Below are 41,565 nucleotides of genomic sequence, written 5' to 3'. Positions count from 1 at the left end.
CGAAAGTAGTTGGGGGCTTCCCCCTGTGAGGATAGGACGTTGCCAGGCACTTGACCGATCTGCAGATTGCAGGTCGGTCTTTTTGTGTAATCATTTTAGAGGAAAAGGAGTTTTTTCATGAAACACGAACTTCCTATTGTACATGCACTTCAACGCCATTTAGATCGAACGCCCATCTCATGGCATGTTCCTGGTCATAAGAATGGAACATTGACACCTCTTCCTGACTTCTTTAAATGGGACGTCACAGAATTACCTGGTCTAGATGATTTTCATCATCCGGAAGAGGCCATTGCAGACGCGATAGCTTTGCTGCAAAAAGTCTACGGTGCAAAAGCGAGTCATTTCCTTGTGAATGGTTCGACCGTTGGGAACTGGGCGATGCTTGCCGCTACAGCAACAAGAGGAGAGCGTGTTTATGTACAGCGTAATTCCCATAAATCGGTGTTCAATGCGTTAGAATGGCTGGGGATCGAACCGATCTTTCTTGAACCAGACATCCATGAGGAAACGGGAATCAGTGGACATGTTTCACGTGAAACATTAAAGGAAGCGTTTACGAAATACCCAGGAGGAGTCGGCGTGTTTATCACTTCACCGACCTATTACGGGGAAGCAGCTGATATCACGTCACTCGTTCAGCTCACAGCGTCGCACGGGCTCTCTTTATTAGTGGATGAAGCACATGGCGCACACTTCGGTGAAGCATTTGGTGTACGCTCTGCATTTGAATTAGGAGCAACTGCTGTTGTCCAGTCTGCCCATAAAACACTTCCAGCACTGACGATGGGAGCATGGATGCATGAGCGATTTTCAGAAAAGATGAGAAGGAAATTACAGCGAGCACTTCAAGCGTTTCAGACTTCGAGTCCTTCATATTTACTGCTAGCTTCATTAGACTACGCCCGTTCCTATCGTGAACAATGGACAGTTAAGGGTATGTCAGAGGTTCAAGCTAGTCATAATGCATTCATCGAAGCACTTCAACGGTTCGATCATATGACGGTTCTGCGATTCGATGATTGGTCACGGATGACATTAACGTATGAGGGATATTCAGGAGATGCGTTGCTGCACGCGTTACGAGCTGTTCAACTCGATGCAGAATTTGCTTTAGGAGATCACGTCGTCTGTATTTTGCCACTTCGTCCGCTCACAAAGTCTGAGCAGAATGACTGGGTCCACCGTGTCGAACGAGCCATTCAAATGATGAAATCAGAAGGAATTCCTTTGAAAAGGTATATCGAGCAACCAATTATGGGTAAAATACAGGTATCTGCTTTAGCTTGTTCTTATGAACAGTTAGAACAAGCAACAGGTACGTTCCGTCAGCTGGATGAGTGTATCGGTCATGTTTCACTCGAAACGATTATTCCGTACCCGCCAGGCATTCCGTTGATTGTCAGAGGCGAACGCATTACGGCGGAACAGGTACTACGTTTACGACATTATCAAACCGTAGCCGTTCATTTGCAAGGGGGCGAACAATTGCAACGAGGAGCGTTACGCGTCATAGAGGAAGGGTTTGAAGGATGAAAGGTACGTTCATTACTGTCGAAGGACCAGATGGTGCCGGTAAAACGACACAACTACAATTGCTTAGTGATGTGTTAAAAGAAAAAGGCTATAACGTCATGACGACCCGTGAGCCAGGTGGCACACGCGTTGGGAACGAAATTCGTTCGTTGATTTTGAATCCTGATTTTGAAGAGATGAAAGAGATGACAGAAATTCTGTTGTATGCAGCGTCTCGTGCCCAGCATGTCGAGGAATTGATTCGACCGGCGTTAGAGGCAGGCACAATTGTTTTATGTGACCGATTCGTTGATGCGTCACTTGCGTATCAAGGGTATGGTCTTGGACATCCGATTGATCTCGTGCTTCAAATCAATGATTCTGCAATAGGTGGGTTAGCGCCAGACCGAACGTATTTATTTGATTTAACGGTAACGGATTCTAAAAAACGAATGATGGACCGGGGAGCACTTGATCGAATCGAGCAACGAGATGATGCGTTTCGTGCCCGCGTCTATGATGGTTTTCAGCAGATTGCGGCGTCGGATCCGGAACGGGTGCAGATCGTACAAGCCAATCGATCGATTGAAGCGATTCATCAGGACTTAGTGGAAGATGTCATTACGTATTTAGAAGAAAAGGAGAGATTCTCATGAAAATGGTCATTACGATCGTTCAAGATAAAGATAGCTTACGTTTGGCGGAAGCACTTGTCGAGCATGATTTCCGAGCAACGAAACTAGCAACGACAGGTGGTTTTCTTAAAGAAGGGAACACGACGTTCATGATTGGTGTACAGAGTGAGCGTCTCGATGATTTGTTGCGATTGATCAAAAAGAACTGTTCAAGCCGCGAACAGATGGTTTCTCCAATCTCACCAATGGGTGGTCATGCCGATTCTTATATCCCGTACCCTGTTGAAGTCCAGGTAGGCGGGGCGACGGTCTTCGTCTTACCAATCGAAGGGTTTCATCAATTCTGATGCAGACGTTTCATGAATTGGAACAGACACAATCGGTCATTTCGACGATTCTTCAAAATTCGTTACGAAACGATCGAATCAATCACGCTTATATCTTCACCGGAGACTATGAGCCGCTTCTACTTGAAGCGGCTCACTTGTTCGCGAAAAGCCTTTTTTGTGAGGCCCCGGTTGATGTAGAGCCATGTGGTGTCTGTCGTAGCTGTCGGCGAATGGAAAGTGGCAATTTGGTCGATTATTATGAAATCGAACCAGATGGCGCGACCATCAAAAAAGAACAGATTCAACAATTGATGCATGATCTCTCACTCCGAGGACTCGAAGGCGATCGTCAGATTTATGTCATTACCCAGTCCCATAAGATGACTCCTCAGGCAGCAAACAGTTTACTGAAGTTCTTTGAGGAACCAGGAGAAGGAAAAGTGGCCTTATTGTTGACGAATCAACCCCAGCTCCTTTTACCGACGATTCGATCGCGGGGACAGTTATTAAGTTTTCGTCCGGCGGATCGTCAAATGATTGGCGAGGTTTTATCTGAAAAAACGGGACGGGACCACGAGTTGACGCAATTGGCAGCGCGTGTCTATCCAAAAGTCGAGGATGCAGAAGAAGCATTACTCGAAGACTGGTTTGTAAATGCGCGAGCGTCAGTGTTACAATTGATGGAGGAATTAGCGAATCGTCCGGCTGATTTACCACTGTTCGTACAAGAGAAATGGATGGGACAATTCAAGAACCGTCAGGATGTCCGAATCGGTCTTGAACTCGTCACCTGTTTCTTTGAGGATGTCTTACGTCTGAAACTGAATCCGGCGTGGGAAGGTATGACCTATACGAATAGTAAACCCCAACTTGAACAGATGGGGTCCAAGAGCCAGACGACGATCACCCGCTGGTTGCAAGCTGTGCTTGCCGCAGTAAGACGGGTCGAAGCGAATGTTAATCCCCAATTAACAGTTGAGCGTCTCATGTTTGACTTACAGAAAGGGTAGAGCGACATGCTAGAAGTAGTAGGCGTTCGCTTTAAAGAAGCGGGCAAAATTTATTATTTTGCACCTGGACAAGAGTCATTATCACGAGGACAAGCAGTCATCGTTGAGACGGTACGGGGCATTGAATATGGCGAAGTGGTCATCGCCGATAAACAAATGGACGAAGAAGATGTGGTGTTGCCACTGAAATCCATTCTTCGGATTGCTGACGATAAGGATGCAATGATCGTCCGCGAAAATAAAGTCGCAGCGCTTGATGCGCATGCGGTATGTGTCGAAAAAATCCGTGAACATAAACTCGATATGAAATTGGTCGATGTCGAGTACACGTTTGATCGCAATAAGGTCATCTTCTACTTCACGGCAGAAGGACGTGTTGATTTCCGTGAGCTCGTCAAAGATTTAGCGGCGGTCTTCCGGACGCGTATCGAACTCCGTCAAATCGGTGTTCGGGATGAAGCGAAGTTACTGGGAGGCATCGGTCCGTGTGGTCGTGTCTTATGTTGTTCATCTTTCCTCGGTGAGTTCGAACCGGTTTCGATCAAGATGGCAAAAGATCAAAACCTGTCGTTGAATCCGACGAAGATTTCAGGAGTATGTGGTCGTTTGATGTGCTGCCTGAAATACGAGAACGATACGTATGAAGAAATGCGCCGTGATTTGCCGGACTACGGAAAACGTTTGACAGTACCTGAAGGCGAAGGACGCGTCGTTGGTTTGAACATCCTCGATCAAGTCGTTCAAATCGAACTGAAGGATCGTTCCCGCGTCTTGACGTATTCAATGGAAGAACTATTATCCGTTGGTGCCGTAAAACCAAAACGACCAAAAGAATAACGGGGTGCATACGCGTGGAGAGAGTCGATAAAAAAGAAATCATTACGCGTGTCGATGCGATTGAGCAACAGATTCATTTGCTGACTGAGCATCTGAGCGTGTTAAAGGATCAGCTGGCTTACATGATGGAAGAGAACCAACATCTGTATCTGGAGAATCATCATCTTCGGGAAAAAGTCGAACGCGATGAACAACAGCCGGTCACGGAAGCGGAAGAAGCGGAAGCGGGCGTCGGTGCGGGCTACGATAATCTCGGACGATTGTACCAGGAAGGGTTCCACATCTGTAACTTGCATTATGGACAAGTAAGAAAAGACGGCGATTGTCTCTTTTGCTTATCCATGTTAACGAAACATTGAGAGGCTGACTTCTACATGAGTCAGTCTTTTTTTCGGAAAGGAAGGCACGACATGTTTGAACTATTACCAGACGAACGACTTGATTATCTCTTAGGACAGGAAGGGAAAATCATTCAAAGTCCATCCGTCTTCTCGTATTCACTCGACGCGGCACTGCTCGCACGATTTGCGTGGGTCCCGATTCAACAAGGACGGATTGCCGATCTCTGTTCAGGAAACGGTGCAATTCCACTCTTTTTATCTTACCGGACGAAAGGGCAGATCACGGGTCTTGAAATCCAGCCGCGACTAGCGGAGATGGCACGACGGAGCGTCACCTTGAATGAACTGAACGACCGGATTGAGATGATTGAAGGGGACGTCAAAGAGGCGGGTACGCGTCTTGGATACGGCATCTATGATGCTGTCACCTGTAATCCCCCTTATTTTTTAGCAAACGAGACATCGAACCAAAACCAAAGTGAACATTATACGATTGCAAGACATGAAGTCCTCTGTACACTCGAAGACTGTATTCGTGGTGCATCTGATTTGTTGAAACAAGGCGGGAAAGCAGCGTTCGTCCATCGACCGGAACGACTGCTTGATATCGTTACCTTGATGCGGGCGTATCGCTTGGAACCGAAACGGATGCAGCTGATTTATCCGAAAGCAGGGAAGGAAGCGAACATGCTGTTGATCGAGGGGATCAAGGATGCAAAACCTGGACTGAAGGTGCTCCCCCCATTCATCGTCTATGAGGCGGACAACTCGTATGCGGCTCAGATGAAGGAACTGTTCGATGTCTGAGCATGCAGTCTATATCGTTCGTTGCCAAGATGATACGTATTATACGGGTTACGCGGTAGACGTCACGCAACGCATCGCGACACATAACGCAGGTAAGGGTGCGAAGTATACACGTGCCCGTCTACCGGTCGTCCTCGTTCATCAGGAAGTTTTTGCGACGAAGTCAGAGGCAATGAAGCGGGAATATGCGATTAAACAATTAACCCGTTCACAAAAAGAACGGTTGATTCAAGGAGGAACCTCATGAAAGCGACGAGTAGCTATCAACAGCAAGGAGCCGGTCTCTATATCGTCCCGACACCAATCGGCAATTTAGAAGACATGACATATCGGGCAGTACGGATCTTACAGGAATCCGATATCGTCGCAGCAGAAGATACCCGGCAGACGATGAAACTGTTTCGGCACTTTTCGATTGAGACGAAGCTTGTCAGTTACCACGAACACAATAAACAAACGAGCGGAGAACGACTCCTCGCTGATTTAGAGGCAGGAAAACAAATCGCTCTCGTCTCCGATGCCGGCATGCCAGGTGTCTCGGACCCGGGAAGTGATTTGATTCGTCAAGTGATTGCAGCAGACATTCCTGTCATCGTTCTTCCGGGTGCAAACGCTGCGTTAACAGCTCTTGTCGCGTCTGGTCTTTCGACAGAACGCTTTTTGTATTACGGCTTTTTGCCACGGAAGAAAAAAGAGCGTCGCGAAGCGTTAGAGCAATTGAAATACGAAACAGGAACGCTCGTCTTTTATGAAGCACCGCATCGTTTGAAAGAGATGTTACAAGGGGTCGAGGAAGTACTTGGTGATCGTCACGTGACGTTAGCTCGGGAACTAACGAAACGGTATGAAGAATACATTCGGGGGAGCGTGAGTGAATTACGCGCTTGGGCAGCAGAAGACGTTCGGGGCGAGTTCGTCGTTCTTGTCGAAGGATCAAACGAAGAACGACCGGATGCTGTCATCCAAGACAGTGATCCGCTCGAGCAAATCCGCCGGTACATCGAAGAAGGCGAAAAGCCGAATGCGGCGTTGAAGCGTGTCGCAAAGGAACGGGGACTGGACCGTCAGGAACTGTACCTCGCGTTTCACGAAGCAGATTAAAAAAAGGAAGCCCCATCAGGAGCTTCCTTTTGTGTTTATTCGTTGCTTGCGTAGTGACGATCGAGGAAATCTTTTAATTCAACGAGAACGCGTTGTGCGCCATCTGGTGAAAGAATCAATTTACCATCAGCCAATTTGAAGTTATCTTCTGAAACTTCTCCTGTGACTTGGCAAGTCATGTTTGGTTTATATTTTTTAAGGATGATCTGTTCGTTATCGACATAGATCTCGAGGGCATCCTTTTCTGCGATTTGAAGTGTACGGCGTAATTCGATTGGAATTACGACACGACCGAGCTCGTCTACTTTACGTACAATACCTGTTGATTTCATTTTGTTGTTCCTCCTTTGATGTCATGGATCTCTTTTTCTTTTGAAAAATCGTCAAAATTCGACATCGTTTCTATAGAATGTAGAATACTAGACTTTCCAAAAGTAGTCAACCAATCTGAATAGCTTGAAATCAAAATGTCATTTATTTCTCAAAAAAACCATATTTGAAACGATTTATTAATGCATTTTCCCTTTTTAAAGGAAATGAAACTATAGAGTGTGTTTTTTTGTAATTTGATGTCTGATGTCAAAAAATGTTTCGATTCGACAAAAAGCGAGTTTCGACATCAGTCCCGTAACAGCGTATAATAGCCTATAATGAAGATGGAAATCAGAGAACGGAGGAATAACATGGCAAAGACATTTTATATCACGACCCCGATTTATTATCCAAGTGCAAAACTACATATCGGTCACGCGTACACGACGGTGGCTGGAGATGCGATGGCACGATACAAACGACTTCAAGGATTCGACGTCCGGTATTTGACAGGTAGCGATGAGCACGGTCAAAAGATCCAGGAAAAAGCAGCAGAAGCAGGGATCTCGGAACAGGCATTCGTCGACGGTGTCGTCGAGCAGATTAAAGTCTTATGGGATCGTCTCGACATCTCGTACGATGATTATATCCGGACGACAGAACCACGTCACAAGAAAGTCGTCGAAAAAGTGTTCGAAACACTTCTTGAATCAGGCGATATCTATTTAGGTGAATACGAAGGTTGGTATTCGATTCCGGATGAGACGTACTATACGGAATCACAACTCGTCGACGGGAAGAGCCCTGACAGTGGACACCCGGTCGAACTCGTACGTGAAGAATGTTACTTCTTCCGGATCAGCAAGTACGCGGACCGTTTACTTGAGTACTTTGAAGCGAATCCGTCATTCATCTTGCCAGAATCACGTAAACACGAAATGATCAATAACTTCATTAAACCAGGTCTTCAAGACTTAGCGGTCTCACGGACGACATTCAACTGGGGTGTACAAGTCCCGTCGAATCCGAAGCACGTCGTCTACGTCTGGATCGATGCGTTGACGAACTATATCTCGTCACTCGGTTATGGTACGGATGATCATGGTAACTTCGATAAGTACTGGCCAGCAGATGTTCATCTCGTCGGAAAAGAAATCGTTCGTTTCCACACGATTATCTGGCCGGCACTCTTGATGGCGCTTGACCTCCCATTACCGAAAAAAGTCTTCGCACATGGTTGGTTATTGATGAAAGACGGAAAAATGTCGAAATCAAAAGGAAACGTCGTCGATCCGATTCCGTTGACGGATCGTTACGGTCTCGATGCCCTTCGTTACTACCTCTTACGGGAAGTGCCATTCGGTTCGGACGGTATGTTCACACCTGAAGCATTCGTTGAGCGGATGAACTACGATTTAGCGAACGACCTCGGGAACTTACTCAACCGGACGATCGCGATGGTCACGAAATACTTTGACGGTGAGATCCCAGCCTATACAGGTAATGTGACACCGTTTGATGCGACACTGTCGGATCTTGCAAAAGAAACGGTCACGAAAGTCGAAGCATCGATGGAACACATGGAATTCTCTGTCGTGCTATCGAACATTTGGCAATTGATCAGCCGTGCCAATAAATACATTGATGAGACACAACCATGGGTGCTTGCAAAAGACGAATCCAAAACGGCGGAACTCGGTTCAGTCATGGTGCATCTCGTCGGTGTCTTACGTCACGTGGCGATCATGTTGCAACCGTTCATGACGCGTTCACCAAAAGAGATCTTCGCGCAACTTGGTCTCTCTGGACAAGCGATGGACTGGGCGGCGCTCGAGAAGTTCGCAGACATCACACCAGGAACAAAAGTTGGAACAGCGACACCGATTTTCCCACGTCTCGACGTCAAAGAAGAAGTCGAAGCAATCGTCGACATGATGCGTCAAGCTTCTGCAGCACGTGTTGAGGAAGAGGAAGTCGAAGAGGCGGATGAAGACGTCCGTCCGGAAACGACGATCGATGTTTTTGACCAAATCGAATTACGTGTCGGTGAAGTCGTGACGGCTGAGAAGATCAAGAAGGCGAAAAAACTATTGAAGCTACAAGTCGATATGGGGAATGAAACACGCCAAATCGTCTCAGGTATCGCTCAGTGGTATGAGCCGGAAGATTTAGTCGGACGCAAAGTCATCGTCGTGGCGAACTTAAAACCGGTCACGTTACGTGGCGAACTCTCACAAGGAATGGTCCTTGCTGCTGAGAAAGCAGGAAAACTTGAACTGGCGACGGTCCCGTCAACGATGGCGAACGGCGCAAGCGTAAAATAAAACCGATGCCTGTGGACTTCATGTCACAGGCATTTTTTTAAAGAAGGAGTCGAACAGCTATGTTAATCGATACACACACTCACTTGAATGCAGACCAATTTGCGGACGACGTCCACGAGACGATCGAGCGGGCACGCGCGAACGGCGTCTCACCGATGATCGTCGTCGGATTTGATCATAAGACGATTGATCGTGCGATGGAACTCGTCGAAGCGTACGATGATCTTTATGCGGTCATCGGGTGGCATCCCGTCGACTCGATCGATTTTGATGAGGAAGCCTATCAAAAGGTTGAACGATTGATGGATCACGAAAAAGTCGTTGCGCTTGGAGAAATTGGGCTCGACTATCACTGGGACACGTCACCGAAAGACGTGCAGCAAGAAGCCTTCCGCAAACAGATCCGGCTCGCGAAGCAGAAGAAGAAGCCGATCGTCATCCATAACCGGGAAGCGACAGAAGATACGTTGCGGATTCTTGAAGAAGAAGATGCAAAAGAAGTCGGGGGAATCTTGCATAGCTATAGCATGAGTGCTGAATTATTACCGCGTTGTCTAGCGATGAACTTCTACATTTCACTCGGAGGTCCCGTTACGTTCAAGAATGCGAAGATGCCGAAACGTGTTGCGCAGGAAGTCCCACTCGATCGTCTACTCGTTGAGACGGATTGTCCGTATCTGACACCGACACCGCACCGCGGAAAACGCAACGAACCGGCTTACGTCCGGTTCGTCGCTGAAGAGATTGCGCAGCTCCGTGGCATGATGTACGCTGACGTCGAAGCAGCGACGACTGAAAATGCAAAACGGGTCTTCCGCTTGCCATGATGCGTTCGTTGACGTTTATTACGATCGGGTGCAGCCTGCTACTTGCGGCTGCACTCGTCTATGGGATGATGGATCATCCACAAACCGTGACTGTCTTGATTGATGGCCAAGAACAGCAAATTGAAACGACAGCTGACTCTGTCTATGGAGCACTCGAAGAAGCTGGTATTACGGCGCGTGACAATGATGTGATTGAACCAGCACTCAGTGCCGACCTGCCGAAAAAACGACTAATCGTCATTCAGCGGGCAAAAGAAATCACGCTGATCATGGGATATGGTGAGTCTCGTCGTGTTCGAACGCAAGCACGCCAAGTGAAGGACTTACTTGCAGAACGTGGTATCAAAAAAGCGGATACGGATGATATTTATCCGTCCTCTGACGCTGTGTTGACGAACGGAATGACAGTTCGGTATCGGGAAGCTTTTCCCGTTGATCTTGTCGTCGGTGGAAAAGCCCGACAACTCTACACATATGAGACGTCAGTTCGGGAATTGTTAGCGCGAGAAGGGATCCGCTTGCAAAAAGAAGACCGGGTCGCTCCGGATCCCGACACCCGCGTGACGGAAGGTACGTTGATTACCGTCAACACGACACGTCGTGCGACGTTGACGCAAGAACAGCTCGTTCCGTTTGAAATTGAAGAAGTCGAGGATCCGACCTTACCGGAAGGCGAGCAACTCGTGACGGCATCTGGTCGTCCAGGTGTCCGAACGAAAAAGTATCAATTGACATTAGCTGACGGTCTTAGCAAAGAGAAGAAACTGATTGATGACCAAGTGACACGGACACCGATCAAACAAGTCGTCAAGGTCGGAACAAAACCAATCGAGACGCCTACTGAAGCACCCGTCTTTAACGAAGAGCAGGCGACGAATCCACTAACGGAAACACCGAAAGCCGATGCGGACCTTGATTTTTCGAGTGCGAAGAGTTTGATGGTCGAAGCGACGGCGTATACGAACGACCCAGCTTCGAACGGCAGTCGTTTGTACAACGGACGTGCCTTGACAGCGACCGGGTATGACGTGACGGATACGATCACTTATCAAGGGATGCCGATCATCGCGGTTGATCCGAAAGTCATTCCGCTTGGAACGAAGGTCTACGTCGAAGGAGTGGGTCTTGCGATCGCCCTCGATACAGGTGGAGCCATCAAAGGAAATAAGATCGATGTCTTGGTCGACGGAGAACAAAAAGCGAAGACGTTCGGTCGAAAACAACTGCAAGTCTGGGTCATTCCTAGTGCAACGGAAGCGGACACGTGACGCTTCCTTGTTTTTTTCGTGGAAACAGGTACAATTACGAGAGTGTTTGAAGAAGGTGGAGAGATCATGCGGAAACGCTTAAAAGAAGTCATCGTCGTCGAAGGACGGGATGATACGACACGATTACAAGAAGTCTTTGATGTCGATACAATTGAAACGAACGGTTCAGCCGTTAATGAACAAACGATGCAACGCATCGAGAAGGCACTGGAACGACGCGGTGTCATCATCTTCACGGACCCTGATTTTCCAGGAGATCGTATCCGTGCCCGAATCAATGAACGCGTACCAGGCTGTAAACACGCCTATCTTCCTCGTGCCCAAGCAAAAGATAAGCGAGGGAAAATTGGTGTGGAGCATGCCTCACCTGCCGCAATCGAAGAGGCGCTCGCTGCTGTCTATGAGACGGAAGAAGCACCGGTTGCCGAAGTGACACGTGAGATGATTCTAGCAGCCGATTTGATTGGTGGACCAGCAGCCTCGATCCGTCGTCGTCGTCTCGGTCAGATTCTTGCGATTGGTGAACCGAATGCAAAACAACTCGTCAAACGCGTCGCATCGATCCGAATCACGCGGGCGGAATGGGAAGCGGCATTGAAACAATTAGAGGAGGAAGAAGTTTGAAAGACATTGCTACATTGCACCGGACGAAAGAAATTTTAGCGAAACATGGTTTTTCGTTTAAAAAATCGTTGGGACAAAACTTTTTAATCGATTTAAACGTATTAGGAAACATCGTCGGGGCAGCTGGATTAACGCCTGAAAGCGGCGTACTCGAGATCGGACCAGGAATCGGCTCATTGACGGAACAATCGGCGAAACAGGCGAAAAAAGTCGTCGCTCTTGAAATCGATCAGCGGTTGCTACCGATTCTTGACGATACACTTTCACCGTATCCTCATACGAAGGTCATTCACGGCGATGCTCTTGAACTTGATCTTTCGACGATCGTCGCAGAAGAGTTCACGCAAGAAGGCATCACTGACATTGCCGTCGTCGCGAACCTCCCGTATTACGTCACGACACCGATCATCATGCGGATTCTCGAAGCGAAAGCACCGTTTCGGACGCTCGTCATGATGATTCAAAAGGAAGTCGCTGAACGAATCGGTGCAAAACCGGGCACGAAAGCATACGGTTCTCTATCGATCGCGATTCAGTATTATGCGGAAGCTGAAGTCTGCTTCACGGTTCCAAAACAAGTCTTCATTCCGGCACCAAATGTCGATTCAGCAGTCATCCGTTTGAACATTCGAAAAGAGCCGGCGGTACAGACACAGGATGAGGCATTATTCTTCGAAATCGTCCGAGCAAGTTTTGCACAACGCCGGAAAACGATTTTGAACAACTTGACGACACACTTCGGGAAGACGGAAAAGGCGGCGGTCGAAGCGGCATTGTTGGAAGCTGGAATCGAACCACGTCGTCGCGGAGAAACGCTCAGCCTGCAGGAATTCGCACAGTTAGCGGATGCACTTTTGCCAATTAAAAAACGTTGACGGATACGATTAGAACAGATATAATATTTCCCCTTTCTAATATTTATTTAATATGCTATAATAAATATTAGTGAGGTGAAGCGTATGCCAAAGACGTTGAACGAAATCAGACATGTTTTCGAAACACATGTTGGTGAAAGACTGACGCTAAAAGCAAGCGGCGGTCGTAAAAAGGTCGTAACCCGAATCGGAACGCTCGTTGAGACGTATCCTTCGGTGTTTGTAGTCAAGCTAGACGCAGAGCGCCACAATGTCGAGCGAGTTTCTTATAGCTACGCCGACGTGCTAACAGACTCCGTACAAATCGAATTTGCGAATTCGTAAACTTACCTTCCGAAGCGGACAAAATGTTCGCTTCTTTTTTTGTGGAAAGGTTGATACAATTCCTACAGGAAACGAACTAGAGGAGGAACGGCACGATGACGATTATTGTAAAGGCTCCGGCCAAGATCAACCTAGTCCTGGATGCGACGGCAAAGCGCCCGGACGGCTATCACGATGTACATATGGTGATGACGACAGTCGATTTGGCAGACCGTCTAGAATTGACGGAGCTGCCGTCAGGAGAAATTCGAATGAATGCCCAGCATGCTTACGTTCCGAACGACGAACGTAATCTTGCGTATAAAGCAGCAGCGATCTTAAAAGAAAAATACGACGTCAAGACAGGGGTCGAAATCTTCTTAGAAAAACACATCCCGGTCGCAGCGGGACTTGCAGGTGGTTCTAGTGACGCAGCAGCGACATTACGTGGTTTGAACGAGTTATGGCAACTTGGCTTGACGCTGGAAGAGTTGGCGGAAGTCGGGGCAGCGGTTGGCTCTGACGTCCCATTTTGTGTCATGGGAGGAACGGCGATTGCAACGGGTCGCGGAGAGAAGCTAGAAAAACTTGTCTCACCACCCCCATGCTGGGTCGTTCTTGCTAAACCGACGATTGGTGTCTCGACGGCTGACGTCTATGGTGCTCTTGACTTGAACACGGCAAAACGTCCGAACGTCGAAGCGATGATCGATGCGGTGAAGGCGCAAGATTTCCAAGGCATTTGCCAGTCACTCGGTAATGTTCTCGAATCGGTCACGTTGCCGATGCACCCGGAAGTCGAGCAGATCAAGGAATTCATGGCGAGTTGTGGCGCAGAAGGCGTCTTGATGAGCGGAAGTGGTCCGACGGTCTTTGCGTTGACGGAACACGAGAATCGGGCACAACGTCTCTATAATGGATTACGCGGCTTTTGTAACGAAGTCTACGTCGTTCGTCTTTTAGGCGAAAACCATTGATAATATCCGTATGAAAATGATATATTCACTATTGAATATTCGGAATTACGGAGAGGTGGAACAAAACAAATGAAAATTCGGAGAAGTGGTCGATTGGTCGACATGACGCGGTACTTGCTTGACCATCCCCATCATCTCGTCTCATTGACGATTTTTGCAGAACGCTATAAATCGGCGAAATCGTCGATCAGTGAGGATTTAGATATCGTCAGCGAGATGTTAGAGCATGAGGGAACGGGTCGTCTCGTCACGGTACCAGGTGCTGCGGGTGGCGTCATGTTCATCCCAACGTGGAGCAGTAAGAAGGCGTTACCGTTCATCGACGATCTATGTGAACGTGTCGCACGTCCAGATCGACTGTTGCCAGGGGGATACCTTTATTTGACGGACTTACTCGGGGATCCGAAGATGGTCAAACAAATGGGGCAAGTGTTTGCATCTGTCTTTAGCCAAAAGAAAGTCGATGTCGTCATGACAATCGCGACGAAAGGGATTCCACTTGCTTATGCGGTCGCTGAGCAACTTGGTGTGCCGTTCGTCATCGTGCGTTCGGATAGTCGCGTGACAGAAGGTTCAACGGTCAGTATCAACTATGTCTCAGGGTCTTCAAAAGCGATTCGGACGATGGCACTTGCGCGTCGGAGTTTACCACGCGGGGCGAACGTCTTATTGATCGATGACTTCATGAAAGCCGGCGGAACGATTCGCGGAATGATGAGTCTCTTGAGCGAGTTCGAAGCAAAGGTCGCAGGTGTGGGTGTCTTGATCGAGGCAGAGGGTGCCGAGAAGAAGATGGTCAACGAATACGTCAGCTTAATGAAATTAGCGGACGTCGACGTCGATCTTGGTCAAATTCAAGTCAAGCGTGGAAACGTCGATCACTATTTCTCGGAAGCAGAGACTACCTGAAATTGACAGCTGCATGGATTGTAACTATACTGTAATTATCAAACTTTTGGAAATTATGCGTAAAAAGATTGGGAAAGACTAAACCTTTGTTTGTTTTAAGCCGTAAGTAGAAGTAGACAACGAAGAGTTGTGACAACGGTTAAAGGGGTGCGGACAAAATGAACGTTACGGACGTTAAAATTCGTCGCGTCGTGGCAGAGGGTCGAATGAAAGCACTTGCCTCTATTACGCTCGACCACGAATTCGTGGTACATGATTTGCGTGTGATCGAAGGGAACAGTGGTCTCTTCGTCGCCATGCCAAGCAAACGAACGCAAGAAGGTATCTTCCGGGATGTCGCTCATCCAATCAATGCATTAATGCGAAAAAAGGTCGAAGATTCAGTACTCGAAGCCTATGCGGCACGTGAGGATCAAGAAGAAGGCCTCGGTTACGAAGTCTCTTCTGCCCAAACGACAGATCAAGCATAAGAAAAAGACAGGTTTTCTCTTCTTGGGAAAACCTGTCTTTTTTCTCGTTTTTTCCTCGATTCCGCTTCGTCCCATCATTGAATAACGATGCCATTTTCGTTATAGTTGGAACGAGTGTACTATTTCAGAACGAAATCAACACTAATTTACGTGGAGGAGCGACAAGGATGAATCATTTCGCGGTAATTCTAGCAGCGGGTAAAGGAACTCGGATGAAATCGAAGCTTTACAAAGTACTTCACCCAGTCGCTGGGAAACCTATGGTACAGCACGTCGTCGATCAATTAGCGACGCTCGGCGTCAAGCGACAGGTCGTCATCGTCGGTCACGGTGCGGAATCCGTCAAAGAAGTGCTTGGCACATCGGTGGAATACGCACTTCAAAGTGAGCAGCTTGGCACAGGTCATGCTGTTCAAATGGCAGAACCCGTACTCGGGAACGAACAGGGAGCAACACTCGTCGTCTGTGGCGATACACCACTCTTGACGAGCGAGACACTGTCTTCATTGTTACAACATCATACGGATACGAACGCAAAAGTGACTGTCTTGACGGCACTCGCTGACGATCCGACAGGTTACGGACGAATCGTGCGTGGCGAAGATGGAAACGTCTCGAAAATCGTCGAGCACAAGGATGCGAATGCAGAAGAGCTTGCACTTCGGGAAATCAATACCGGTACGTATGTATTTGATAACGAGATGTTGTTCGCAACGCTGAAGCAGGTCAAGAACGATAACGCGCAAGGTGAGTATTACTTACCAGACGTGATTGAGATTGCTAAAGCAGCAGGCGAAACGATCGCAGCGTATGCGGCACCTACGTTCGAAGAGACAATCGGTGTCAACGATCGCGTCGCACTTGCGCAAGCGGAAACATCGATGCGTAAGCGGACGAACGAGTACTGGATGCGTCAGGGTGTCACATTCGTTGATCCGTCTTCGACGTATATCGGACCGGACGTCACGATCGGTTCAGATACTGTTCTTTATCCGGGAACGCAATTACTCGGTCGCACGGTCATTGGTTCAGAATGTACGATTGGTCCGAACTCGGATATCCGCAATAGTGAAGTGGCAGATGGTGCCATTGTTCGTCAATCCGTCGTCACGGATAGCAAGATTGGTCCGGCGGCACAAGTCGGTCCATTCGCGCATTTACGTCAGCAAGCGGTTCTCGGTGCGAACACACGCGTCGGAAACTTTGTTGAGATCAAGAAATCAACATTTGGCGAAGGTAGCAAATCAGCACACCTGAGCTATGTCGGAGATGCGACGATCGGAGAGAACGTCAACCTCGGTTGTGGATCAATCACGGTCAACTACGATGGAAAAAATAAATTCCAGACGATCATTGAGGACGATGCTTTCATCGGCTGTAACGTCAACTTGATTGCACCGGTCACGGTCGGCAAGAATGCCCTTGTTGCTGCCGGATCAACCGTCACGGATGATGTGCCGGAAAACGGTCTCGCGATCGCACGGGAACGTCAAACGACGAAACCCGATTATCGTTAATTCATTAATTGTCGCTCTACTCGTCTAAACCCAAACAAATGGAGGCCACCTACACATGTCTACTGTCTTAGAACATGAAATTCGTATTTTCGCACTCAACTCGAACAAACCACTGGCAGAGGAAATCGCTAAAGTCATCGGAATCCCGGTGAGCGAAAGTTCAGTCAAACACTTCAGTGATGGCGAAATTTCGATGAACATCGAAGAAAGTGTCCGAGGGGATGATATTTACATCATTCAATCGACAAGCCAACCAGTCAACGAAAACCTGATGGAACTTCTCATCATGATCGATGCACTGAAACGGGCGTCTGCACGGACAATCAACGTCGTCATTCCATATTACGGTTATGCGCGTCAAGACCGCAAAGCACGTTCACGTGAGCCAATCACGGCGAAACTCGTTGCGAACTTGCTTGAAGTAGCAGGGGCGACACGCGTCGTGACGATGGATCTCCATGCAGCACAAATCCAAGGGTTCTTCGATATTCCAGTAGATCAATTGATGGGTGTACCGCTTCTCGCTTCATACTTCGAGAAAAAGAACATCGATCCAAACGAACTCGTCATTGTTTCTCCAGACCATGGCGGTGTCACACGGGCACGTAAATTAGCAGAACAATTAAAAGCACCGATCGCGATCATCGACAAACGCCGTCCGAAACCGAACGTCGCAGAAGTCATGAACATCGTCGGTCAAGTCGATGGCAAGATTGCCATCATTATCGATGACATCATCGATACAGCGGGTACGATCACACTTGCAGCGAACGCTTTGATCGAAAACGGAGCGAAACAAGTCTATGCATGTTGTACACACCCTGTTCTTTCGGGTCCAGCAATGGAACGGATTGAGAACTCAGCGATCGAAGAACTCGTCGTCTTGAACACGATCGACTTGACACAACGCGAATGTGCAAGCAAAATCAAACAAATCTCTGTGGCACGCTTGCTTGCAGAAGCAATCATCCGTGTACACGAACAGAAATCAATCAGCCCGCTCTTCAGCTGATTGCTTGATGCATACGAACGACGTGGTCCGGTTTATTGAAATCGGACCCTTGTTCGTTTACTTTTTTTAATAGAAATGAGGAATCGATATGAAATGTATCGTCGGATTAGGGAATCCTGGAGCGAAGTATGCGAATACGCGCCACAACATCGGTTTTCTTGCGATTGATGCCTTAGCGGAGAAGCACGGGATCAAGCTTTCAGAATCGAAGTTTAAAGCCCTCTTCGGAACGGGAATGATAAACGGAGAACGTGTCGTGCTCGTCAAGCCATTGACGTATATGAACTTATCAGGTGAAGCGGTGCGACCGTTACTTGATTTCTATAAAATCGCGGTCGAAGATGTGCTCGTCATCTATGACGATCTGGACTTGCCGCTTGAGAAACTACGGTTGCGTTCAAAAGGCAGTGCAGGCGGTCATAACGGCGTCAAGTCGTTGATCCAGCACCTCGGTACGCAGGAGATCAAGCGCCTTAAGCTCGGCGTCGGTCGACCACCGGCACCCATCCAAGTCATTGACTGGGTGTTAATGAATTTTTCGAAGGCGGAGCAAGGAAGTCTGCAACATGTACTCAATGCGTCTGTCGATGTAGCGACGGACTTCATAGACACACCGTTTCTCGCTTTGATGAATCGGTATAACTGAACGCAACGCTTTGGGGTTCCAAAGCGTTTTTGCTGTCGTGTTTTAGGAGGAAGAAGATGAAACAATTACAAGAACTCTTACTAGCGATTCCTGAAATCAAGACGGTTCGGGAACGTTTCCGGGACGGTGTCAACGCTCAGTTGATCACCGGTCTGATGAACAGTGGGAAAGCATTGTTCGTCGCCGGGATTTATCAGGAGACGAAACGTCGATTCGTACTCGTGACACATAATATGTTCCAAGCACAAAAACTGTACGATGATTTGATTGAACTCGTACCGGAAGAAGACGTCATGCTCTATCCGGTCGATGAGACGTTAGCAGCAGAACTTTCTTATGGCGCAAGTCCAGAACTGCGGGCGACGCGGATCGAGACCCGTCATCGTTTACTGACGACGGACGACGGAATTTTGATCATTCCGCTCGTCGGTTTACGTCGATATGTTCCGGATGCACAGACGTTCCTGTCACACGTCAAACAAGTGAAGCCGGGCGACATCTTATCGATTCCGGACTTCGTCCAGGATTTAGTCGATGCGGGGTACGAACGGACAGCGACGGTGACGACACCAGGTGAGTTTGCTGTTCGCGGAAGTATCATCGATATTTATCCGCTTACGGTCGAACGCCCATACCGGCTCGATCTATTCGACGAGGAAGTCGACTCAATCTATACATTCGATGCGGAGACACAACGTTCGCTCGGTGTCGTCGCAGAAGCATGTTTGATGCCAGCGGCGGAACACTTCGCGACGAAGGATCAGTTGAAGGATGCGGGTGAAAAAGTCCGTCGTCTTTATGAGGCGACGAAAGAGCGCGTCCAAAGTACGGAAGTCCTCGCGGCACTTGAAGAGGGCATTGCTTATGACGTCGAGTTGTTAGAAAACGGCGATCGTCCGAAACAGTTCGCGAAGTATGCACCGATCCTCTACACGTCGACGCTACGTCAAGACGTGACGGGAAGTGTCTTGATCGTTGATGAAGTCGCACGGGTCGAAGAAGCGGCGGAAGTCCAGGATGCAGAGGAAGCAGAATGGATGGCGTCTCTCATTGAACGCGGACAAAGCGTCAGTGATTACGTCCTGTCCGTTCCGATGGCACATGTCTTTGAAGGACAGCCCTTGTTGTACCTATCGCTCTTACCGACTCGCCGGAGTGGAGTACCAGAAAGTGCGGCAATCCATTTCAGCATCAAACCGATTGCACCGTTCCATGGTCAGATGGAACGCCTGAAGCAAGAAGTCGAGCGATATCGTCGCGCGGACATGTGGATGGTCTTCTTAGCGAGTAACCGAGAACGTGCCGAGCGGATGCGTCAGACGTTGTCCGACTATGGGGTCGAAGCGTCGATCGTAACAAAAGAAGGCATCACTCGTGGTCAACCCGCGATCCTGATTGGGGGAATTCATGGTGGATTCGAGATGACGAATGCGCGTCTCGTCGTCATCACGGAAGAAGAAGTCTTCAAGCAACCAGCGCGTCGCCGGAAGCAAACGACGAAGCTGACGAACGCTGAACGGATCAAGAGCTACCAAGAATTGAAGACAGGCGATTACGTCGTTCATATTCATCATGGGATTGGACGATACCACGGCATCAAGACGATTGATGTAGCCGGTAATCATCAGGATTATCTCCATCTCGTTTACGCGGGAGAGGACTCGTTGTATGTTCCTGTCGATCAAATCGACTTGATTCAAAAGTATGTCGGGGCTGAAGGAAAAGAGCCGAAGATCTATAAACTCGGTGGAACGGAATGGAAAAAGGTCAAAGCGAAGGTCCAGAAATCGGTCGAGGATATTGCTGATGAGTTGATCAAGCTCTATGCGGCTCGTGAAGCTGCCGTCGGTTTTGCGTTCCCAGAGGACGACGATAACATGCAAGCATTCGAGGCTTCGTTCCCGTATGAGGAAACGGTCGATCAATTGCGATCGATTGCTGAAATCAAGAAGGATATGGAACGTCCGCGTCCGATGGATCGTCTATTATGTGGCGACGTCGGGTATGGGAAAACGGAAGTTGCGATTCGAGCGGCGTTCAAAGCGGTCATGTCTGGAAAACAAGTCGCGTTACTCGTACCGACGACCGTCCTTGCGCAACAACACTACGAAACGATGCTTGAGCGATTCAGTGAATGGCCGATTCGTGTGTCGGTCATGAGCCGGTTCCGTTCGCCAGCAGAATTAAAGGCGACGAAACAAGGATTGAAAGAGGGAACGATCGATGTCGTCGTCGGGACACACCGTGTGCTGTCGAAAGACGTTCAGTTCGCTGATATCGGATTGTTGATCATTGATGAAGAGCAACGATTCGGCGTGAAACACAAAGAGCGTCTGAAACAGTTGAAGACGAACGTCGACGTCTTGACGTTGACAGCGACACCGATTCCACGGACATTGCACATGTCGATGATCGGGATCCGCGATCTCTCGGTCCTTGAGACACCACCTGAAAACCGTTATCCGGTCCAGACGTATGTCATGGAATACGACGGAATCGTCATGCGGGAAGCACTCGAGCGGGAACTCGGTCGGGGGGGACAAGCGTTCTTCCTGTATAACCGGGTCGAAGGCATCGAGCGAAAGGCAGAAGAGATTCGCGCGCTCGTACCGGAAGCACGGATTGTCACGGCGCACGGTCGGATGACGGAAACCGAACTCGAGAGTCAGTTGATCGCGTTCTTCGAAGGGGACGCGGATGTTCTTGTCAGTACGACGATCATCGAGACAGGAATCGACATTCCGAACGTCAATACGTTGATCGTTCATGACGCGGATCAAATGGGCTTATCGCAGCTGTATCAATTGCGCGGTCGTGTTGGTCGATCAAGTCGCGTTGCTTATTCGTACTTTACGTACCGTCCGCAAAAACGATTGACGGAAGTAGCAGAAAGTCGTCTACAGGCAATCAAGGAATTTACGGAGCTCGGTAGTGGCTTTAAGATCGCGATGCGTGACTTATCGATTCGTGGTGCTGGGAACTTACTCGGCTCCCAACAATCGGGCTTCATCGACTCCGTCGGTTTCGATCTTTATTCGCAGATGCTGGCAGAAGCGGTTGAAGAACGCAAAGAACGAATGAAAGGTAAAAAACGCGTCCAGAAATTCGTACCCGAGTTCACGTTCAGTCTTGATGCGTATATTCCATCGCACTACATGACGGACTCCGAGCTGAAAATCGAGTTTTATAAACGCTTGAAATATGTCGATACCGTCGATAGTCTCGAACAACTTGAAACAGAGATGCTCGAACGATTCGGTGAGTTCCCAGATGAGGTTGCTCGTTTAATCCAATTGACGCGGATGCGGATTTTCGCCGAGCGGGCGCGTGTCGAGCGCGTCAAACAAACCGATCCGAAAATCGAGATCGTCTTGTCGCTTCAATCAACGCAACAACTCGATGTGGCGGATTTCGTCAAATGGACCGTTCCGCTTGGACGTGGTCTAGGGATGGGACAACAAGAACAGAAACTCGTCTTGACCCTGAACCGGAATAAACAGTCGACGCAACAGATGACGATGCAGGCAGAACAGTTGCTAGCAGAGCTTGATCGTCGGCTCGTCGCGCGATGAATAGACGAACGATTGCGCAAGGCGCAGCACTGCTTGCGATCTCTAGTTATATCTCGAAACTGCTCAGCTTCTTTTACCGAATTCCGTATCAGAACCTCGCCGGTGATTTCGGATTGTACGTCTATCAGACGGTCTATCCATTATTCGCGATAGCGGCAGCGCTTGGGATTTATGCGCTGCCCGTCATCGTGGCGAAGTTGACGCTACATCATCCAGATGAAAAACGGGAAGTTTTGTGGTCGATTTTTTATGTCTTGCTTGCGATGACGGTTTTCTTTGGTCTGCTCGGATGGTGGATTGCTCCGACACTGGCGGGGTGGTTCGGCGATGCAAAACTGGTCGTGCCCCTGCGTGCGGTGACGTGTACGTTTTATTTACTACCCGTGATTGCTGTTCTGCGAGGCATGTTTCAAGCGGATCTTGAGATGCGACCAACAGCTGTATCCCAAGTCTCTGAAAATGCCGTCCGTGTCGGACTTTTGTTGCTCGTGACGTATATCGGCGTCTCGATGCAGGCTGACCCCTACTGGATTGGTGCAAGTGCCCATCTGACAGCAATCGGTGGCAGCATCGTTTCGTTATTCGTCCTGTTACGTTTTGCGAAAGGAAAGATCGGTCGCCCTGTGTTTTCAAGTATTCACGTACGACGAGTCGGGAAAGTGCTCGTGACAAGCGGGGTGGCGGTCAGTATCGCCTCACTTGCTTTATTGCTGATGCAATTGATCGATGGATTGACGTTCGTTAACCTACTTGGCAATACGACGGAGACAAAAATTGAAAAAGGGGTGCTCGACCGTGGGTATCCGTTACTCCAATTCGCGATTCTGTTTGCGACATCGATGAGTCTTGCGAGCGTTCCGTCCTTATCGACCGCATACCGTAAACACGATCCACAGTTGATGCGTCAACAACTCGAGACATTACTCCGTTCCGGTCTGTTGATTGCCGCTGCAGCGACGATCGGACTAATAGGTGTGATGCGTCCGCTCAATATTGCGTTATATCAAGATGACCAGGGAACAGCAGGGTTGATTTGGCTCGCGGCGACGGCATTTGCTGCTTCGATTGCGATGATGATCATCTCTTGTCTCCAGTCGGTCGATGCTGAAAAATATGCGCTCGTTGGTGTTCTTGTCGGATTAGGGGCGAAGCTCGCTCTGAATCTCTATTTCATTCCCCGATATGGTATGATCGGGGCGGGTATGGCGACATTTGGCGGCTTTGCCGTCATGGCGGCAGCACAATGGACTTTATTAAACCGAAAGTTCGGTCGCGTATCGGCAGGAAACACGTTCTACCGACGACTGGTCTTACCTGTGCTCGCCATGGGTGTGTTTCTGTATCTGATCGAAACGTTCTTCCAGCGGTTTGAGCTTGAGACACGAATCGGTGCGGCACTCGAAGTCGGCGTCCTTGTCGTCGGTGGTGCCATCATTTATGGCAGTATGGCATTACGCGTCCGTGCATTAACAGAACAAGAGTGGGCGCTATTGCCTTTAGGAGATAAGTTATATCAGATGTACCAACGTAGGAGGAGCATATGACACACCGAATTACGATCGTCGGCCTTGGCGTCGGCGAACTCGAACAATTGCCGTTTGGCATCTATCGATTATTAAAAAACACGACACAACCCGTCTATTTACGGACAATGGATCATCCAGTCGTTTCAGAACTCGCAGCAGAGGGAATGAACTTTACATCATTTGACTCGGTTTACGAACGACATAGTCGGTTTGAAGACGTATACACAGAAATCGTTGAGGAATTGCTTCGTCTCTCAAAGACGACGGACATCATCTATGCCGTTCCAGGTCATCCGCTGGTCGCTGAGAGCACCGTCCAACAGTTATTAGAGCGGACAGACGCGATCGACGTTGTAGGCGGACAAAGTTTTCTTGATCCGATGTTCGCGGCGCTTGGCGTGGATCCAATTGAAGGATTCCAGTTGCTTGATGCGACGGCGTTTGCCGTCGATGAAGCACAGATCCGTCAACATCTGCTGATTGGACAAGTCTATGATGCGCTCGTCGCCGGTGATTTAAAGGTTCAGCTGATGGAACGTTATCCGGACGAACATTTGGTCACTCTTGTCACGGCAGCGGGGACAAGCAAACAAACCGTCCAAAGCGTACCGTTATACGAACTCGATCATGTGACGACGCTTAGTAACTTGACGACAGTTTATGTTCCGCCTGTCACGGATGAGCAGACGTTGAACCGTGATTTCGCGACATTAAAAGAAATCATCGCGCGATTACGCGGTGAAGGTGGTTGTCCGTGGGATCAAGAGCAGACGCATGAGTCCTTAAAACGTCATTTAATCGAAGAATCTTACGAATTACTGGAAGCAATCGACCTTCAGGACGATAACTTAATGATAGAAGAGCTAGGAGACGTCCTCTTACAGGTCATGCTCCACGCACAAATTGGTCTAGATGAAGGGTATTTTGATATTCGAGACGTCATCGGAAGTGTCAGTGATAAGATGATTCGTCGCCATCCACATGTCTTCGGGGAAGCGACTGTCGATTCTTCAGCAGACGTCGTTTCGAACTGGCAAGACATCAAAGCACAAGAAAAACCGGAGCGGACTTCCTTGCTCGATGGCGTAACAAAAGGAGCACCTGCCTTGATGCGCGCAGAAGATATTCAAAAGAAAGTGGCGAAAGTCGGTTTTGAATGGAGTGACGTCGAGGGTGCACTTGAAAAAGTAATCGAAGAGTTACGTGAATTGAAGGAAGCCGCACCAGAAGAACGACTAGGTGAATTCGGAGACGTTCTGTTTTCGATGACACTCGTTGGGAAATACCTTGGTCTCTCGGCAGAAGAGGGGCTACAACAGACGAATGATAAATTCATCCGTCGCTTTACGCGAATGGAACAGCTAGCGGATCGACCGCTCGTTGAGATGACGCTTGAAGAGCAAGATTCACTCTGGCATCAAGCGAAGCAGGAGGAACAGTCATGAGACTTGATAAATTTTTAAAAGTATCGCGTCTGATCAAACGACGGACGCTTGCAAAAGAAGTAGCGGATCAAGGTCGGATTACGATCAATGGTAATGTGGCGAAAGCAAGTAGCACGGTAGCAGCGGGTGACGAGATGACGATCCGGTTCGGAAACAAGATTGTCACGGTTGCGATTTCGAGCATTAAAGAACATGCTAAAAAAGAAGAAGCGTCTGATATGTATGAGATCATCCGTGAAGAAAAGGTGAATTCCGAAGAATCGATGTAATTTACCGGAAAAAGGAAGTATACTAAAGAGTGTCAGGGATGACCACTCAGAAAGAGGAGGGATGATATGCCAACACCGCTCGAATCAGGGCGTCCAGCGCCAAAGATCAAGCCGCTCAATGACCGTAAGAAGCAGTTGAGTCAGAATGCCATCGAAAACCGTCGACGCCTCAAAAATCGCTTTTTCCTGTGTCTGACCGTCTTTTTGCTCATCTTTTCCCTCATGGGGTGGTCATACATGGAAAAACGGCAATTGATCGCTGAACAAAAGCAGTCGTTTCAAGTCGCTGAACAAGAGCAGACGAAAGCGAAAAAAGAGACCGCCCGTCTGAAGGAAGAAATCAATCGTCTCAATGATAAAGAGTATGTAGCGAACTTAGCTCGGAGCGAGTTGCTCTATTCGAAAAAAGGGGAAACGATCTTCTACTTTTCACCGGAAGACTAATTGAAGGTTGCCGATTGATTGAAAAAAGAATGAATCACTCGTATAATAAGAAACGAATCAACTAAAAAGGAGCAATACAATTTATGTCGATTGAAGTAGGCAGCAAAGTGCAAGGGAAAGTAACAGGCATCACGAATTTCGGAGCGTTCGTTGAGTTACCAACAGGGAAAACTGGTCTTGTTCACATCAGTGAAGTGGCAGATTCTTACGTTAAAGACATCAATGATGTGTTGACGGTTGGTCAAGAAATCACCGTCAAAGTCTTAAGTGTTGAAAACGATGGTAAGATCGGTCTTTCCATCAAAAAAGCCGTCGATCGTCCAGAAGGCGAACGTCCTCGTCCTGCACGTCAGTTCGACCGTGGACCACGTCCAGCAGGACAAGATCGTGGACCACGTTCGTTCGATAACAAAGGACCACGTGGAGGCGGTAACCGTGGAGGCTTCAACAAAGGCGGCCGTGGTACACCACCACCGCGCAAAGAACAATCGTTCGATACGCTGATGTCTAGTTTCCTGAAAGATAGTGAAGATCGTCTTGCTACATTGAAACGTCAAACGGATTCAAAACGTGGCGGACGCGGCGCAAAACGTCAATAACTTGCTGACCTGTTCTTTATAAGAATAGAGATGGAATGACGCCGTTCATTCCATCTTTTATTTTTTTGAAATTATTTTTAGAAAAAGCGTTGACTTTCATTTGACCTGCCCGTATTATAGAAAATGTGCTTAAGACGCACGAGTTAAAAATATGGCGGTGTAGCTCAGCTGGCTAGAGCGTACGGTTCATACCCGTGAGGTCGTGGGTTCGACTCCCTCCGCCGCTACCATATTTTTTGGCCCGTTGGTCAAGCGGTTAAGACACCGCCCTTTCACGGCGGTAACACGGGTTCGAATCCCGTACGGGTCATTCTCAAAAGCTATCTCTATTATATAGAGATAGCTTTTTTTAGGTTTTGATGGAAAGGGGTGAAGTCGTTATGGAAGGTGTGCCGTTCGAACCACTTTTAGTAGGTGTGTCGGGAGGTTGTGATTCGATGGTCCTCGTTGATCGCTTGTACAAAGAAGGCTACGATATCGCGATTGCGCATGTGCATCATGGATTACGAGAAGCGTCCGACGAAGAAGCGCGCTTTATTAAGGAGTGGGCAACGGCCCGAAAGATATCCTTTTTCATGACACGTTTAGAATGGACCGGACGTACGAGCTCTCAAGCAGCTTGTCGCGAAGAGAGATATGCGTTTTTTGAACGAATCATGGAAGAGACCGGGCGTTCGCGTCTGATTCTCGCTCATCATCAAGACGATCAAATTGAGACGCTACTCATTCAGCTCATTCGTGGAGAAGCGCAGGTTGATGGTATTCCCGTCGTTCGTCCATTTGGTAACGGTTGGATGCATCGCCCGTTGCTACATGAATCGAAGCAAACATTACTCGAGTATGCGCTGCAACATGAAGTCCCGTGGCGAGAAGATGCGTCAAATGCAGAAACTACTTATTTGCGTAATCAAATCCGGCATACGATTGTGCCGCCACTTCGAGAAATTCGGCCAGAGTTTGAACAAGCAACAGCAGCGGCAGCACATGCGCGACAGCAAATCATGCGTGAGCAGGCGACATTCGTCGCGACCTATCTCGACCGGTGCAAGGAAGCAAACGGAATTCCGATAGCACGTATTTTAGAATTACCGACGGATTTACAGCGGCTTGTCTTGCCGACACTAACGAAAGAAACGTTTTCTTCAGAAACGATTCGTCACTTCATCATGTGGCTTCGGGTGGATAAGGGCTCGGACGAAGTGTATTATGGAAACTGGAGGATGCGACGTGCATATGGCTTTTTGATGCAGGATCGTGTGATACGGTCAATGAATGACGATTTACCGTTTCAAGTAGGGGAGAATTTGGGAACGTATCATTATGGTGAACAAATGGTTCGCTTCTCAATCGGAAACCAAGGTATCCCGCTGAACGCGATTACGTTCCCGTTGACGGTGCGTCCGCCACGTCCAGGAGATCGGATTCAGCTTGCTGTGGGTTCGAAAAAAGTCAGTCGAATTCTGATTGATGCTAAGGTTCCACGTTATCTCCGAGAACAGGTTCCGGTCGTCGTCGATGCAAATGGAGTGATTTTAGCCGTCATTGGACATCGAATTGCAATATTCGGGTCATTTGAACTCCTCGCAAAATCTTATTTAATGATAGAATGGTAATGTAGTGTTTATTATGGAGGAGGAATACCTAGCATGACCTTGATGAACGATATGGAAAAAGTACTGATTTCAGAAGAAGAGATCCAAAATAAAGTGGGCGAACTCGCCGGCGAATTGACAGCGGATTATCACGATCGTTTTCCGTTGCTTGTGTGTGTCTTAAAAGGCGCAATGCCTTTCATGTCTGATCTTGTGAAAAAGATGGATATGCACCTTGAAATGGACTTCATGGACGTTTCAACGTATCACGGTGGGACAACATCAACAGGTGAAGTCAAGATTGAAAAAGATTTGAACACATCGGTAGAAGGACGCGACATCTTGATTGTCGAAGATATCATCGACAGCGGATTGACGCTTGGCTACCTCGTCGACCTCTTCAAGTACCGGAAAGCGAAGTCCGTTAAGATCGTGACGTTGCTCGACAAACCAACAGGACGGAAGAATGACTTGCACGCAGATTACAGTGGCTTCGTCATTCCACACGAATTCGTCGTCGGTTATGGTCTGGATTACGAAGAGAAATACCGTAACCTTCCGTATGTAGGTGTCTTGAAACCTGCAGTCTACGGCGGCTAATTATTTTTAATCTCGTCTGTCCCATGATAAGATGAAACCAATTACAAAGCGCGCCCTGTCGCGCCAGGATTCGTATTCATCCACTAGAAAAACGAGATGGATGCGGAGAGGAGGCATAAGATGAACCGAGCAGTGAAGAATACCCTCGTGTTTGGGGTCATTTTTCTAGCTTTGATCTTGTTTCTGCAATACTTGCAGAGTCCAGTGAACAAAAGCAAAGAAATCAATTACACACAGTTTGTCGAGTCTGTTGAAAAAGGTGAAATCAAGACGGCTACCTTCCAATATGAAGGGCAGACGTATAATGTGACAGGAGATTTGCGTGAAAAAGATTCGACGTATGAGACGGTCGTACCGGCTGTTGATACGGAACTAACGGATCTCTATACGCAACTCAGAAGCCAAGGAGTCAAATTGGACTTCAAGGCAGCAGAAACGAATGGTGGTTGGATCGCGTTACTGACGACGATCGTTCCATTCATCATCATCTTCATCCTCTTCTTCTTCTTGATTAATCAAGCACAAGGTGGCGGTGGTGGCGGTCGCGTCATGAACTTCGGGAAATCGAAGGCACGCCTCTATGATACAGAGAAGAAAAAGATCACGTTTGATGATGTAGCCGGCGCAGACGAAGAGAAACAAGAACTCGTCGAAGTCGTTGAATTCTTGAAAGATCCGCGTAAATTCGCGAAACTCGGTGCTCGTATTCCGAAAGGGGTCCTCCTCGTAGGTCCTCCAGGTACAGGTAAGACGTTGCTCGCACGTGCTGCAGCTGGTGAAGCTGGCGTACCATTCTTCTCGATTTCAGGTTCTGACTTCGTTGAGATGTTCGTCGGTGTCGGGGCATCACGTGTCCGTGACTTGTTCGAAAACGCGAAGAAAAACGCACCATGTATCATCTTCATCGATGAAATCGATGCTGTCGGTCGTCAACGGGGCGCAGGTCTCGGTGGTGGACATGATGAGCGTGAGCAGACATTGAACCAACTTCTCGTCGAGATGGATGGATTCAGTGAAAACGAAGGTATCATCATGATCGCAGCAACGAACCGTGCTGATATTCTTGACCCAGCCTTACTCCGTCCAGGTCGTTTTGACCGTCAAATCACGGTTGATCGTCCAGATGTCGTCGGTCGTGAAGCAGTCTTGAAAGTTCACGCACGGAACAAACCGCTCGATTCGACGGTTGATTTGAAAGCTATCGCACAGCGGACACCTGGATTCTCAGGTGCGGATCTTGAGAACCTTCTGAATGAAGCAGCACTTGTTGCAGCACGTTCAGACCGTGATAAAGTCTCGATCGTTGATCTCGAAGAAGCGATTGACCGTGTCATCGCAGGACCAGCGAAGAAGAGCCGGATCATCTCGCCGAAAGAGAAAAAGATTGTCGCATGGCACGAAGCAGGACATACGATCATTGGTGTCACGCTCGACGATGCGGATGAAGTACACAAAGTAACGATTGTTCCTCGCGGTAACGCGGGTGGATATGTCGTCATGTTGCCAAAAGAAGATCGTTACTTCATGACGAAGCCGGAACTCGAAGATAAGATTACTGGATTGCTCGGTGGTCGTGTCGCAGAGGATATCGTCTTCGGAGAAGTCTCGACTGGGGCAAGCAATGACTTCCAGCGTGCGACAGGTCTTGCACGGAAAATGGTCATGGAGTTCGGGATGAGTGAAAAACTCGGACCACTTCAATTCGGATCAGGTCAAAGTGGCAACGTCTTCCTCGGACGTGATTTCCAAAACGAACAGAACTACTCGGATGCAATCGCACACGAGATCGATACGGAAATCCAAGCGATCATCAACCGCTGTTACCAAAAAGCGAAAGATATCCTGACTGAGAAGCGCGATCAGCTCGACTTGATTGCAACGACGTTGCTTGAAGTCGAAACACTTGATCAAAAACAAATTCACCATCTCCTAGAGACGGGCGAATACAAAAAACATGAACCAGAAGCAACGACTCCAAAAGCAGAAGAGAAAGCACCGGAATCGACAGATGCAACTGTTGATCAACCGACGCAGTCTCCAACGCAAATGGGTTCAGTCGTTGACGAAGGGAAAAATGTAGATACGGATACACCAGACACGCCGCGTCGCGACGATCAAGTGTAAACGGATGGAACGGATTCGATCTCGCATCGAATCCGTTCTTTTTTTTGTGGCAGACCGAGCGAATACACATCGGTAGGTGTGACCATATGAGCATGGTATAATCACAACGTATATTATTCCGATCGTGAAACAACGGAATATAGAAGCATGAAAATCGAGAAGAAGCGGGGAAATAAGCAAATGATTTTAGTCATCGATGTCGGAAATACGAATATCGTCTTAGGTGTCTATCAGGGACAAGAGTTGATTGAGCATTGGCGGATTGCGACAGACCGGACACGGACGACGGACGAATACGGTATGCTCGTCAAAGCGTTGTTCCGTGACGCAGAGCTAAACGTGGAAGAAATCGAGGGAATCGTGTTATCATCTGTCGTACCCCCCGTCGTGTTTCCACTAGAAAATATGTGTGTGCGTTACTTTAAACGCCGTCCGTTCTTGATTGGACCAGGAATCAAGACAGGACTGGATTTAAAAGTCGATAATCCACGTGAAGTGGGAGCCGATCGAATCGTCAACGCAGTAGCGGCGACGGTGAAATACGAGGGACCGATGATCATCGTCGATTTCGGAACAGCGACGACGTATTGTTACATCGATGCACAAAAACGGTATTACGGCGGCATCATCTCACCAGGTGTGATGGTTGCAACCGAGGCACTCTATAATAAGGCAGCAAAATTGCCACGAATCGAAATCGCGAAACCGCAGTCAGCCATCGGACGGAATACGATCCATGCGATGCAGTCGGGGACCTATTTCGGATATGTGGCACAGGTGGACGGACTCGTTCACCGGATGAAAGAAGAAATGGGAGAAGCGAAGGTCATTGCGACCGGCGGCTTAGCCCGATTAATCAGCGAGGAATCCACGATGATTGAGGTCGTCGATCCATTCTTGACGTTAGATGGATTACGGATTATCTACGAACGAAATAAGTGAGGGAATCAAGATGAAACGTGAAGAATTATTAGCACAATTAAAAGATGACTATTTAGTACGGGCGTTAGGCTTCAATGGAGAAGTCCGTGCGTTTGCAATCCGTTCGACGAAGACGGTCTATGAAGCACAACTGCGCCACCAGACGACACCTGTCGTCACAGCAGCGCTCGGTCGGACACTGACGATCGGTGCAATGATGGGTACGATGCAAAAAGGCGATACACGTGTCACATTAAAAGTCGAAGGCGATGGACCGATCGGGAAAATCATCGTCGATGCCGACGCAAAAGGTGTCGTACGTGGATATGTGAGTCGTCCCCGCGTCGAGATGGATACGTATGTCAATGCAGATGGTCTGACGAAACTAAAAGTCGGTGAAGCGGTCGGTCGCGGAAACATCTCTGTCATCAAGGATCTCGGACTACGCGACTTCGTCGGTGGTCAATCGCCGATTCAAACAGGTGAGATCAGTGAAGACTTCACGTATTACTTCGCTGTATCGGAACAAAGCCCATCGGTCGTTGGAGCTGGCGTTCTCGTCTATCCAGAAGACGAATCGGTCATCGCGGCAGGTGGATTGATCGTTCAATTGATGCCAGGTGCATCGGAAGAGACGATTGCAGCACTCGAAAAACGTGTTGGAGCTCTAAAACCGATCTCGATTCTTGTCGGTGAGGAAAAAACACCAGAAGAAATGTTAGAACTCGTTCTCGGTGACTACGAACATCTTGATACGATTCCGGTATCATTTGAATGTACGTGTGATCGTGACAAATTAGCGACAGCGATCATTGCCCTTGGACCAGATGAGATTCAAGCGATGATTGATGAAGATGGCGGTGCGGAAGCCGTTTGTCACTTCTGTTCAGAGCATTATCACTATGATGTTCCAGAATTAGAGGAACTTCGTGAAAAATCACTCGAAAGAGCATAAGAGGGATCTAATATGGGGAATGTACAACCTAAGTACTTGTGGATGTTGATCTTCATCTTAATGTTGACGAATTTCATGACCGGTGCTTACGCCTTCATGGGTGAGCTCCCAAAGGTCGATTCTCCTAAAATCGTTCAAGACAGCATCGGTGGTCCGCTCGAGGATGTCGTCGCCGAAGTCGGTGATGAGAAAATCACGCGCGCGATGGTCTATCAGACGATGCGAACGGAACAGGAAAAGCAGACGATTGATCGTTTGATTCAAGAAGCGGTCGAACGCCAGACGAAGGATGGAAAAAAGCCGGAAGTCAAACGCTTTGATTGACAGATTTCATCCAGTCCGCTGATAATTAGTCTATCGGATTACTTGGAATTCAAGCGGTTCACTAATGAGGAGGAATGGTCATGCGTATTGCGAATTCAGTATTAGATTTAGTCGGTCGGACCCCGATCGTCAAGTTACATCATCTAACGGGTCCTGAGGATGCAGATGTGTATCTGAAATTGGAGTACATGAACCCTGGATCAAGCGTAAAAGACCGGATCGCGTTATCCATGATTGAGGCAGCGGAAGAAGCGGGTCAACTTAAAGAAGGAGACACGATCATCGAGCCGACAAGTGGGAACACAGGTATCGGACTAGCGATGGTCGCTTCGGCGAAAGGGTACCGCGCCATCCTCGTCATGCCGGAAACGATGAGCATGGAGCGCCGGACGTTGCTCCGCGCCTATGGTGCAGAATTGATTTTGACACCGGGACCTGAAGGAATGAAGGGTGCGATCGCTCGCGCGACAGCGGAAGCAGAAGAACACGGTTACTTCATGCCACAACAATTCAATAACGGTGCCAATCCAGTCGTTCATGAAAAAACGACAGGTCCTGAAATCGTCGAAGCGTTCGAAGGCATGCAACTCGATGCATTCATCGCGGGAATTGGAACGGGTGGAACGATCACCGGTGCTGGTAAAGTGTTACGTGATGCTTTCCAAGGTATTGAAATCATTGCCGTCGAACCAACGGATTCACCCGTCTTATCAGGTGGTAAACCGGGACCGCACAAACTGCAAGGAATCGGTGCTGGATTCGTCCCGTCGATTCTCGATACTGAGATTTATGATGGTGTCGAGCAAATCACGACGGAAGAAGCATTTGATCACGCACGTCGAGCAGCGAAGACGAACGGTGTCTTAGGCGGTATCTCGTCAGGTGCTGCGATTGCAGCGGCGCTCAAGACGGCGAAACGTCTCGGTAAAGGGAAAAACGTTCTCGCGATCATTCCTTCGAATGGGGAGCGGTACTTAAGTACACCGCTGTATCAAGTCGAGGAAGAAGCAGACCAATCGAAGTAATCAATTGGACGTACACGGAAGTCATTCGGCTTCCGTGTACTTTTTTGCGTATAATGAGAGCAGAATAGTGTGAAGTGGGGGACGCGTATGCGACAGACGAAATACAAAGCAGTACCATGGACGAAAGAACAATTCTACAATCGATATGTTGAACAGACGAATGGAACAACAGGACACGTCTGGCTCGAAAGTGGTCGAATCGGCCGGTATACGATGGCGGCGACTCGTCCTGTCGGATACGTCCGGACAAAGGACGGAATGACGACGATCGAGACAGAGGGAAAAGTCGAGACGTCGACGGCGAATCCATTTGATGTACTCGAACAGCTCCGCGTCGAACGTGAATCGATCCGACCGGATGGAATGCCACCGTTCTTTGGTGGATTTGCCGGTTACGTCAGTTATGATGCCGTCCGTTATTTAGAAAAGTTACCGGAGCGAGCGATGGATGATTTGCAAACACCCGATCTGTCATTTTACTGGTACGATGAAGTCGCCGTGTTTGATGAGGAGACGAAGCAGTTGTTCATTGCCGTGACACGAGACACGGCAGAAGAAGCAGAGCGAGTTCTTGAAACGGAAGTCGCGCGTTGGTGCATCGAGACGGATGCACCTCAATTTACAGCGACTGGTTCATCAGGTGAGCGAGAACGGGCTTTCGGGCAGGAAGCGTTCATGACAGCGGCACACCGAATTAAATCCTATATTGAGGACGGTGACGTTTTCCAAGTTAATTTGTCCGTCCGCCAACAAGAACCGCTTGGGACGACAGCGGAACATTTGTATGATGTATTACGACAAGTCAATCCTTCTCCATACATGGGTTACTTTGCGGATGAAGATTTAACACTCGTGTCCGCCTCACCCGAGTTGCTCGTCGAAAAAATCGGTGATGCGTTAGCGACACGTCCGATTGCCGGAACACGACCGCGCGGGAAGGATGAAGCGGAGGATTTACGACTTGCGAAAACCTTACTCGATAATGAAAAAGAACGGGCAGAGCATGTGATGCTCGTTGATTTAGAGCGAAATGATTTAGGGCGCGTCAGTCGTTATGGTACGGTTCATGTCGATGAGCTGATGGTGATCGAGAAATACTCGCACGTACAACACATCGTCTCAAACGTCAGAGGGGAAGTAGCTCCGGAACACTCGGGGAGTCAGGTGCTCGCTGCGATGTTCCCAGGTGGTACGATCACTGGAGCACCAAAAATCCGGACGATGGAAATCATTGAAGAACTGGAACCGGTCCGGCGCGGAATCTACACCGGATCGCTTGGCTTCATCAGTTGGGCGGATGATGTCATCTTCAACATCTTGATCCGGACACTCGTCGCAAAAGACGGGATGGCATATGTCCAAGCAGGTGCTGGAGTCGTCACGGACTCGGACGCAGCACGTGAATACGAAGAGTCACTTAGTAAAGCCAAAGCGTTATGGGTGACCAAAGAAACAGCGGAGGGAACGCAATGATTGTATTGATTGATAACTATGATTCCTTTACGTACAACTTAGTCCAGTATTTCGGCGAACTTGGGCAAGACATCCGGGTATTTCGCAACGACGCGATCACCCTTGCGGAAATCGAAGCATTGCAACCGGATCATCTGGTCATCTCGCCGGGTCCTTGTACGCCGAATGAAGCGGGGATCAGTTTAGAAGCGATTGCTTATTTTGCTGGGAAGGTGCCGATACTAGGGGTCTGCTTAGGTCATCAAGCGATTGGGCAAGTATTCGGTGGTAAAGTCGTCCGCGCGAAGGAATTGATGCACGGAAAAGTCTCGCCACTGACGCATGACGGACAAGGTATCTTTGAACGGATCCCACAAGCGACACCGGTGACACGTTACCACTCGCTCGTCGTTGAACGCGAGACATTCCCGGAAGTGCTCGAAGTGACGGCGGAAGCCGGTGGAGAGATCATGGCACTCCGTCACCGGACGTTGCCGATTCTCGGTGTCCAGTTCCATCCGGAAGCGATTTTGACGCGAGACGGGAAGCAGATGTTAAAAAATTTCTTGGAGTTGACGCATTATGTATCTCTGGCATGACGGAACCATTAAACGAGAAGAAGAAGTACGCATCTCCCCGCTCGATCACGGATTCGTCTACGGGATGGGTGTATTCGAGACGTTTCGGACCTATAACGGACATCCGTTTTTGTTCGATGATCATATTGAACGCTTACGGATGAGTTGTGTCGCACTCGGAATCCAGCTAGCATATGACCGGGAAGCCTTACGGCAAGCGATCCAAGATTTATATGCAGCATATGGGGCGAACGATTTATACATTCGGTTGAACGTCTCTGCCGGTCCACGCGAGATCGGTTTATCAATCGATCCTTACGACACGCCGACCGTGTTGATCTATGCGAAACCAATCGCTCCGCGAAAACGGGCGGAACGTGCACTCGAGACGATTCGTTTACCGCGCAGTACGCCGGAGACGACTTACCGCTTGAAGTCACATCATTACATGAACAATCTAGTGGCGAAACGACAATTGTTCAATCCGGAAGCAGAAGGGCTGTTTTTAACGAAGGAAGGTCATGTCTGTGAGGGCATTACGTCAAACATCTTTTGGCGTTACGGAAGTACATGGTATACGTCACCGCTTGAGACCGGTGCACTGAACGGGATTACCCGTCAGTTTCTCATGCAACATGTACCGGTCGAAGAACGCTTGGCTTATTTACCGCAGCTCGAAGAAGCAGATGAGATCATCTATACGAATTCCGTTCAGGAAGCGGTCGCGATTTCGTCACTTGACGGACGCCCTTTCCCTGGAATCAACGGAACAGGATATGCACAAATCATGACGCTGTTCGATCAATCCGTCGAACATGTGACGACAAGGAGAGAACAACGATGACTTACATCATGGGTATCTTGAACGTGACACCGGACTCCTTTTCGGACGGTGGACAATATGTCGATGTCGAGCAAGCGATGCGGCAAGCGCGTCAGCTCGTCGCGGATGGAGCAGATGCGATCGATGTCGGTGGAGAGTCGACACGGCCGGGTGCAGCGTTCGTATCAGTCGAAGAAGAACTCGCCCGTGTTTTACCGATCATCAAGCGCATCAAACGAGAGCTGAACGTACTGGTGTCGATCGATACGTACAAACCTGTCGTCGCAGAGGCTGCTATTGAAGCGGGAGCAGATATCATCAACGATGTTTGGGGCTCGAAGTGGGGTGATCGTTCGATGGTCAACGTTGCTGCGCAGTATAAAGTACCCATCATTTTGATGCATAACCGGGAGACGGCGCATGGGACAGATATGCTTGCAGAAGTCCGGGCTGACCTTGAGGAATCAATTCGGTTAGCAAAACAGGCAGGCGTAGCGGAAGAGCACATTTGGCTCGATCCGGGAATTGGATTCATGAAGACGCATGAAGAGAACTTGTACCTGATGCGTCATCTATCGATCGTAACGGACTTCGGGTATCCCGTTTTACTCGGGACATCCCGTAAATCGATGATTGGTCTCGCGCTTGGATTACCGACAGAAGAACGACTCGAAGGGACGATTGCGACGGTGTGCTACGGGATTCAACAAGGATGTGACTGGATGCGTGTGCATGACGTCAAAGAAGTCAAACGGGCAGCGCAGATGATGGACATCATGTTGGCTGCGACGAAGGGGGAATAACGGTGGATCGAATTCATGTAACAGGAATGCGTTTTTATGGATACCACGGTGTATTCGCAGAAGAGACAAAACTCGGTCAACGCTTTAATGTCGACTTATCGATCGGACTTGCATTGGCAGAAGCCGGTCGGACGGATGATTTGACGAAAAGTGTTAATTATGCCGAATTGTATGAAGCGACGAAACGTGTCGTCGAAGGAGAACCGCTCCAACTCGTCGAAGCCTTGGCGGACCGTATTGCAAAAGCAGTATTTGCGTTAGACGAACGAATTCAAGAAGCGTCGATCAAGGTCATCAAACCGGATCCGCCGATTGCCGGTCATTATGAACATGTGGCGGTCGAGATCAATCGCCTTCGGGAGGACTATGCATGAAGCAAGCTTACATTGCACTCGGCTCGAACATCGGCGATAAGGCGGCTCACTTAAGAGCAGCGATTGCTCGCCTGAGAGCATTACCGTCCGTTCATGACGTAAAGACCTCTTCCATTTATGAGACGGTACCTGTCGGATATCTCGAGCAGGATTTATTCTATAATATGGTCGTCGCAATCCAAACGACGGATGAGGCATCTGTCTTACTTAGACGACTGCAGGAAATTGAACAGCTAGAAGGACGCGAGCGTCTGTTCAAAAATGGACCACGAACGCTTGACTTAGATATTTTGCTATATGAGGAAGAACGCATTGATCTCGAAGGATTAACCGTTCCGCATCCGCGGATGCAAGAGCGGGCATTCGTCCTCGCGCCATTACGTGAACTCGCAGCAACATGCGTCATACCCGGTCTTGGACAAAGCGTCGAGCAGTTGTATCAGCAGTTACCAGAGACAGAACGAAACGGTGTACGACGGTTAGGTGGGCTTTTAGAAGCGGAGGAACAATAATGGAATTTAACATTGGTGATGTCAAACTGAAGAATCAAGTCATCTTGGCACCGATGGCAGGCGTCTGTAATCCGGCGTTTCGGTTAATTGCAAAGGAATTCGGTGCGGGACTCGTCTGTGCGGAGATGGTCAGCGATAAAGGGATCTTGTACGAGAACGAACGAACGCTTCAGATGCTGTACGTAGATGAACGGGAAAAACCGCTCAGCCTTCAAATCTATGGCGGTTCAAAAGAGACACTCGTTCAAGCGGCACGATATGTCGAAGCGAACACGAATGCCGATATCATTGACATCAACATGGGCTGTCCGGTCCCGAAAGTCACGAAAAGTGATGCTGGAGCGAAATGGTTGCTTGATCCGGATAAGGTATATGAGATGGTCCATGCGGTGACGCAAGCGATCGATAAACCCGTTACTGTTAAGATGCGGACCGGCTGGGACAGTCATCACATCTATTGTGTTGATAATGTCAAAGCGGCAGAAGCGGGTGGTGCGAAAGCCGTTGCCATCCACGGGCGGACACGTTCGCAAAAGTATGAAGGGGTCGCAGACTGGAACATCATTGGCGAAGCGAAAAAAGCGGTCAACATTCCGATCATCGGAAATGGAGATGTTCAGACGCCGCAAGATGCAAAACGGATGATTGATGAGATCGGCGTCGACGGTGTCATGATCGGACGGGCAGCTCTCGGGAACCCGTGGATGTTGTATCAGACGATCCAGTACCTCGAATCAGGAACGCTTCCAGCAGAACCGACGGCGCGTGAGAAGATTGATATTTGTCTCTTGCACGCCACACGACTAGTCGCGCTAAAGGGAGAAGAACTCGCCGTACGCGAAATGCGGACACACGTCGCCTGGTATTTGAAAGGAATGAAGGGGAACGGTCGCGTTCGCAATGCGTTATTCAATATCGACACACACGCAGGACTCATCGAACTGTTACAGCAGTACTTGCAGACACTCGAAGAAAACGTAGCATATGCCTAACAGGTAAAGTATAGTCGGACAGAGTCGTTTTGTGGTACGCTAGTTGCATTGAAGATGAGCGTATCGGTTTTCTAAAAGGGCTGTCGGTCATTCCGACAGCTTTTTATTCGAGAGAATCGTCGTGAACCATTATTAAAAGGAGTGAAGACAGTGAGTCAGGATATGGAAATGAACGATCAAATGCAGGTGCGTCTCGGTAAGATGAACGCCATGCGTGAACAAGGTCTCGATCCATTCGGCGCACGTTTTGAACGTTCGACGGATACTGAGAGCATTCGTGCATCATTTGGTGAACATACAAAAGAAGAATTGGCTGAACTGAAACCGGAAGTTGCCATCGCGGGGCGTGTCATGACGACACGTCGTAAAGGGAAGGTTGGCTTTACGAATGTTCAGGATGTACAAGGTCAAATTCAGTTGTATGTCCGTAAAGATGACGTCGGCGAAGAGGCGTATGAGATCTATAAGACATGTGACTTAGGCGACATCGTCGGAATTCAAGGATATGTGTTCAAGACGAATGTTGGTGAACTCTCTGTTCACGTCACAGCATTTACGTTATTAACGAAAGCATTACGTCCGCTTCCGGATAAATATCACGGATTAAAAGATATCGAGCAACGCTACCGTCAGCGTTACCTCGACCTCATTACGAACCAAGAATCACGTGAGACATTCATCGCGCGGAGTAAAGTCATTCGTGGAATTCGTCAATATCTCGATAACCTCGGATACTTGGAAGTTGAAACACCAATGTTGCACACGATTGCGGGTGGAGCATCGGCTCGTCCGTTCATCACGCATCATAATGCACTCGACATGACGCTTTACATGCGGATTGCAATCGAGCTCCATTTGAAACGTTTGATCGTCGGTGGACTTGAGAAAGTCTACGAAATTGGTCGCGTGTTCCGTAATGAAGGAATCTCAACACGCCATAACCCAGAGTTTACGATGATCGAACTCTATGAAGCGTATGCGGATTATAAAGACATCATGAACTTAACAGAGAACCTGATCGCTCACGTCGCACAAGAAGTACTCGGTACGACACAAGTCACTTACGGAGAAGACGTCATCGATCTATCTGTCGGTTGGAAACGAGCACACATGGTCGATCTCGTTAAAGAAGCGACAGGTGTCGACTTCTTTGAACAGATTTCAAACGAACGTGCCCTCGAACTAGCACATGAACACGGTGTTGAAGTTCAGTCACACATGACGACGGGACATATCTTGAATGAGTTCTTCGAACAAAAAGTAGAAGAAACACTCGTTCAACCAACATTCGTCTATGGTCATCCTGTTGAAGTGTCACCGCTTGCGAAGAAAAATCCAGAGGATCCACGCTTTACGGATCGCTTTGAATTATTCATCGTTCGTCGTGAGCATGCGAATGCCTTCACGGAATTGAACGATCCAATCGATCAACGTGAACGCTTCGAAGCGCAACTCGTCGAAAAAGAAGCAGGAAACGATGAAGCACATGAAATGGATACAGACTTCATTGAAGCACTCGAGTACGGTATGCCGCCAACGGGTGGTCTTGGGATCGGGATCGATCGTCTCGTCATGTTGTTGACGAATGCCCCATCGATTCGTGATGTATTACTCTTCCCAACGATGCGTCACCAACAAAATTAATGAGTGGAGCTCCGTTCTTTCTATACTGTATAGAAGGAACGGAGCATTCTTTTTGAAGTCAACACAGGGATAAACGAGTCGAAAAACGGGTAAATAAAAGTTTTTAAATGTTTTTCTAATAAAATGCTTGTATGATTCAAAAAGCCATGGTATATTACTTCTTGTGCCGCGAATGGTCGTGACACACAAAAATAAATATCAAAAAAGTTGTTGACAATCGGGTTGATAACTTGTTAAGATATTAAAGTCGCTGAAAACGACACGACGAACTTTGAAAACTGAACGATGAGGCAAAAATCGTATTCTACGGAATACAAAAACGAATGAAGCGCAAGCTTCGTCAATCGTGACT

At 48.5% G+C, this 41,565-nt stretch carries 43 protein-coding genes and 2 tRNA genes; 44 read left to right on the top strand and 1 reads right to left on the bottom strand.

What is annotated here, in order from left to right:
• Nucleotides 1-117: 117 nt before the first annotated feature.
• From KNQ06_RS16720 to rsmI, 9 genes are read left to right on the top strand one after another with little or no spacing between them, the layout of a single operon-like run.
• Nucleotides 118-1,536: an aminotransferase class I/II-fold pyridoxal phosphate-dependent enzyme gene (locus KNQ06_RS16720; protein WP_215085676.1), complete on the top strand. Its 1,419-nt coding sequence runs from the start codon at nucleotides 118-120 to the stop codon at nucleotides 1,534-1,536.
• Complete coding sequence (gene tmk / locus KNQ06_RS16715; protein ID WP_215148955.1) at nucleotides 1,533-2,171, top strand: dTMP kinase; 639 nt, start codon at nucleotides 1,533-1,535, stop codon at nucleotides 2,169-2,171. The genes KNQ06_RS16720 and tmk overlap by 4 nt, the downstream gene beginning before the upstream one ends.
• On the top strand, nucleotides 2,168-2,497 hold the full coding sequence (locus KNQ06_RS16710) for a cyclic-di-AMP receptor (protein ID WP_023466519.1): 330 nt from the start codon (nucleotides 2,168-2,170) through the stop codon (nucleotides 2,495-2,497). Before tmk ends, KNQ06_RS16710 begins: the two co-directional genes overlap by 4 nt.
• The gene (locus KNQ06_RS16705; protein ID WP_050677360.1) at nucleotides 2,497-3,489 is read left to right on the top strand and encodes a DNA polymerase; all 993 of its coding nucleotides are present in this window, start codon (nucleotides 2,497-2,499) and stop codon (nucleotides 3,487-3,489) included. Before KNQ06_RS16710 ends, KNQ06_RS16705 begins: the two co-directional genes overlap by 1 nt.
• Nucleotides 3,490-3,495: 6 nt before the next feature.
• Nucleotides 3,496-4,326 carry a PSP1 domain-containing protein gene (locus tag KNQ06_RS16700; protein ID WP_029343044.1) on the top strand — a complete coding sequence of 277 codons (831 nt, stop codon included), beginning with the start codon at nucleotides 3,496-3,498 and terminating at the stop codon, nucleotides 4,324-4,326.
• A gap of 8 nt (nucleotides 4,327-4,334) precedes the next feature.
• Nucleotides 4,335-4,685: a DNA replication initiation control protein YabA gene (yabA, locus tag KNQ06_RS16695; RefSeq protein WP_119182633.1), complete on the top strand. Its 351-nt coding sequence runs from the start codon at nucleotides 4,335-4,337 to the stop codon at nucleotides 4,683-4,685.
• 51 nt (nucleotides 4,686-4,736) lie between these two features.
• On the top strand, nucleotides 4,737-5,474 hold the full coding sequence (locus KNQ06_RS16690; RefSeq protein ID WP_195866261.1) for a tRNA1(Val) (adenine(37)-N6)-methyltransferase: 738 nt from the start codon (nucleotides 4,737-4,739) through the stop codon (nucleotides 5,472-5,474).
• Nucleotides 5,467-5,721 (top strand): GIY-YIG nuclease family protein, encoded by a 255-nt coding sequence (locus KNQ06_RS16685; RefSeq protein WP_023466528.1) that lies wholly within the window; start codon nucleotides 5,467-5,469, stop codon nucleotides 5,719-5,721. The genes KNQ06_RS16690 and KNQ06_RS16685 overlap by 8 nt, the downstream gene beginning before the upstream one ends.
• A complete protein-coding gene (rsmI, locus tag KNQ06_RS16680; RefSeq protein WP_215085678.1) occupies nucleotides 5,718-6,575 on the top strand; it encodes a 16S rRNA (cytidine(1402)-2'-O)-methyltransferase in 858 nt (285 codons plus the stop codon). Before KNQ06_RS16685 ends, rsmI begins: the two co-directional genes overlap by 4 nt.
• 35 nt (nucleotides 6,576-6,610) lie before the next feature.
• On the opposite strand, the gene KNQ06_RS16675 is transcribed toward rsmI, so the two are convergent.
• Entirely contained in the window at nucleotides 6,611-6,907 is a 297-nt protein-coding gene (locus tag KNQ06_RS16675) for a transition state genes transcriptional regulator AbrB (RefSeq protein WP_023466531.1), read from the bottom strand.
• Between the two features lie 324 nt (nucleotides 6,908-7,231).
• On the opposite strand from KNQ06_RS16675, the gene metG reads away from it, so the two are divergent.
• The 35 genes from metG to lysS all read left to right on the top strand — a co-directional run bounded on the left by metG (nucleotide 7,232) and on the right by lysS (nucleotide 41,213).
• The gene (metG, locus tag KNQ06_RS16670; RefSeq protein ID WP_256375370.1) at nucleotides 7,232-9,211 is read left to right on the top strand and encodes a methionine--tRNA ligase; all 1,980 of its coding nucleotides are present in this window, start codon (nucleotides 7,232-7,234) and stop codon (nucleotides 9,209-9,211) included.
• 59 nt (nucleotides 9,212-9,270) lie between these two features.
• Nucleotides 9,271-10,038: a TatD family hydrolase gene (locus tag KNQ06_RS16665; protein WP_023466535.1), complete on the top strand. Its 768-nt coding sequence runs from the start codon at nucleotides 9,271-9,273 to the stop codon at nucleotides 10,036-10,038.
• Nucleotides 10,035-11,306, top strand: coding sequence for a 3D domain-containing protein (locus KNQ06_RS17120; protein ID WP_149426593.1), 1,272 nt, complete (start codon nucleotides 10,035-10,037; stop codon nucleotides 11,304-11,306). The genes KNQ06_RS16665 and KNQ06_RS17120 overlap by 4 nt, the downstream gene beginning before the upstream one ends.
• 66 nt (nucleotides 11,307-11,372) lie before the next feature.
• Nucleotides 11,373-11,930: a ribonuclease M5 gene (rnmV, locus tag KNQ06_RS16655; RefSeq protein ID WP_023466539.1), complete on the top strand. Its 558-nt coding sequence runs from the start codon at nucleotides 11,373-11,375 to the stop codon at nucleotides 11,928-11,930.
• On the top strand, nucleotides 11,927-12,805 hold the full coding sequence (rsmA, locus tag KNQ06_RS16650) for a 16S rRNA (adenine(1518)-N(6)/adenine(1519)-N(6))-dimethyltransferase RsmA (RefSeq protein ID WP_023466540.1): 879 nt from the start codon (nucleotides 11,927-11,929) through the stop codon (nucleotides 12,803-12,805). Before rnmV ends, rsmA begins: the two co-directional genes overlap by 4 nt.
• An 84-nt stretch (nucleotides 12,806-12,889) precedes the next feature.
• Entirely contained in the window at nucleotides 12,890-13,129 is a 240-nt protein-coding gene (locus tag KNQ06_RS16645) for a Veg family protein (RefSeq protein WP_012368950.1), read from the top strand.
• A gap of 95 nt (nucleotides 13,130-13,224) precedes the next feature.
• A complete protein-coding gene (gene ispE, locus KNQ06_RS16640; protein ID WP_023466542.1) occupies nucleotides 13,225-14,085 on the top strand; it encodes a 4-(cytidine 5'-diphospho)-2-C-methyl-D-erythritol kinase in 861 nt (286 codons plus the stop codon).
• Nucleotides 14,086-14,154: 69 nt separating this feature from the next.
• Nucleotides 14,155-14,994, top strand: coding sequence for a pur operon repressor (gene purR / locus KNQ06_RS16635; RefSeq protein ID WP_023466544.1), 840 nt, complete (start codon nucleotides 14,155-14,157; stop codon nucleotides 14,992-14,994).
• A 158-nt stretch (nucleotides 14,995-15,152) separates the two neighbouring features.
• Entirely contained in the window at nucleotides 15,153-15,464 is a 312-nt protein-coding gene (gene spoVG / locus KNQ06_RS16630; RefSeq protein ID WP_064301046.1) for a septation regulator SpoVG, read from the top strand.
• A gap of 167 nt (nucleotides 15,465-15,631) precedes the next feature.
• Entirely contained in the window at nucleotides 15,632-16,981 is a 1,350-nt protein-coding gene (gene glmU, locus KNQ06_RS16625; RefSeq protein ID WP_047392689.1) for a bifunctional UDP-N-acetylglucosamine diphosphorylase/glucosamine-1-phosphate N-acetyltransferase GlmU, read from the top strand.
• A 55-nt stretch (nucleotides 16,982-17,036) separates the two neighbouring features.
• Nucleotides 17,037-17,993 carry a ribose-phosphate diphosphokinase gene (locus tag KNQ06_RS16620; RefSeq protein ID WP_012368955.1) on the top strand — a complete coding sequence of 319 codons (957 nt, stop codon included), beginning with the start codon at nucleotides 17,037-17,039 and terminating at the stop codon, nucleotides 17,991-17,993.
• An 88-nt stretch (nucleotides 17,994-18,081) separates the two neighbouring features.
• Entirely contained in the window at nucleotides 18,082-18,639 is a 558-nt protein-coding gene (gene pth, locus KNQ06_RS16615) for an aminoacyl-tRNA hydrolase (RefSeq protein WP_023466549.1), read from the top strand.
• A 56-nt stretch (nucleotides 18,640-18,695) separates the two neighbouring features.
• A complete protein-coding gene (gene mfd / locus KNQ06_RS16610) occupies nucleotides 18,696-22,211 on the top strand; it encodes a transcription-repair coupling factor (protein WP_023466550.1) in 3,516 nt (1,171 codons plus the stop codon).
• Nucleotides 22,208-23,755: a putative polysaccharide biosynthesis protein gene (locus tag KNQ06_RS16605; protein ID WP_215148952.1), complete on the top strand. Its 1,548-nt coding sequence runs from the start codon at nucleotides 22,208-22,210 to the stop codon at nucleotides 23,753-23,755. The genes mfd and KNQ06_RS16605 overlap by 4 nt, the downstream gene beginning before the upstream one ends.
• Nucleotides 23,752-25,182, top strand: coding sequence for a bifunctional methyltransferase/pyrophosphohydrolase YabN (gene yabN, locus KNQ06_RS16600; RefSeq protein WP_215148950.1), 1,431 nt, complete (start codon nucleotides 23,752-23,754; stop codon nucleotides 25,180-25,182). The genes KNQ06_RS16605 and yabN overlap by 4 nt, the downstream gene beginning before the upstream one ends.
• On the top strand, nucleotides 25,179-25,451 hold the full coding sequence (locus KNQ06_RS16595; protein WP_023466556.1) for an RNA-binding S4 domain-containing protein: 273 nt from the start codon (nucleotides 25,179-25,181) through the stop codon (nucleotides 25,449-25,451). The genes yabN and KNQ06_RS16595 overlap by 4 nt, the downstream gene beginning before the upstream one ends.
• 66 nt (nucleotides 25,452-25,517) lie before the next feature.
• Nucleotides 25,518-25,895, top strand: a complete 378-nt coding sequence (locus KNQ06_RS16590; RefSeq protein WP_023466557.1) for an FtsB family cell division protein — start codon at nucleotides 25,518-25,520, stop codon at nucleotides 25,893-25,895.
• An 83-nt stretch (nucleotides 25,896-25,978) separates the two neighbouring features.
• Entirely contained in the window at nucleotides 25,979-26,494 is a 516-nt protein-coding gene (locus KNQ06_RS16585) for a S1 domain-containing RNA-binding protein (protein ID WP_023466558.1), read from the top strand.
• A 153-nt stretch (nucleotides 26,495-26,647) separates the two neighbouring features.
• A tRNA-Met gene (locus tag KNQ06_RS16580) sits at nucleotides 26,648-26,724 on the top strand.
• A gap of 8 nt (nucleotides 26,725-26,732) precedes the next feature.
• A tRNA-Glu gene (locus tag KNQ06_RS16575) sits at nucleotides 26,733-26,804 on the top strand.
• A 70-nt stretch (nucleotides 26,805-26,874) separates the two neighbouring features.
• The gene (gene tilS, locus KNQ06_RS16570) at nucleotides 26,875-28,107 is read left to right on the top strand and encodes a tRNA lysidine(34) synthetase TilS (protein WP_215148948.1); all 1,233 of its coding nucleotides are present in this window, start codon (nucleotides 26,875-26,877) and stop codon (nucleotides 28,105-28,107) included.
• 33 nt (nucleotides 28,108-28,140) lie between these two features.
• On the top strand, nucleotides 28,141-28,686 hold the full coding sequence (gene hpt, locus KNQ06_RS16565; RefSeq protein WP_023466560.1) for a hypoxanthine phosphoribosyltransferase: 546 nt from the start codon (nucleotides 28,141-28,143) through the stop codon (nucleotides 28,684-28,686).
• A 120-nt stretch (nucleotides 28,687-28,806) separates the two neighbouring features.
• Nucleotides 28,807-30,810, top strand: coding sequence for an ATP-dependent zinc metalloprotease FtsH (ftsH, locus tag KNQ06_RS16560; RefSeq protein WP_050677371.1), 2,004 nt, complete (start codon nucleotides 28,807-28,809; stop codon nucleotides 30,808-30,810).
• A gap of 180 nt (nucleotides 30,811-30,990) precedes the next feature.
• A complete protein-coding gene (locus KNQ06_RS16555) occupies nucleotides 30,991-31,752 on the top strand; it encodes a type III pantothenate kinase (RefSeq protein WP_214772667.1) in 762 nt (253 codons plus the stop codon).
• A gap of 10 nt (nucleotides 31,753-31,762) precedes the next feature.
• Nucleotides 31,763-32,686 (top strand): Hsp33 family molecular chaperone HslO, encoded by a 924-nt coding sequence (hslO, locus tag KNQ06_RS16550; protein ID WP_023466563.1) that lies wholly within the window; start codon nucleotides 31,763-31,765, stop codon nucleotides 32,684-32,686.
• 12 nt (nucleotides 32,687-32,698) lie between these two features.
• Complete coding sequence (locus KNQ06_RS16545) at nucleotides 32,699-33,010, top strand: SurA N-terminal domain-containing protein (RefSeq protein ID WP_023466564.1); 312 nt, start codon at nucleotides 32,699-32,701, stop codon at nucleotides 33,008-33,010.
• Nucleotides 33,011-33,090: 80 nt separating this feature from the next.
• Nucleotides 33,091-34,035, top strand: coding sequence for a cysteine synthase A (cysK, locus tag KNQ06_RS16540; protein WP_050677372.1), 945 nt, complete (start codon nucleotides 33,091-33,093; stop codon nucleotides 34,033-34,035).
• A gap of 87 nt (nucleotides 34,036-34,122) precedes the next feature.
• Entirely contained in the window at nucleotides 34,123-35,508 is a 1,386-nt protein-coding gene (locus KNQ06_RS16535) for an anthranilate synthase component I family protein (RefSeq protein ID WP_215148946.1), read from the top strand.
• A complete protein-coding gene (locus KNQ06_RS16530) occupies nucleotides 35,505-36,086 on the top strand; it encodes an anthranilate synthase component II (RefSeq protein WP_029343065.1) in 582 nt (193 codons plus the stop codon). The genes KNQ06_RS16535 and KNQ06_RS16530 overlap by 4 nt, the downstream gene beginning before the upstream one ends.
• Nucleotides 36,070-36,909, top strand: a complete 840-nt coding sequence (locus tag KNQ06_RS16525) for an aminotransferase class IV (RefSeq protein ID WP_149426599.1) — start codon at nucleotides 36,070-36,072, stop codon at nucleotides 36,907-36,909. The genes KNQ06_RS16530 and KNQ06_RS16525 overlap by 17 nt, the downstream gene beginning before the upstream one ends.
• Nucleotides 36,906-37,691 (top strand): dihydropteroate synthase, encoded by a 786-nt coding sequence (folP, locus tag KNQ06_RS16520; protein ID WP_149426600.1) that lies wholly within the window; start codon nucleotides 36,906-36,908, stop codon nucleotides 37,689-37,691. Before KNQ06_RS16525 ends, folP begins: the two co-directional genes overlap by 4 nt.
• Before the next feature lie 2 nt (nucleotides 37,692-37,693).
• Nucleotides 37,694-38,065, top strand: coding sequence for a dihydroneopterin aldolase (gene folB / locus KNQ06_RS16515; RefSeq protein ID WP_023466572.1), 372 nt, complete (start codon nucleotides 37,694-37,696; stop codon nucleotides 38,063-38,065).
• Nucleotides 38,062-38,577, top strand: coding sequence for a 2-amino-4-hydroxy-6-hydroxymethyldihydropteridine diphosphokinase (gene folK / locus KNQ06_RS16510; protein ID WP_149426601.1), 516 nt, complete (start codon nucleotides 38,062-38,064; stop codon nucleotides 38,575-38,577). The genes folB and folK overlap by 4 nt, the downstream gene beginning before the upstream one ends.
• The gene (dusB, locus tag KNQ06_RS16505; RefSeq protein WP_215148944.1) at nucleotides 38,577-39,569 is read left to right on the top strand and encodes a tRNA dihydrouridine synthase DusB; all 993 of its coding nucleotides are present in this window, start codon (nucleotides 38,577-38,579) and stop codon (nucleotides 39,567-39,569) included. Before folK ends, dusB begins: the two co-directional genes overlap by 1 nt.
• Nucleotides 39,570-39,731: 162 nt before the next feature.
• A complete protein-coding gene (gene lysS, locus KNQ06_RS16500; protein WP_214772669.1) occupies nucleotides 39,732-41,213 on the top strand; it encodes a lysine--tRNA ligase in 1,482 nt (493 codons plus the stop codon).
• The last annotated feature ends 352 nt before the right edge of the window (nucleotides 41,214-41,565 follow it).

This window comes from Exiguobacterium sp. s91 (genome assembly GCF_018618915.1).
Lineage (GTDB): Bacteria > Bacillota > Bacilli > Exiguobacteriales > Exiguobacteriaceae > Exiguobacterium_A > Exiguobacterium_A abrahamii.
The sequence above is the reverse complement of the archived record's forward strand: the minus strand, read 5'-3'. Positions and strand labels throughout refer to the sequence as shown.

Excerpts from the sequence above, each read along its gene's own strand:
- KNQ06_RS16720 (WP_215085676.1), top strand. The coding sequence starts at position 118 with ATGAAACACGAACTTCCTATTGTACATGCACTTCAACGCCATTTAGAT.
- tmk (WP_215148955.1), top strand. The coding sequence starts at position 1,533 with ATGAAAGGTACGTTCATTACTGTCGAAGGACCAGATGGTGCCGGTAAA.
- KNQ06_RS16710 (WP_023466519.1), top strand. The coding sequence starts at position 2,168 with ATGAAAATGGTCATTACGATCGTTCAAGATAAAGATAGCTTACGTTTG.
- KNQ06_RS16705 (WP_050677360.1), top strand. The coding sequence starts at position 2,497 with ATGCAGACGTTTCATGAATTGGAACAGACACAATCGGTCATTTCGACG.
- KNQ06_RS16700 (WP_029343044.1), top strand. The coding sequence starts at position 3,496 with ATGCTAGAAGTAGTAGGCGTTCGCTTTAAAGAAGCGGGCAAAATTTAT.
- KNQ06_RS16690 (WP_195866261.1), top strand. The coding sequence starts at position 4,737 with ATGTTTGAACTATTACCAGACGAACGACTTGATTATCTCTTAGGACAG.
- KNQ06_RS16685 (WP_023466528.1), top strand. The coding sequence starts at position 5,467 with ATGTCTGAGCATGCAGTCTATATCGTTCGTTGCCAAGATGATACGTAT.
- rsmI (WP_215085678.1), top strand. The coding sequence starts at position 5,718 with ATGAAAGCGACGAGTAGCTATCAACAGCAAGGAGCCGGTCTCTATATC.
- KNQ06_RS16675 (WP_023466531.1), bottom strand. The coding sequence starts at position 6,907 with ATGAAATCAACAGGTATTGTACGTAAAGTAGACGAGCTCGGTCGTGTC.
- metG (WP_256375370.1), top strand. The coding sequence starts at position 7,232 with ATGGAAATCAGAGAACGGAGGAATAACATGGCAAAGACATTTTATATC.
- KNQ06_RS16665 (WP_023466535.1), top strand. The coding sequence starts at position 9,271 with ATGTTAATCGATACACACACTCACTTGAATGCAGACCAATTTGCGGAC.
- KNQ06_RS17120 (WP_149426593.1), top strand. The coding sequence starts at position 10,035 with ATGATGCGTTCGTTGACGTTTATTACGATCGGGTGCAGCCTGCTACTT.
- rnmV (WP_023466539.1), top strand. The coding sequence starts at position 11,373 with ATGCGGAAACGCTTAAAAGAAGTCATCGTCGTCGAAGGACGGGATGAT.
- KNQ06_RS16645 (WP_012368950.1), top strand. The coding sequence starts at position 12,890 with ATGCCAAAGACGTTGAACGAAATCAGACATGTTTTCGAAACACATGTT.
- ispE (WP_023466542.1), top strand. The coding sequence starts at position 13,225 with ATGACGATTATTGTAAAGGCTCCGGCCAAGATCAACCTAGTCCTGGAT.
- purR (WP_023466544.1), top strand. The coding sequence starts at position 14,155 with ATGAAAATTCGGAGAAGTGGTCGATTGGTCGACATGACGCGGTACTTG.
- spoVG (WP_064301046.1), top strand. The coding sequence starts at position 15,153 with ATGAACGTTACGGACGTTAAAATTCGTCGCGTCGTGGCAGAGGGTCGA.
- glmU (WP_047392689.1), top strand. The coding sequence starts at position 15,632 with ATGAATCATTTCGCGGTAATTCTAGCAGCGGGTAAAGGAACTCGGATG.
- KNQ06_RS16620 (WP_012368955.1), top strand. The coding sequence starts at position 17,037 with ATGTCTACTGTCTTAGAACATGAAATTCGTATTTTCGCACTCAACTCG.
- pth (WP_023466549.1), top strand. The coding sequence starts at position 18,082 with ATGAAATGTATCGTCGGATTAGGGAATCCTGGAGCGAAGTATGCGAAT.
- mfd (WP_023466550.1), top strand. The coding sequence starts at position 18,696 with ATGAAACAATTACAAGAACTCTTACTAGCGATTCCTGAAATCAAGACG.
- KNQ06_RS16605 (WP_215148952.1), top strand. The coding sequence starts at position 22,208 with ATGAATAGACGAACGATTGCGCAAGGCGCAGCACTGCTTGCGATCTCT.
- yabN (WP_215148950.1), top strand. The coding sequence starts at position 23,752 with ATGACACACCGAATTACGATCGTCGGCCTTGGCGTCGGCGAACTCGAA.
- KNQ06_RS16595 (WP_023466556.1), top strand. The coding sequence starts at position 25,179 with ATGAGACTTGATAAATTTTTAAAAGTATCGCGTCTGATCAAACGACGG.
- KNQ06_RS16590 (WP_023466557.1), top strand. The coding sequence starts at position 25,518 with ATGCCAACACCGCTCGAATCAGGGCGTCCAGCGCCAAAGATCAAGCCG.
- KNQ06_RS16585 (WP_023466558.1), top strand. The coding sequence starts at position 25,979 with ATGTCGATTGAAGTAGGCAGCAAAGTGCAAGGGAAAGTAACAGGCATC.
- tilS (WP_215148948.1), top strand. The coding sequence starts at position 26,875 with ATGGAAGGTGTGCCGTTCGAACCACTTTTAGTAGGTGTGTCGGGAGGT.
- hpt (WP_023466560.1), top strand. The coding sequence starts at position 28,141 with ATGACCTTGATGAACGATATGGAAAAAGTACTGATTTCAGAAGAAGAG.
- ftsH (WP_050677371.1), top strand. The coding sequence starts at position 28,807 with ATGAACCGAGCAGTGAAGAATACCCTCGTGTTTGGGGTCATTTTTCTA.
- KNQ06_RS16555 (WP_214772667.1), top strand. The coding sequence starts at position 30,991 with ATGATTTTAGTCATCGATGTCGGAAATACGAATATCGTCTTAGGTGTC.
- hslO (WP_023466563.1), top strand. The coding sequence starts at position 31,763 with ATGAAACGTGAAGAATTATTAGCACAATTAAAAGATGACTATTTAGTA.
- KNQ06_RS16545 (WP_023466564.1), top strand. The coding sequence starts at position 32,699 with ATGGGGAATGTACAACCTAAGTACTTGTGGATGTTGATCTTCATCTTA.
- cysK (WP_050677372.1), top strand. The coding sequence starts at position 33,091 with ATGCGTATTGCGAATTCAGTATTAGATTTAGTCGGTCGGACCCCGATC.
- KNQ06_RS16535 (WP_215148946.1), top strand. The coding sequence starts at position 34,123 with ATGCGACAGACGAAATACAAAGCAGTACCATGGACGAAAGAACAATTC.
- KNQ06_RS16530 (WP_029343065.1), top strand. The coding sequence starts at position 35,505 with ATGATTGTATTGATTGATAACTATGATTCCTTTACGTACAACTTAGTC.
- KNQ06_RS16525 (WP_149426599.1), top strand. The coding sequence starts at position 36,070 with ATGTATCTCTGGCATGACGGAACCATTAAACGAGAAGAAGAAGTACGC.
- folP (WP_149426600.1), top strand. The coding sequence starts at position 36,906 with ATGACTTACATCATGGGTATCTTGAACGTGACACCGGACTCCTTTTCG.
- folK (WP_149426601.1), top strand. The coding sequence starts at position 38,062 with ATGAAGCAAGCTTACATTGCACTCGGCTCGAACATCGGCGATAAGGCG.
- dusB (WP_215148944.1), top strand. The coding sequence starts at position 38,577 with ATGGAATTTAACATTGGTGATGTCAAACTGAAGAATCAAGTCATCTTG.
- lysS (WP_214772669.1), top strand. The coding sequence starts at position 39,732 with ATGGAAATGAACGATCAAATGCAGGTGCGTCTCGGTAAGATGAACGCC.